The organism is Thermus sp. 2.9 (assembly GCF_000794385.1).
GTDB classification, from domain to species: Bacteria; Deinococcota; Deinococci; order Deinococcales; family Thermaceae; genus Thermus; species Thermus thalpophilus.
Map to the genome: position 1 here is coordinate 51,602 of NZ_JTJB01000030.1, position 54,546 is coordinate 106,147.

The 54,546-nt window shown below is 66.6% G+C and carries 44 protein-coding genes, 3 tRNA genes, 2 rRNA genes and 11 pseudogenes (2 of these 60 only partly in view); 19 read left to right on the forward strand and 41 right to left on the reverse strand.

Annotated elements, in window-relative coordinates; all coding sequences use genetic code 11:
* The 3 genes and pseudogenes from QT17_RS06900 to QT17_RS14030 all read right to left on the reverse strand — a co-directional run.
* A protein-coding gene (locus QT17_RS06900) for a diguanylate cyclase (RefSeq protein ID WP_039458232.1) crosses the window boundary here: on the reverse strand, positions 1-7 show its beginning. Its footprint begins 1,580 nt before the window's first position; the window shows 7 of its 1,587 coding nt (coding positions 1-7); its start codon is at positions 5-7; its stop codon lies beyond the left edge, outside the window.
* A gap of 63 nt (positions 8-70) precedes the next feature.
* A pseudogene (locus QT17_RS13880) lies at positions 71-394 on the reverse strand (hypothetical protein); the annotation flags it as partial.
* Positions 346-513: a hypothetical protein gene (locus QT17_RS14030; protein WP_153802421.1), complete on the reverse strand. Its 168-nt coding sequence runs from the start codon at positions 511-513 to the stop codon at positions 346-348. The gene QT17_RS14030 and the pseudogene QT17_RS13880, both read right to left, overlap by 49 nt.
* Before the next feature lie 101 nt (positions 514-614).
* On the opposite strand from QT17_RS14030, the pseudogene QT17_RS06910 reads away from it, so the two are divergent.
* Positions 615-944 (forward strand): annotated as a pseudogene (locus QT17_RS06910) (IS1634 family transposase); the annotation flags it as partial.
* A 104-nt stretch (positions 945-1,048) separates the two neighbouring features.
* Here the strand turns inward: QT17_RS06910 and QT17_RS06915 are convergent.
* The 5 genes and pseudogenes from QT17_RS06915 to lysJ form a co-directional block, all read right to left on the reverse strand.
* A tRNA-Val gene (locus tag QT17_RS06915) sits at positions 1,049-1,125 on the reverse strand.
* Between the two features lies 1 nt (position 1,126).
* A tRNA-Glu gene (locus tag QT17_RS06920) sits at positions 1,127-1,201 on the reverse strand.
* Between the two features lie 225 nt (positions 1,202-1,426).
* Positions 1,427-2,032, reverse strand: a pseudogene (locus tag QT17_RS06925) (transposase); the annotation flags it as partial.
* Between the two features lie 301 nt (positions 2,033-2,333).
* Positions 2,334-3,401: a [LysW]-lysine hydrolase gene (locus QT17_RS06930; RefSeq protein WP_039458240.1), complete on the reverse strand. Its 1,068-nt coding sequence runs from the start codon at positions 3,399-3,401 to the stop codon at positions 2,334-2,336.
* Positions 3,398-4,578 (reverse strand): annotated as a pseudogene (lysJ, locus tag QT17_RS06935) ([LysW]-aminoadipate semialdehyde transaminase LysJ). Before lysJ ends, QT17_RS06930 begins: the two are co-directional and overlap by 4 nt.
* Positions 4,579-4,719: 141 nt before the next feature.
* On the opposite strand from lysJ, the gene folK reads away from it, so the two are divergent.
* From folK to plsX, 4 genes are read left to right on the forward strand one after another with little or no spacing between them, the layout of a single operon-like run.
* Positions 4,720-5,199 carry a 2-amino-4-hydroxy-6-hydroxymethyldihydropteridine diphosphokinase gene (folK, locus tag QT17_RS06940; RefSeq protein ID WP_039458244.1) on the forward strand — a complete coding sequence of 160 codons (480 nt, stop codon included), beginning with the start codon at positions 4,720-4,722 and terminating at the stop codon, positions 5,197-5,199.
* 39 nt (positions 5,200-5,238) lie between these two features.
* Positions 5,239-5,616: a S1 RNA-binding domain-containing protein gene (locus QT17_RS06945; RefSeq protein WP_039458246.1), complete on the forward strand. Its 378-nt coding sequence runs from the start codon at positions 5,239-5,241 to the stop codon at positions 5,614-5,616.
* 60 nt (positions 5,617-5,676) lie between these two features.
* Positions 5,677-6,006 (forward strand): thioredoxin, encoded by a 330-nt coding sequence (gene trxA / locus QT17_RS06950; RefSeq protein WP_039458248.1) that lies wholly within the window; start codon positions 5,677-5,679, stop codon positions 6,004-6,006.
* The gene (plsX, locus tag QT17_RS06955; protein ID WP_039458250.1) at positions 6,003-6,983 is read left to right on the forward strand and encodes a phosphate acyltransferase PlsX; all 981 of its coding nucleotides are present in this window, start codon (positions 6,003-6,005) and stop codon (positions 6,981-6,983) included. Before trxA ends, plsX begins: the two co-directional genes overlap by 4 nt.
* Here plsX and QT17_RS06960 read toward each other — a convergent pair.
* The 3 genes and pseudogenes from QT17_RS06960 to glyA form a co-directional block, all read right to left on the reverse strand.
* Positions 6,972-7,391 carry an archease gene (locus tag QT17_RS06960; RefSeq protein ID WP_039458252.1) on the reverse strand — a complete coding sequence of 140 codons (420 nt, stop codon included), beginning with the start codon at positions 7,389-7,391 and terminating at the stop codon, positions 6,972-6,974. The two genes, plsX and QT17_RS06960, sit on opposite strands and share 12 nt — an antisense overlap.
* Positions 7,382-8,049 (reverse strand): annotated as a pseudogene (locus tag QT17_RS06965) (PIG-L deacetylase family protein). The gene QT17_RS06960 and the pseudogene QT17_RS06965 overlap by 10 nt, the downstream one beginning before the upstream one ends.
* A 2-nt stretch (positions 8,050-8,051) precedes the next feature.
* Positions 8,052-9,275: a serine hydroxymethyltransferase gene (gene glyA / locus QT17_RS06970; protein ID WP_039458255.1), complete on the reverse strand. Its 1,224-nt coding sequence runs from the start codon at positions 9,273-9,275 to the stop codon at positions 8,052-8,054.
* 40 nt (positions 9,276-9,315) lie between these two features.
* Here glyA and QT17_RS06975 point away from each other — a divergent pair, with 40 nt between their 5' ends.
* Entirely contained in the window at positions 9,316-9,576 is a 261-nt protein-coding gene (locus QT17_RS06975; protein ID WP_039458257.1) for a hypothetical protein, read from the forward strand.
* Here the strand turns inward: QT17_RS06975 and purF are convergent.
* The 8 genes and pseudogenes from purF to QT17_RS07020 form a co-directional block, all read right to left on the reverse strand.
* The gene (purF, locus tag QT17_RS06980) at positions 9,573-10,964 is read right to left on the reverse strand and encodes an amidophosphoribosyltransferase (protein WP_039458259.1); all 1,392 of its coding nucleotides are present in this window, start codon (positions 10,962-10,964) and stop codon (positions 9,573-9,575) included. The genes QT17_RS06975 and purF overlap by 4 nt on opposite strands.
* Positions 10,957-13,132, reverse strand: a pseudogene (purL, locus tag QT17_RS06985) (phosphoribosylformylglycinamidine synthase subunit PurL). Before purL ends, purF begins: the two are co-directional and overlap by 8 nt.
* Positions 13,132-13,845: an HAD family hydrolase gene (locus QT17_RS06990; protein ID WP_039458262.1), complete on the reverse strand. Its 714-nt coding sequence runs from the start codon at positions 13,843-13,845 to the stop codon at positions 13,132-13,134. The pseudogene purL and the gene QT17_RS06990 overlap by 1 nt, the downstream one beginning before the upstream one ends.
* Complete coding sequence (purQ, locus tag QT17_RS06995; RefSeq protein ID WP_039458265.1) at positions 13,842-14,534, reverse strand: phosphoribosylformylglycinamidine synthase subunit PurQ; 693 nt, start codon at positions 14,532-14,534, stop codon at positions 13,842-13,844. The genes QT17_RS06990 and purQ overlap by 4 nt, the downstream gene beginning before the upstream one ends.
* A complete protein-coding gene (gene purS, locus QT17_RS07000) occupies positions 14,531-14,782 on the reverse strand; it encodes a phosphoribosylformylglycinamidine synthase subunit PurS (protein ID WP_039458269.1) in 252 nt (83 codons plus the stop codon). The genes purQ and purS overlap by 4 nt, the downstream gene beginning before the upstream one ends.
* On the reverse strand, positions 14,783-15,478 hold the full coding sequence (gene purC, locus QT17_RS07005; RefSeq protein WP_039458272.1) for a phosphoribosylaminoimidazolesuccinocarboxamide synthase: 696 nt from the start codon (positions 15,476-15,478) through the stop codon (positions 14,783-14,785).
* A 36-nt stretch (positions 15,479-15,514) separates the two neighbouring features.
* Entirely contained in the window at positions 15,515-16,825 is a 1,311-nt protein-coding gene (purB, locus tag QT17_RS07010; protein WP_039458275.1) for an adenylosuccinate lyase, read from the reverse strand.
* Between the two features lie 73 nt (positions 16,826-16,898).
* A pseudogene (locus tag QT17_RS07020) lies at positions 16,899-17,920 on the reverse strand (IS4/IS5 family transposase).
* Positions 17,921-18,118: 198 nt separating this feature from the next.
* On the opposite strand from QT17_RS07020, the gene QT17_RS07025 reads away from it, so the two are divergent.
* From QT17_RS07025 to QT17_RS07035, 3 genes are all read left to right on the forward strand, one after another.
* A 23S ribosomal RNA gene (locus tag QT17_RS07025) occupies positions 18,119-21,017 on the forward strand.
* 85 nt (positions 21,018-21,102) lie between these two features.
* Positions 21,103-21,219, forward strand: a 5S ribosomal RNA gene (gene rrf, locus QT17_RS07030).
* A gap of 11 nt (positions 21,220-21,230) precedes the next feature.
* Positions 21,231-21,306: transfer RNA gene (locus QT17_RS07035), tRNA-Gly, on the forward strand.
* A gap of 29 nt (positions 21,307-21,335) precedes the next feature.
* Here QT17_RS07035 and QT17_RS13065 read toward each other — a convergent pair.
* From QT17_RS13065 to pgeF, 7 genes and pseudogenes are all read right to left on the reverse strand, one after another.
* Positions 21,336-21,964: pseudogene (locus tag QT17_RS13065) on the reverse strand (histidine phosphatase family protein).
* Complete coding sequence (gene purM, locus QT17_RS07045; RefSeq protein WP_039458285.1) at positions 21,961-22,962, reverse strand: phosphoribosylformylglycinamidine cyclo-ligase; 1,002 nt, start codon at positions 22,960-22,962, stop codon at positions 21,961-21,963. Before purM ends, QT17_RS13065 begins: the two are co-directional and overlap by 4 nt.
* A 5-nt stretch (positions 22,963-22,967) precedes the next feature.
* Positions 22,968-24,377: an Asp-tRNA(Asn)/Glu-tRNA(Gln) amidotransferase subunit GatB gene (gene gatB / locus QT17_RS07050; RefSeq protein WP_039458288.1), complete on the reverse strand. Its 1,410-nt coding sequence runs from the start codon at positions 24,375-24,377 to the stop codon at positions 22,968-22,970.
* Between the two features lie 17 nt (positions 24,378-24,394).
* A complete protein-coding gene (locus tag QT17_RS07055) occupies positions 24,395-25,480 on the reverse strand; it encodes a type IV pilus twitching motility protein PilT (RefSeq protein ID WP_039458290.1) in 1,086 nt (361 codons plus the stop codon).
* Between the two features lie 11 nt (positions 25,481-25,491).
* A complete protein-coding gene (gene pilB / locus QT17_RS07060; protein WP_039458292.1) occupies positions 25,492-28,161 on the reverse strand; it encodes a type IV pilus assembly ATPase PilB in 2,670 nt (889 codons plus the stop codon).
* Positions 28,158-28,640 carry a YqeG family HAD IIIA-type phosphatase gene (locus QT17_RS07065; protein ID WP_039458296.1) on the reverse strand — a complete coding sequence of 161 codons (483 nt, stop codon included), beginning with the start codon at positions 28,638-28,640 and terminating at the stop codon, positions 28,158-28,160. The genes pilB and QT17_RS07065 overlap by 4 nt, the downstream gene beginning before the upstream one ends.
* Positions 28,641-28,675: 35 nt before the next feature.
* Positions 28,676-29,402, reverse strand: a pseudogene (pgeF, locus tag QT17_RS07070) (peptidoglycan editing factor PgeF).
* A 71-nt stretch (positions 29,403-29,473) separates the two neighbouring features.
* On the opposite strand from pgeF, the gene QT17_RS07075 reads away from it, so the two are divergent.
* A complete protein-coding gene (locus QT17_RS07075; protein ID WP_039458299.1) occupies positions 29,474-29,878 on the forward strand; it encodes a DUF4395 domain-containing protein in 405 nt (134 codons plus the stop codon).
* Here the strand turns inward: QT17_RS07075 and ribH are convergent.
* Entirely contained in the window at positions 29,865-30,338 is a 474-nt protein-coding gene (ribH, locus tag QT17_RS07080) for a 6,7-dimethyl-8-ribityllumazine synthase (RefSeq protein ID WP_039458302.1), read from the reverse strand. The genes QT17_RS07075 and ribH overlap by 14 nt on opposite strands.
* A gap of 20 nt (positions 30,339-30,358) precedes the next feature.
* Here ribH and crcB point away from each other — a divergent pair, with 20 nt between their 5' ends.
* Complete coding sequence (gene crcB / locus QT17_RS07085; protein ID WP_039458304.1) at positions 30,359-30,730, forward strand: fluoride efflux transporter CrcB; 372 nt, start codon at positions 30,359-30,361, stop codon at positions 30,728-30,730.
* Here crcB and aroQ read toward each other — a convergent pair.
* Positions 30,727-31,164 (reverse strand): type II 3-dehydroquinate dehydratase, encoded by a 438-nt coding sequence (gene aroQ / locus QT17_RS07090; protein WP_039458308.1) that lies wholly within the window; start codon positions 31,162-31,164, stop codon positions 30,727-30,729. The two genes, crcB and aroQ, sit on opposite strands and share 4 nt — an antisense overlap.
* Positions 31,165-31,188: 24 nt before the next feature.
* On the opposite strand from aroQ, the gene QT17_RS07095 reads away from it, so the two are divergent.
* On the forward strand, positions 31,189-32,154 hold the full coding sequence (locus tag QT17_RS07095; protein ID WP_039458310.1) for a M23 family metallopeptidase: 966 nt from the start codon (positions 31,189-31,191) through the stop codon (positions 32,152-32,154).
* Here the strand turns inward: QT17_RS07095 and QT17_RS07100 are convergent.
* A complete protein-coding gene (locus QT17_RS07100) occupies positions 32,146-33,366 on the reverse strand; it encodes a class I SAM-dependent RNA methyltransferase (protein WP_039458312.1) in 1,221 nt (406 codons plus the stop codon). The genes QT17_RS07095 and QT17_RS07100 overlap by 9 nt on opposite strands.
* Before the next feature lie 43 nt (positions 33,367-33,409).
* Here QT17_RS07100 and QT17_RS07105 point away from each other — a divergent pair, with 43 nt between their 5' ends.
* The 6 genes from QT17_RS07105 to QT17_RS07130 are packed head-to-tail and all read left to right on the forward strand — an operon-like array spanning position 33,410 to position 40,631.
* Complete coding sequence (locus QT17_RS07105; protein ID WP_039458314.1) at positions 33,410-34,063, forward strand: response regulator transcription factor; 654 nt, start codon at positions 33,410-33,412, stop codon at positions 34,061-34,063.
* Positions 34,063-35,049 (forward strand): M20/M25/M40 family metallo-hydrolase, encoded by a 987-nt coding sequence (locus QT17_RS07110; RefSeq protein WP_039458316.1) that lies wholly within the window; start codon positions 34,063-34,065, stop codon positions 35,047-35,049. Before QT17_RS07105 ends, QT17_RS07110 begins: the two co-directional genes overlap by 1 nt.
* 5 nt (positions 35,050-35,054) lie before the next feature.
* Positions 35,055-35,885, forward strand: a complete 831-nt coding sequence (locus QT17_RS07115; RefSeq protein WP_039458319.1) for a hypothetical protein — start codon at positions 35,055-35,057, stop codon at positions 35,883-35,885.
* 50 nt (positions 35,886-35,935) lie between these two features.
* The gene (locus QT17_RS07120) at positions 35,936-37,678 is read left to right on the forward strand and encodes an ABC transporter ATP-binding protein (RefSeq protein WP_039458322.1); all 1,743 of its coding nucleotides are present in this window, start codon (positions 35,936-35,938) and stop codon (positions 37,676-37,678) included.
* Positions 37,675-39,480: an ABC transporter ATP-binding protein gene (locus QT17_RS07125; protein WP_039458325.1), complete on the forward strand. Its 1,806-nt coding sequence runs from the start codon at positions 37,675-37,677 to the stop codon at positions 39,478-39,480. The genes QT17_RS07120 and QT17_RS07125 overlap by 4 nt, the downstream gene beginning before the upstream one ends.
* The gene (locus QT17_RS07130) at positions 39,480-40,631 is read left to right on the forward strand and encodes a folylpolyglutamate synthase/dihydrofolate synthase family protein (RefSeq protein ID WP_039458327.1); all 1,152 of its coding nucleotides are present in this window, start codon (positions 39,480-39,482) and stop codon (positions 40,629-40,631) included. Before QT17_RS07125 ends, QT17_RS07130 begins: the two co-directional genes overlap by 1 nt.
* Here QT17_RS07130 and QT17_RS07135 read toward each other — a convergent pair.
* The 10 genes and pseudogenes from QT17_RS07135 to glnA all read right to left on the reverse strand — a co-directional run bounded on the left by QT17_RS07135 (position 40,621) and on the right by glnA (position 51,820).
* Positions 40,621-41,669: pseudogene (locus tag QT17_RS07135) on the reverse strand (protease complex subunit PrcB family protein). The gene QT17_RS07130 and the pseudogene QT17_RS07135 sit on opposite strands and share 11 nt — an antisense overlap.
* A gap of 47 nt (positions 41,670-41,716) precedes the next feature.
* Positions 41,717-42,564: pseudogene (locus QT17_RS07140) on the reverse strand (ABC transporter permease).
* 4 nt (positions 42,565-42,568) lie between these two features.
* Entirely contained in the window at positions 42,569-43,579 is a 1,011-nt protein-coding gene (locus QT17_RS07145) for an ABC transporter permease (protein ID WP_039458330.1), read from the reverse strand.
* A 53-nt stretch (positions 43,580-43,632) separates the two neighbouring features.
* Positions 43,633-45,216: an ABC transporter substrate-binding protein gene (locus QT17_RS07150; RefSeq protein ID WP_039458333.1), complete on the reverse strand. Its 1,584-nt coding sequence runs from the start codon at positions 45,214-45,216 to the stop codon at positions 43,633-43,635.
* An 88-nt stretch (positions 45,217-45,304) separates the two neighbouring features.
* Positions 45,305-46,018 (reverse strand): ABC transporter ATP-binding protein, encoded by a 714-nt coding sequence (locus QT17_RS07155; RefSeq protein ID WP_039458336.1) that lies wholly within the window; start codon positions 46,016-46,018, stop codon positions 45,305-45,307.
* A complete protein-coding gene (locus QT17_RS07160) occupies positions 46,015-46,794 on the reverse strand; it encodes an ABC transporter ATP-binding protein (protein WP_039458339.1) in 780 nt (259 codons plus the stop codon). Before QT17_RS07160 ends, QT17_RS07155 begins: the two co-directional genes overlap by 4 nt.
* A complete protein-coding gene (locus tag QT17_RS07165; RefSeq protein WP_039458342.1) occupies positions 46,791-48,119 on the reverse strand; it encodes a branched-chain amino acid ABC transporter permease in 1,329 nt (442 codons plus the stop codon). Before QT17_RS07165 ends, QT17_RS07160 begins: the two co-directional genes overlap by 4 nt.
* Positions 48,116-49,084, reverse strand: a complete 969-nt coding sequence (locus tag QT17_RS07170) for a branched-chain amino acid ABC transporter permease (RefSeq protein WP_039458343.1) — start codon at positions 49,082-49,084, stop codon at positions 48,116-48,118. The genes QT17_RS07165 and QT17_RS07170 overlap by 4 nt, the downstream gene beginning before the upstream one ends.
* A 66-nt stretch (positions 49,085-49,150) precedes the next feature.
* Positions 49,151-50,320: a branched-chain amino acid ABC transporter substrate-binding protein gene (locus QT17_RS07175; protein WP_039458345.1), complete on the reverse strand. Its 1,170-nt coding sequence runs from the start codon at positions 50,318-50,320 to the stop codon at positions 49,151-49,153.
* Between the two features lie 159 nt (positions 50,321-50,479).
* Positions 50,480-51,820: a type I glutamate--ammonia ligase gene (gene glnA, locus QT17_RS07180; protein ID WP_039458347.1), complete on the reverse strand. Its 1,341-nt coding sequence runs from the start codon at positions 51,818-51,820 to the stop codon at positions 50,480-50,482.
* A gap of 199 nt (positions 51,821-52,019) precedes the next feature.
* Between glnA and QT17_RS07185 the strand changes: the two genes are divergently transcribed.
* Positions 52,020-53,675, forward strand: a complete 1,656-nt coding sequence (locus QT17_RS07185; protein WP_039458350.1) for a bifunctional UDP-sugar hydrolase/5'-nucleotidase — start codon at positions 52,020-52,022, stop codon at positions 53,673-53,675.
* Between the two features lie 54 nt (positions 53,676-53,729).
* Here QT17_RS07185 and QT17_RS07190 read toward each other — a convergent pair whose 3' ends face one another.
* A complete protein-coding gene (locus QT17_RS07190) occupies positions 53,730-54,173 on the reverse strand; it encodes an MOSC domain-containing protein (protein WP_039458353.1) in 444 nt (147 codons plus the stop codon).
* On the reverse strand, positions 54,170-54,546 hold the 3' portion of the coding sequence (locus tag QT17_RS07195) for a hypothetical protein (RefSeq protein WP_039458355.1). 28 nt of this gene lie beyond the right edge of the window; only the last 377 of its 405 coding nucleotides appear in the window; its start codon lies off the right edge, out of view — the gene reads right to left on this strand; the stop codon is at positions 54,170-54,172. Before QT17_RS07195 ends, QT17_RS07190 begins: the two co-directional genes overlap by 4 nt.

The window sequence follows — 54,546 nt, forward strand, 5'->3', positions numbered from 1 at the left end:
GAACCACGAGCTCAGTTTAACCAAGCTTTTCCCTTAGGGACTTAGCACTGCTCCTCTGTCCTGGGCTTACCTAACAAATCGCCTTGTACCCCGGAGGAGGAGGGAGGGAAAAGAGCACCCTGAGGCCATAGGCCAAAAGCTCCAAGAACGCCCGCACCATCGCCGCCCTCGGCTTCCGCTCCCCACAGGGACCAAACCGCCCCAAGGCCCATGCTCCCAAAACCGTGTCGGAAGCGTACCCCGCCCCCACACTCCCCCCAAAGGGCCAAAGGAGTTTTCTTCCCCGCGCCCGCCGTACCTCCTCCCCCCCGCGTTACCGCAGTTCCTGATCCCCCCTCCGGTAGCTCAGGCCGGTGGTGTCCATGAGGTAAAGGGGGGGTCGGGGTCTTGGGGTGAGAGGTGGGCCTCCACCTCCTGGGCCAGGCGGTGGAGGAGGTCCTCCAGGAGGCTTGGGTCCAGGTGGTGGAGGGCGTAGCGGGCCAGGGACGGGTGGGAGGGGAAGGGGTCTTCCATCAGGTCTCGCAGGAGGGCCTCGGTTTGGCGGTGGGTGAGCTTGTGGAAGGCCCTTGAGGAGGTGAGCCTGGGGGTGCGGGAGGAGCGGAGGCGCGGTCAGGCAGCGGGGCTTTCGGTTTCTGAGGGACCCCTAGTTCTTCGCGGAGAGCGCCTTCTTGAAGCGGCTAGGGCGGGTGATGGCCTTGGGGATGGTGATGGCGGTGGACCTGGGGGAGTGGGTGTTGCGGCGGGGGCTTGGGGAGACGGGGGCGTGGGTGCCGGGCCAGGAGGGGAAACCCACGCGAAGGCCCACGTTGCGGTGGGTGTTCCAGTACTTCCCCTGGGTGCGCTTGGTCGTCCTTGGGGGAAAGCCCTTGGTGCTCAACCTTTCCCCACACCACGAAACGGTGGTCCGGCTCCTGGGGGTGGAGCGATATTATCTCCTCACATGAAGAAGGGTGCAGAATGTGGGCTCGAACCCCTTTTTGCCCTAAAAAGTCCCATAAAAGGGCCTCCCCGCCTCGCTATCAAGGCGGGGAGTTTTGCCTTTCCATCGTGGTGGGCGGCAGAGGATTTGAACCTCTGACCTCTCGCTTGTAAGGCGAGCGCTCTGACCAACTGAGCTAGCCGCCCATGGTGACCCCAGGGGGAATCGAACCCCCGTTTCGGCCTTGAGAGGGCCGCGTCCTGACCGCTAGACGATGGGGCCCCACACCAGACCCGGAAGCCCCTTCCAGGCCCATTCACCCAGTGTAGGGCCTCCCCATCCACCCTTCAAGCCCCCTCTATACTGACCTTTGTACTTTCCGCCTAGACCGCGAACGGCACCCCGAGAGGGAGTGCCATGGATTTGTCAAGACTTCCCCCCTTCAAGCGGGCTTTGGTGGAGAAGGCCCTGCGGCGCGGAGACACGGCGTGGGCGGAGCGGTTGCTGGCGATGTTCGCCGCGGATGCGCCGCCCCAGGAGCAAGAAGAGGTAAGCCCAAATTCCCCCAAGCCCCTTCCTCAGCACCTTCAGGGAAAACCCATCCAGGTACACGAAGGCCATCTCCTCCGGCAAGGGCCTCTTCCGGAAGGCCTCCGCCTTCTCCAGCACCTCGTCCGTGATGGCGCCCTTGGTCTCGTGGGTGTAGCGGTGGCCCAGGAGGAGGCTCATCACCTCCGCCGCCTTGCGCTGGGTGACCCCGGCGGCGTACAGGGCCACCGCCACCTCCCCCACGTCCACCTGGCGGCGGGCGTAGGGCTGGTTGACGGAGTCCCCGCGATAGCGGAGGAAGCTGGGGTAGTACCGCCCTTCCCGATCCCGGGGGATGGCCAGTTCCACCTGGCCGAAGGCGGTCTCCAACCTGCGGGGGTAGTGGCCGTTCTCGCGCCCGCCCTTTTGCCGGAGAAAGGCGTCCCGGTCCGCCTCCAGGAGAAGCTGGAGCACCTCGGTCACCGTTTCCTTCACCGCTTCCCGTAGCAGGGCTTGCAGGGTAGACGGGTCCATGGGGTACCTCCTGTCTGGCTCCTGTACCCCCCCTTTTTTACACAAACCCATATACATAATTCCTTACACGACCGCCCTTTTTGCACAAACTCATACACAGTATTCCTTACACGACCCCCTGGACCCCATGGACCCCATGGAAAAGGAGCTACGGGACTTTTTTCGGACCAGGAGGAAGTGCATAATCCCCTGGACGAGGCTACCCACCGCAGGCGCCGGGTAGGAAGACGCTTCCCAAGGGAAACCTTCCTGATGCTTAGGGAAAAGGAGAAGAGGCACTACGGGGAATACCGCACCCGAAAGCCTTGTCCTCGAGGCCTGGGAAAAACTGGGCTGAACCCAGAGGGGGTGCTTAGCCCTTTGAGGCTAGCGCCAGGTTTTCTAAGGCCTCCCGCAGGACCTCAATCCCTTTCAGGAACTCGGGGACCTCCACGTGCTCGTAAGGGGTGTGGTCCAAGGTGGAGTCCCCCGGGCCGTAGGCCACCATGGGCACCTTCCAGTGGGGGGCCAGGACGTTCATGTCGCTGGTGCCGGTCTTGAGCTTGAAGACGGGTCTACCCCCCGCCTTGCGGATGCCCTGGCGCAGGGCCCGGGTCAGGGGGGTGTCCTTGGGGCCCAGGTAGGGCACCTCCCGCCCGAAGAACTCCAGCTCCAGGGTAGGGGGGGCGTAGGCGCTCAGGTGGCGGATGGCCTCCTCCGGCGGGAGCCTGGGGGGCAGGCGCAAGTCAAAGTACATCTCCGCCACCTGCTTGAGCTCGGCGGGGTGGATCTTGAAGTCCCGCAGGGTGTACTGCACCTGGTCAAAGGGGCGCTGGCCCACGTTCATGGCCTCCGCCCAGGCCTTGATGGCCACGAAGTAGCTGATGAGCTCCTCGGCGGCGTTGGGCTCGTGGTGGGCGGAGTGGAAGTTGTCCTTTTCCCGCCGGGCCTTCACCAGAAGCCGGCCCTTGTAGCCCAGGGTGATCCCCTCCCACCCCGAGGGCTCCCCGATGATGGCGTAGTCCGGCTTTAAGCGGGGGGCCACGAAGCGGGCGCCCTTGGAGCTTGGGGCCTCCTCCTCCGTGGCCCCCACCAGGTGCACGGTGAGGCGCTTTCTGGCCTCCTCGGAAAGCCCCGCCGCGGCGAAGACCATGGCCACGAAGGGCCCCTTGGCGTCCACCGCCCCCCGGCCGAAGAGCTTATTCCCTTCCAGGCGCACGGGCACGAGGCCGGGCACGGTGTCAATGTGCCCCAGGAGGACCACCTGGAGGGGGCCTTCCCCCACCTGGCCCCGGGCGTTGTCCGCCTCGTCCACAAACCCCCTTAGCCCAAGCTTTTCCATCCCCTCCGCCAGGTACTCCGCCACCAAGCGCTCTTCGCCCGAAGGGGAGGGAATCTCCAGGGCCCCCTTGAGGAACTCCACCGGGTCTAAGCGCATCATGCCAAAAGCACTGCCCGAACCGCCTCCACCACCCTTTCCAGGTCCTCCTTCTCAATGACGAGGGGCGGCAGGAAGCGGATCACCGTGGGCCCCGCCTGCAGGGTGAGGATGCGGTGCTCCTTTTCCAGGCGCTCAATGTAGGGGGCCACCTTTTCCTTGAGCTCCAGGCCCACCATGAGGCCCATCCCCCGCACCTCCCGGATCTTGGGGGAGGGGATTTCCCTGAGCTGTTCCATAAACCAGGGCCCGAGCTCCGCCGCCCGCTCCCAAAGCCGCGTGCGCTCCAGGTAGCGGAGGGCGGCCACCCCGGCGGCCATGGCCAGGGGGTTGCCGCCGAAGGTGGTGCCGTGCCCGCCTTGGGCATGCTCTTCGCCACCTCCTCCCGCATCACCGCCACGCCCAAGGGCACCCCGCCCCCGATGGCCTTGGCCAGGGTGAGGATATCGGGCACCACGCCGTAGTGCTCAAAGGCGAAGCGCTTACCCGTGCGGCCCATGCCGGTTTGGATCTCGTCCAGGATGAGGAGGGCGCCCTTGTCCCGGGTGATTTCCCGCGCGGCTTGGAGGAACTCCGGCGTGGCCGGGCGCACCCCCCCTTCTCCCTGCACGGGCTCCAGGATCACCGCCGCCGTTTCCTCGTCCACCGCCTCCCTTAGAGCCTCCACGTCGTTGTAGGGGATGAAGGCCACAGGCTCCACCAAGGGCAGGAAGGGCTCCCGGTACTTGGGCTCCCAGGTGACGGAGAGGCTGCCCATGGTCCGGCCGGAAAACCCCCGCATGGCGGCCACGAACTTCTTCCGCCCGGTGTGGGCCCGGGCGAACTTGAGGGCCGCCTCGTTGGCCTCGGTGCCCGAGTTCACCGGGAACACCCGGTTGAGCTCGGGGGGCAGAAGGGAGACCAAGGTGCGGTAGAACTCCCCCCGCATGGGGGTGGGGAGGGTCTGGGGCATGCTCAAGAGGGTTTCCGCCTGCCGCTTCACCGCCTCCACCACCTCGGGGTTGCTGTGGCCGAGGTTGGCCACCCCGTAGCCCCCCACGCAGTCTATGTACTCGTTGCCCTCGGCGTCCCACACCCGGGCCCCTTGGCCGCGGACGAGGAGGAGGGCGTGCTTGGTGTAGACCCCGGTGTCCAGGGTGAGCTCCGCCTCCAGAAGCGCCTGCCAGTCCTCTTTCACCATACGCACCCCCGCAAAGAAAAACCCCCGGGACGGGCCCGGGAAGCCAGGCTTCCCAGGCCGGTTTAGGTTTTGCCCCGGACGGCCATCTCCCCTTCAGGGTAGGGGGCGGGCCCCCCGGTGTCAACGGGATAGACTGGGGGCGTGCTGGCCTACGTGGGCTTGGGCTCCAACCTGGGGGATCGGGCGGCCTATCTCTTGGCCGCCTCCTCCCTCCTTTCCCGCCTCCCCAAGACCCATCTCCGCCGCCTTTCCCCCGTATACGAAACCGCTCCCCTTGGCCCGCCCCAACCCCCTTACCTCAACCTGGTGGCGGAGGTGGAGACGGGCTTGGGCCCAAGGGAGCTCCTCGAGGCCCTCTTGGGGGTGGAGAGGGCCTTGGGCCGGGAGCGCAAGGAGCGCTGGGGCCCGAGGACCATTGACCTGGACCTCCTCCTCTACGGGGACCTGGTCCTGGAGGAGGAGGGGCTTCAGGTGCCCCACCCCAGGCTCCACGAGCGGGCCTTCGTGCTGGTGCCCCTTTTGGACCTCCTCCCCGAGGGGCGGCACCCCGCCTTGGGCCTCGGCTTCGCCGAGCTCTTGGCGGCCTTGGACGCCTCCGGGGTTTCGCCCCTTGTGCTATAGTGGGGGCATCGCGGGCAGGACCGCGCGAGGAGAAGGAAAGTGGAGATAGAAGCGGGAAGCATCGTGGAAGGCCGCGTGGTGCGGGTGACGGATTTCGGCGCCTTTGTGGAGCTTCCGGGCGGGGAGCAGGGCCTGGTGCACATCTCCCAGATCGCCCACGAGTTCGTGAAGAACGTCCGGGACTTCCTCAACGAGGGGGACATCGTCCAGGTGATGGTGAAGGGTCGGGACGCCAAGGGCCGGCTGGACCTTTCCATCAAGGACCTGACCCCGGCCCCCGAAGGGGCGCCCCCGCCCCGGCCCCGGCGGCTCCCCAAGCAGTCCCCGGAGTTTGAGAACAAGCTCAAGAGCTTCCTCCGGGGCACCGGGGGGTTTGGCGGTGGCAAGGGCAAGAAGGGCGGCCGCAGGAAGCGTTAGCGCCCAAAAGGGACCCCGGGGGGTTTATCCCTCCGGGGCTTTGCCGTAGAGTAGGGGGGTATGGCGAAGCCCCTGGAGGTTACCGACCAGAACTTTGATGAGCTCTTGGGCGGCCACCCCTTGGTCCTGGTGGATTTCTGGGCGGAGTGGTGCGCGCCTTGCCGCATGATCGCCCCCATCCTGGAGGAGTTGGCCCAGGAGTACGAGGGGAAGCTGGTGGTGGCCAAGCTGGACGTGGACGAAAACCCCAAAACCGCCATGCGCTTTCGCGTGATGAGCATCCCCACGGTGATCCTCTTCAAAAACGGCCAACCCGTGGAGGTCCTGGTGGGGGCGCAGCCCAAGCGCAACTTCCAGGCCAAGATTGAGAAGCACCTGCCCCAGGCATGAGAATCGCCCTGGACGCCATGGGGGGGGATCGGGCCCCGGAAGTAACGGTCCAGGGGGCCCTCTTGGCGGCCCGGGAGGGGGTGGAGGTCCTTTTGGTGGGGGAGGAAGAGCGGCTTAAGGCGACCTTGGCCCGTTTTGGGGGAAGGCTTCCCATCCACCACGCCCCCGACTGGATCCCTATGGAGGAGCACGCCACCGAGGTGCGCAAGCGCCGGGAAAGCTCCATCTGGGTGGCCATGGAGCTCCTCAAGCGGAAGGAGGTGGAGGCGGTGGTTTCCATGGGGCACACCGGGGCCACCATGGCCGCCGCCCTGTTCGTTTTGGGCCGGGTCCGGGGGGTGGAGCGGCCCGCCCTCCTCGTGGAGTTCCCGAGCCTAAAGGGGCGCACCTTCTTGCTGGACGGGGGGGCCAACGCCGACTGCCGCCCCCCCTTTTTGGTCCAGTTCGCCGCCATGGGCCTGGCCTACGCCGAGGCCAGCGGGGTGGCCCATCCCAAGGTGGGCCTCCTTTCCATCGGGGAGGAGGAGGGGAAGGGAAACGCCTTGGTCCTCGAGGCCTACCCCCTCCTGCGGGCGGCCTTGGGGGAGCGCTTTTTCGGCAACGTGGAGGGGCGGGACATCTTCCTCGGCACCGCGGAGGTGGTGGTCACGGACGGCTTCACCGGGAACGTGGCCCTGAAGCTGGCGGAGGGGGAGGCCAAGGCCCTTTTCACCTGGATCAAGGAGGCCTTCGCCTCTAGCCCCTGGGCCAGGCTGGGGGCCCTGTTGGCCCGGGGGGCCTTGCGCCGGGTGAAGGCCCGGGTGGACCCCTCCCAGTACGGGGCCATGCCCCTTTTGGGGGTGGAGGGGGCGGTCTTCGTCGGCCACGGCTCGGCGGATGCCTTGGCGGTGAAAAACGCCCTCCTCCGGGCCAAGGCCTTGGTGGAGGCGGGGCTTCTTGCGCGGGTGCGGGAGGCCCTGGCCGCCCTACACGTCTAGGATCACCCGGGCCCGCCACCTCCCCCCTTCCTGGCCCACGTACAGGCCGTGGAAGGTGGTGCTCTTCACCTCCCCCTGGAAGCCAAAGGCCTCCTGGAAGGGCTCGCCTCGGAGGTGGGCTTCCAGGCGGTAGCCCCCTTCCTCCTCCCGGATGCTCACCTTGGCCTTGCCCGGCACGAAGCCCTTGGTCTGGATCAGGTAGATGAGCTCGTTTAGGTAGCGCACCAAGAGGGTGTCCAGGTCCTCGGCCCACAGGGTGAGGCGCCGCCCTTTCTTTCCCCCTTCCGGGGGGTTTTGGAACATTACCGCCAAAAGCCCTTTTAGGGCGGCCTGGAAGAGGCCCTCGAGGCTTTCCGCCTCCACCTCAAAGCCGATGTCGGCGGTGTGGTCCAATAGCCTCACCACCATGGCCCCTCCACCAAGCCCTCCCTTCCCACCACGTGGAAGGTCTCGGTCCAAAGCCGCTCCGGGTGGCGCTCCAGGAAGGAGAGGACCGAGAGGGCCTGGGTCTTGTGCTGGGCGAGGGCCCTGAGCTTCTCCTTGAGGGCCCACTCGGGCAGGCGCAGGCGGTGGGTTACGGGGTAGGGGCCTTCCGGGCGCACCATGTAGACCACCTGGGCGAGGCCCGCCGCCGCCCCTTGGGCGTAGCGGCTTGTGGCCACGTGGTCGGGGTGGCCGTTCAGGCCGTCCGGGGGGAAGGTGATCACGGAGCGGGGCCTTAGGGCGAGGAGGCGCTTTCGGATGGCCTCTTCCGCCTCGGGGTGTTCCAGGAGGCCTTCCCCCGTGGCCTTGCCCCTTTCCCCCCTTCCGCTTCCCGGGGGAGGCCGTTAGGGAAGGAGAGGACCTCGAGGAAGTCCACCCGCAGGACCTCCGCCGCCCGCCGGAGTTCTTCCGATCGCACCCTCCCTAACTCCTCCGGGGGGCAAAGGCCCAGGGTCCTCCCCGCCTCCCCCCGGGTCAGGGTGAGGATGCCCGTCCTTAGGCCCGCGGCCTTGGCCAAAAGGAGCGCCCCCCCGGCTCCGAAGCCCTCGTCGTCGGGGTGGGGGACCACCACCAGGAGGTCCAGCATCAGGGCATGGGGTGGGCGAGGGCCAAAGCGCGCACCTCTTCCCTAAGGGCTTCCGAGGGGCCTTCCGTGAGGGCTCGGTCAATAAGGTCCGCCACCCGGGGCATCTCCTCGGGGGTGAAGCCCCGGGTGGTGATGGCGGGGGTGCCGATGCGGATGCCGGAGGTGACGCGGGGGGGCTTGGGGTCAAAGGGGATGGCGTTCTTGTTCACGGTGATGCCCACGGCGTCTAGGCGCTCCTCCGCCTCCTTGCCCGTGAGGCCCTTGGGGCGGAGGTCCACCAGGAGGAGGTGGTTGTCGGTGCCCCCGGTGACGATGCGGTAGCCCCGCTCGGCCAGTTCCTGGGCCAGGCGCTTGGCGTTTTCCACCACCAGGCGGCTGTACTCCCGGAAGTCGGGCTGCAGGGCCTCAAAGAAGGCCACGGCCTTCCCGGCGATCACGTGCTCCAGGGGACCCCCTTGGATGCCGGGGAAGATGAGCTTGTCAATCTTCTTGCCCAGTTCGGGGTCCTGGGAGAGGATGAGGCCGCCTCGAGGGCCCCTTAAGGTCTTGTGGGTGGTGCTGGTCACCACGTGGGCGTGGGGGAGGGGATTGGGGTGGAGCCCCGCCGCCACGAGCCCGGCGAAGTGGGCCATGTCCACCACCAAGTAGGCCCCCACCTCCTCGGCGATCTCCCGGAAGGCCTTAAAGTCCCAGAAGCGGGGGTAGGCGCTGGCCCCGGCCACGATCACCTTGGGCCGGTGCTCCCGGGCGATCCTCCGCACCTCCTCCAGGTCTATGAGCTCGGTGTCGGGCCGCACCCCGTAGGAGACCACCTTGTAAAGCTTCCCGGAGAAGTTGACCTTGGCCCCGTGGGTCAGGTGCCCCCCGGCGGCCAGGTCCATGCCCATGAGGGTGTCCCCAGGCTCCATGAGGGCCATGTAGACCGCCATGTTGGCCTGGGAGCCGGAGTGGGGCTGGACGTTGGCCCAGGCGGCCCCGAAGAGGGTCTTGGCCCGCTCTATGGCCAAGGACTCCACCTGGTCAATGACCTCGCACCCCCCGTAGTACCGGGCGTTTGGGTAGCCCTCGGCGTACTTGTTGGTGAGGACGCTTCCCACCGCCTCCCGCACCTGCTTGGAGACGAAGTTCTCGCTGGCGATGAGCTCTAGCCCTTCCCGCTGCCGCTTTTCCTCCAGGGCGATGAGCTGGAAGATGGCCTCGTCGCGGACGCTGGCGCTTACCATAGGGCGATTATAGGTCTTCGGGGGCTGCTAAGCTAAGGCCATGAAAGGGAACGCCTTCACCATTTTGAAGTGGGGAGCCCTGCTGGCCCTCGCCGTTTTGCTCCTCGCCACCCTCCTCATCAACTTCACCACGAGCCGCGACCTGCCCGAGCTGGTGCGGGTGCAGGTGGAGCGCTACGCCGTTTGTAGCTACTGGTTTTTCGGCTGGCACCTGGCCTCCACCGGGGCCTTCGCCTTCGCCTTCTTGGCCCTGGGCCTCGTCCTGGGGCTCGTCTTGGGGCTTTTCCTGGGGCGGCGCTAGAGGAGCTCCAGGGAGAGCTTTTCCCCCTCCTCGGGGACGCCCGCGGGGTAGCGGCCGTTGAAGCAGGCCAGGCACACGGGGCCCCCGATGGCCCGCCTGACCCCCTCCTCCGAGAGGAAGGCCAAGGAGTCGGCCCCGATATAGGCCCTGATCTCCTCCACGCTCTTCTGGGCGGCGATGAGCTCCTTGCGGGCGGCGGTGTCAATGCCGTAGTAGCAGGGGAAGCGGATGGGGGGGCTACTGACGCGGAAGTGGACCTCCTTGGCCCCCGCCTCCTTCAAAAGGGCCACGATGTGGCGGCTGGTGGTGCCCCGCACGATGGAGTCGTCAATGAGGACCACCCGCTTGCCCCTCACCGCCGAGGTGGGGGAGAGCTTGAGGCGGGTTTTCAGGTCGCGGAGCTCCTGGGTGGGCTGGATGAAGGTGCGGCCGGCGTACGGGTTCTTGTAGAGGCCGTACTCCAGGGGGAGGCCGCTGGCCCGGGCGTAGCCGATGGCGGCCCCCATGCCGGAGTCGGGCACGGGCACCACGAGGTCCGCCTCCGCCGGGGCTTCCCGGAAAAGCTCCTCCCCCATCCGCACCCGGGCGGCGTAGGCCTCGGTGCCGTCCAGGAAGCTGTCGGGCCGGGCGAAGTAGATCCACTCAAAGGCGCAAGGGGTGGGGTCGGGGGGGAGGGCTTGGAGGCTTTTGAGCTCCCCTTCTTCCACCCAAACCACCTCCCCAGGGCGCACGTCCCGCAGGTACCTCGCCCCTAAAAGCTCCAAGGCCGGGGGTTCGGAGGCGAAGGCGTAGCCCCAAGGGGCTAGGCCGATGGCGAGGGGCCGCACCCCGTGGGGGTCGCGGAGGGCGAGGAGGGTCTTGCGGTCCATGAGGAGGATGGAATACCCCCCCTCCAGGCGCCGCATGGCCTCGAGGGCGGCCTCGGGGAGGGAGAGGTGGGAAAGGCGGGCCAGGAGGAGGAGCATCACCTCGGTGTCCGTGGTGCTCTGGAAAGTGGCCCCTTCCTGGAGGAGGCGGTCGCGCAGGGGCTTGGCGTTGGTGAAGTTGCCGTTGTGGGCGATGGCCAGGACCCCGTGGGCGGTGCGGGCGGTGAGGGGCTGGGCGTTGAAGCGCAGGTTGGAGCCCGTGGTGGAGTAGCGGGTGTGGGCGAGGCCCAGGCGGGCCCCCGGGAGGCGGAGCTTGGCGAGGCGCTCCTCGGTGAAGACCTGGTTCACCAGGCCCAGGTCCTTTTCCACCAAGAACTCCTTGCCGTCCGTGACGGCGATGCCCGCGGCCTCCTGGCCCCGGTGCTGCAGGGCGAGAAGCCCGAGGTGGAGTAGCCCCGCCACCTCCAAGGGGCTTTCGCTCCAAAGGCCCAGGACGCCGCATTCCTCCCTTGGCTTATCCATCCAGGACCTCCCGCAAGGGGCGTTGCCAGATGGCCTTAAGCTCGGCCACCTCCCACTCTAGCACCCCCTTTGGGGTGAGGACCGTGAGGGTCTTCCCGCCCGTTTCCCCCAGGATGCGGTAGGGGAGGCCTTGGGCCTCGAGGCGGGCCGTGGCCTCCTTCAGGCGCTCCTTGGCCACGGTGAAGAGGATGCGGCTCGGCGCCTCCCCGAAGAGGGCCTCCAGGCCCTCCTCCCGCACCTCCACCGTGGCCCCGAGGCCGTGGGGGAAGGCCATCTCCGCCAACGCCACCAGAAGCCCCCCTTCCGCCAGGTCGTGGGCGGTCTGCACGAGACCCGAGGCGATCAGGTCGCGGATGGCTTCCTGCGCCGCCTTCTCCCGCTTTAGGTCCAAGGCGGGCGGGTGGCCGGCCTCGAGGCCGGTGAGGAGGTACAGGACCTCGCTTCCCCCAAGCTCCCCCCGCTCCTCCCCCAGGAGGACCACCACTTCCCCAGGCCGCTTAAAGCCCATCTCCGCCCGGCGCCGGATGTCCAAGACCCCCCACCACCCCCACCATGGCCGTGGGGGGGATGCGCCTTCCCCCCGCCTCGTTGTAGAGGGATACGTTGCCGCTCACCACGGGCACGCCCAAGGCGGCGCTGGCCTCCTTTAGGCCCTCTAGGGTTTCCTTGAGCTCGTAATAGCCCTCGGGGGTTTCCGGGCTTCCCAGGTTGAGGCCGTCGGTGTAGGCGAGGGGCCTCGCCCCCACCACGGAGACGTTGCGGCAGGCCTCCGCCAGGGCGTGCATGGCCCCCAGGCGGGGGTGGAGGCGGCTATAGCGGGGGTTTTGGTCCACCTTGGCGGCGATGCCGAGCTGGGTGCCCTTGACCCAGAGGATGGCGGCGTCCCCCTTCCCCGGCACCAAGGCGGTGCGGGTGCCCACCTGGTGGTCATAGCGCTCGTAGACCGCCTCCCGGCTCGCCAGGTTGGGGGAGGCGAGGAGCCTTTCCAGGACCTCCTTGGGGTCCGCCTTTAGGGGAGGAAGGGGGGTTTCCCGGAGGCGCTTCACCTCGGGGTCCTCCTGGGCCAGGCGCACGTAGGTGGGAGCCTCCGCCAGGGCCTCCGTGGGCACCTCCGCCACCACCTCTCCCCTAAAGAAGACCCTGAAGACCCGCTCTGGGATGGTGCGGGCCACGGCCACGCAGTCCAGGCCCCACCTGCGGAAGACCTCCTCTAGCGCCTTTTCCTTCCCTGGCCGGGGCACCAGGACCATGCGCTCTTGGCTTTCCGAGAGGAGGAGCTCCTCCGGGGCCATGCCCGCCTCCCGGGTGGGGACGAGGTCCAGGTGGAGCTCCACCCCGAGGCCGGACTTGTGGGCGAGCTCGGCGAGGCTGGAGGTGAGGCCCGCCGCCCCCATGTCCTGCACCCCTTCCACCAGGTCTTTTTCTATGGCCTCGAGGGTGGCCTCCATGAGGAGCTTCCCCAAAAAGGGGTCCCCCACCTGCACCGCCGGGCGGTCCTCTTCCTTCTCCTCCTTGAGCTCCCGGCTGGCGAAGGCCGCCCCCCCGATGCCGTCCCGCCCCGTCTTGGCCCCGGCGTAGTAGATGGGCCGGCCCAAGGAGGCGCGGCTTCGCCGCAGGTGCTCCTCCCGGAGGAGCCCCAGGCACATGGCGTTCACCAAGGGGTTTTCCCGGTAGCCCTCGTGGAAGTAGAGGTCCCCGCCCACGGTGGGCACGCCGATGGCGTTGCCGTAAAAGGCGATGCCGGAAACCACCCCCTTGAAGAGGTAGCGGCTACGGCCCTCGGGGGGGCCAAAGCGCAGGGAGTCCAGGAGGGCGATGGGGCGGGCCCCCATGCTCATGATGTCCCGGAGGATCCCCCCCACCCCCGTGGCCGCCCCTTGGAAGGGCTCCACGGCGGAGGGGTGGTTGTGGCTTTCTATCTTGAAGGCCACCGCCCACCCTTCCCCCAGGCGCACCACCCCGGCGTTTTCCCCCGGGCCCTGGAGCACCGCTTCCCCCTCCTTGGGGAGCTCCTTGAGGAGGGGGCGGGAGTTCTTGTAGGCGCAGTGCTCGCTCCACATCACCTTGAAGAGGAGGAGCTCCACCCGGTTGGGCTCCCGCCCAAGCCGCCTTTGGATCTCCCGGTACTCCCCTTCCGGGATGCCCAACTCCTTGGCCAGGGCTTCCATCACTCCAGGAGGGGGAGGAGCTCGCGGTGGTCCTTCACCTTGGCCGTGGGCTTCACCTCCCCGTTCACCTCCCTCAGGCCCACGTACTGCACCGCCCAGGGATAGCCGGCGCCGAAGGCTCCCTTGATGTCCGTGTGGGGCAGGTCCCCCACGTGGAGGGCCTCCTCGGGGGCCACCCCCAGGGCCTCGAGGGCCGCCAGGAAGGCCTCGGGCTTGGTCTTCACGAAGCCGGTCTCGTCGGAGAAGCTATAGGCCTGGAAGACGTCCAAGCCTTGCCTGCGCAGGTGCTCCCGGAGGAGGCGGCCCGGGGTCATGCCCGTGTCGGAAACGATGGCCAAGGGGTACTTCCCGGCCAGGGCCCTTAGCGCCTCCACCCCCGGCAGGGGCTTGAGGTCGGCGAGGAGGGAGGTCTCCTCCAGCCTCCTCGCGGTGAGGGCGATGAGCCCGGGGTCGTGGGGGGCGCCCAGGAGGGCGAAGATGCGGGCCACCCGGTCGTACACGGACAGGTGCTCCCCCGCCTTCCAGGCCTCCTCAAAGGCCAAGGCCGCCTGCCGGTAGGCCTCCCGCACCTCGCTTTCCTCCGCGGGGTGGCCCGCTTCGGAAAGGGCGTCCAGGAGGATCTCGTACCGGGCGGGCATGACCTTTTCCAAAAACGCCTCCCCCTCGGTGAAGAGGGTGCCCCAGAAGTCAAAGGTGATGGCCTTGGGTTTCATGGTCTAGCCTCCCGTTGAACCTGTAAAAGCCCCAGGAAGAGGGGAAGCCCATCCTCCCCTCCCAAAATGGGGTCCACGGCCCGCTCAGGGTGGGGCATCATGCCCAGGACGTTGCCCTTCTCGTTCACGATGCCGGCGATGTCGTTCAGGCTCCCGTTGGGGTTGAAGTCCTCTTCCCCCGCCAAGGGGGCGTAGCGGAAGACCACCTGCCCCTCTCCCTCTAGCCGCCCTAGGGTTTCGGGGTCGGCGTAGTAGCGCCCCTCGGCGTGGGCGATGGGCAGGCGGAGGACCTGGCCCCGTTGGTAAAGCCGGGTGAAGGGGAGGTCGGCCCTTTCCACCCGCACCCCCACCTCCTTGCAGGTGAAGTGGAGGTTGAGGTTGGCGAGGAGGGCCCCGGGGAGGATCCCCGCCTCCGTGAGGACCTGGAAGCCGTTGCAGACCCCGATGACGAAGCGCCCTTCCCGGGCGAAGCGGCGCACCGCTTCCATCACCGGGCTCTTGGCGGCGAGGGCCCCGGCCCTCAGGTAGTCCCCGTAGCTGAACCCCCCCGGGAGGAAGACCCCGTCAAAGCCCTTTAGGTCCCGCTCCGTGTGCCAGACGAACTCCGCCCGTATGCCCGCCTTGGCGAAGGCGAAGCGGGCGTCTTCGTCGCAGTTGGAGCCGGGGAAGCGGACGATGGCCCACCTCATAGTTCCTTGAGGGCCTCCAGGGTGTAGACCTCCATCACCGGGTTGGCGAGGAGGCTTCCTAGGGCCTTGGCCTTTTCCTCGGCCTGGAGCAAGTTTTCCGCCGAGAAGACGATTTCCAAAACCTTTCCCACCCGCACGGACTCCACCGGGTGGCCGAGGTCCCTCAAGACCCCCTCCACCGCCCGGCCCTGGGGGTCCAGGATGCCGTCTTTGAGCTCAATGAGGAGCGTGGCCTGGTACCTGGGCATCTAGCCTCCCAAAACCCGCCTTAGGACCTCCTGGTAGGCCTCCTCCACGCCCCCCAGGTCCTTGCGGAAGCGGTCCTTGTCCATGGGTTCGCCCGTGGCCATGTCCCAAAGGCGCATGGTGTCGGGGCTGATCTCGTCGGCGAGGAGGATTTCCCCGTCTTTCTCCCCGAACTCCAGCTTGAAGTCCACCAGTTCCAAGCCCCTTTGCGCGAAGAAGTCCTTCAGGATCTCCCCCACCCGCAAGGTGGTGGCCTTGACCTCCCTTAGCGCCTCCGGCGTGGCCAGGCCGAGGGCCATGATGGCTTCCTCGCAGATGAGGGGGTCCCCCAAGGCATCGCTCTTCAGGGAAAACTCCAACAAGGGTGCCTTGAGGGGTGTCCCTTCCTTAAGCCCATAGCGCTTGGCAAAGCTCCCCGCCGCCCTATAGCGGAGGATCACCTCCAGGGGGAGGATCCTCACCCGCTTCACCCGCATCTCCCGTTCGGAGACCTCCTCCAAGAAGTGGGTCTTGATGCCCTTCGCCTCCAGGAGGCGGAAAAGGGCGGCGGAGACCTTGTTGTTCACCACCCCCTTGCTGGGGATAACCCCCCGCTTTTGCGCATTAAAGGCGGTGGCCTCGTCCTTGAAGTAGACCCTTAGGGTGTCCTCCCCTTCCGGGTAGAGGATCTTGGCCTTGCCCTCGTAAAGCTTCTCCATGCCCCTCCTTGTGGCCAAGCGGCCCTTTCCCTCATTCTAAAGGCCAAAGCGGGCGTAGATGGCGTCCACGTGGCGGAGGAAGGCCTGGGGGTCAAAGAGGGCCCTTAGCCTTTCCCCCTTGATGGGGTTTTCCGGTTCGGCTTCCAGAAGCTCCAGGAAGCTTCGCCCCTCCTCCCAACTCTTGAGGGCGTTCCGCTGCACCAGGGCGTAGGCCTTTTCCCGGGGGAGGCCCTCGGCGATGAGGGCGTTTAGGACCTGCTGGGAGTAGACGAGGCCCCGGGTGAGGTCCAGGTTGCGCTTTAGGTTTTCCTCAAAGACCTTAAGCCCTTCCAAAATCCCCTTAAGGCGCCTTAGGGCGTAGTGGAGGGCGGTGGTGGCGTCGGGGAGGATGACGCGCTCCACCGAGGAGTGGGAGATGTCCCGCTCGTGCCAGAGGGCGATGTTTTCAAGGGCGGGTCCGAGGTAGCCCCTTAGGAGCCGGGCCATCCCCGTGAGGTTTTCCAGGCCCACGGGGTTTTTCTTGTGGGGCATGGAGGAGCTTCCCGTCTGGCCCTCGCGGAAGGGCTCTTGCGCCTCCAGGACCTCCGTGCGCTGGAGGTGCCTGAGCTCCACCGCCACCCGCTCCACGTTTCCCCCCAGGATGGCCAAGGCCGCCAGGACCTCCGCGTGCCGGTCCCGGGGGACCACCTGGGTGGAGATGGGCTCCACCTCGAGGCCAAGCCGACGCGCCACGTGGGCCTCCACCTCGGGGGGGACGTGGGCGTAGTTGCCCACGGAGCCCGAGAGCATGGCCACGCCGATGGTCTTCTTGGCCCTTAGAAGCCTCTCCTCGTCCCTCAGGAAGGCGGCGTAGAAGGAGAGGAAGCGCAGGCCGAAGCTGTTGGGCTCGGCGTGGACCCCGTGGGTGCGGGCGATGGCGGGGGTGTGCTTGTGGCGGAGGGCGAGGGCCTTGAGGGCCTCCTGCACCCCCTTAAGCTCCTCCTGGATGAGGTCCAAGGCCCGCACCAAAAGAGCGTTTTGCGCCGTGTCCACGATGTCCGAGCTGGTGAGGCCCAGGTGGAGGTAGCGCCCCACCTCCTCGTCCCCGGTCCACTCGGCGAGGGCCCGGGTGAAGGCCACCAGGTCGTGGCGGGTGGTTTCCTCTATCTCCGCCACCCGCCGGGCGAAGGCCTCGGTGAGGGGTTTTTCCTCCAGGGTTCGGAGGAGCCTGGCGGCGAGGCCCCTCGGCACCTGGCCCAGGGCCTCCCAAGCATCGAGGGCGTAGGCCTCCACCAAGGCCCACATGCGGTAGCGGTTTTCCTCGGACCAAAGGACCGCCATCTCCGGGGTCTGGTAGCGGGGGACCATGGCTAAAGGCTACCCGCTGGCCCTCGTCTCCCGCTACCCCTGGCCGAGGAGGGCTGACCTCTCATCCCTTTTCCTACCCCTGTACCAGTTGCTGAAGAAGACCTGTGAGCGTCCTCACCGCCACACCCCGCAGGGAGGGGGGCCCCTGGGCCAGAAGGAGGCGGGCTAGTCGGAAAAGGCTCTGCCGCTCCGGATGCGCCACCACCTTCGGCCACCACTCCCTGCCCCGCAAGGCGGCCCCCAACAGAACCAAGAGCACCATCCCTAGGAACAAAAGCCAAAGCCATCCCCTAAGGCTTCCCTCCGTCCTGAGCCCGTGCCGGTCCAGCCCAAACCTCCGCCCCTCAGGTCCCGGAAGGCCAGATACCAGGGCTCCCGCTTCCCCTGGACCAGGAGGAGCTCCACCTCCACCTTCCTCCCGCCGTGCCCAAAGAGACGGACCCGCTTGCGCTCGGGCCTGGGCACCTCCGGGTAGCGCTCCCCCAGGAGGAAGCGCTCCCCCGTTTCCATTTCCACCTCCCGGTTGCGCCGCAACCGGATGAGGAAACCCATGCCCCCTTCCTGGAGCCGCCGCATGAGGGAGAGCCGGTCAAAGCCCCGGTCCAGGAGGAAGAGGGGGACATAGCCCAGGGCCTGGATCTCGCGGCCCAGGCGGTGGAGGAAGGCTTCCTCCACCCGGTTCTGGCTGGGGAAGGGGGAGAGGGAGTGGAGGGCGAAGGCGAACCCCAGGGCTCTCCCCCCCTTGGGGAGGGCGGCCACCAGGACCTGGTGCTTGCCATCCTCCCCTGGGGTCCAGTCCACGAGGAGGGGGAGCAGGTTTCCTTGGGCGAGGCGGGGTGCCGGGAGGGGGAGGAGGTGGGCCGTGAGGGTCCAGGGGTTTTGCAGGGTGGGGTGGTGGAGGAAGCGCCAGAGGCGGTTGAGACGGCTTTGGGCCAGGGTGGGGAGGGGGGTTCTGCGGGCGAGGTCGGAGAGGGTGGGGTCTAGGGGGCCGGAGAGGAAGAGGGCCAGGTTGGTGCGCGCGGGTTTCCTGAGGGACCGGAAGACCGTGTGGACCCAGGTTGTGGTAGCCTGCAGGAGGGGGGTTTTGGTTGGCATACCTTACCAACCCCCCTCTTTATTTCCTCCTGTCAAGTCCCTACGGACAAGTGATGAGAGGTCAGGGTCCGGGGTACTTGACACGCTCTTAGGGGCCTGGTACTCTTTTCTTTGCGCTGCCTGGTAGGCGGCGGGGGATCTTGAAAGCTGGGGTGGATGGGATAGAGGATAAGGGCCATGCGGTAGTGTGGCCTTGAGGGTCAAGATGCTAAGGGCCCACGGTGGATGCCTTGGCACCCGAGCCGATGAAGGACGCGGCTACCTGCGATAAGCCAGGGGGAGCCGGTAGCGGGCGTGGATCCCTGGATGTCCGAATGGGGGAACCCGGCCCGTGGGAACACGGGTCACCGCGCGGGAGCGCGGGGGGAACCTGGGGAACTGAAACATCTCAGTACCCAGAGGAGAGGAAAGCGAAAGCGACTCCCTGAGTAGCGGCGAGCGAAAGGGGAAGAGCCTAAACCGTCCGGCTTGTCCGGGCGGGGTTGTGGGGCCCTCGGATACCGAATCCCCAGCCTAGCCGAAGCTGTTGGGAAGCAGCGCCGGAGAAGGTGAAAGCCCTGTAGGCGAAAGGTGGGGGGATAGGTGAGGGTACCCGAGTACCCTGTGGTTCGTGGAGCCATGGGGGAATCTGGGCGGACCACCGCCTAAGGCTAAGTACTCCGGGTGACCGATAGTGGACCAGTACCGTGAGGGAAAGGTGAAAAGAACCCCGGGAGGGGAGTGAAATAGAGCCTGAAACCGTGGGCTTACAAGCAGTCGCGGCCCCTTTAGGGGTTGCGGCGTGCCTATTGAAGCATGAGCCGGCGACTCACGGTCGTGGGCGAGCTTAAGCCGATGAGGCGGAGGCGTAGGGAAACCGAGTCCGAAGAGGGCGTTGAGTCCGCGGCCGTGGACCCGAAACCGGGTGAGCTAGCCCTGGCCAGGGTGAAGCTGGGGTGAAACCCAGTGGAGGCCCGAACCGGTGGGGGATGCAAACCCCTCGGATGAGCTGGGGTTAGGAGTGAAAAGCTAACCGAACCCGGAGATAGCTGGTTCTCCCCGAAATGACTTTAGGGTCAGCCTCAGGTGCTGACTGGGGCCTGTAGAGCACTGATAGGGCTAGGGGGCCCACCAGCCTACCAAACCCTGTCAAACTCCGAAGGGTCCCAGGTGGAGCCTGGGAGTGAGGGCGCGAGCGATAACGTCCGCGTCCAAGCGCGGGAACAACCGAGACCGCCAGCTAAGGTCCCGAAGTCTGGGCTAAGTGGGAAAGGATGTGGCGTCGCGGAGACAGCCAGGAGGTTGGCTTAGAAGCAGCCATCCTTTAAAGAGTGCGTAATAGCTCACTGGTCGAGTGACGCTGCGCCGAAAATGATCGGGGCTTAAGCCCAGCGCCGAAGCTGCGGGTCTAGGGCGGATGTCCTAGGCGGTAGGGGAGCGTTCCCGATGCCGATGAAGGCCGACCCGCGAGGGCGGCTGGAGGTAAGGGAAGTGCGAATGCCGGCATGAGTAACGATAAACAGGGTGAGAATCCCTGTCGCCGTAAGCCCAAGGGTTCCTACGCAATGGTCGTCAGTGTAGGGTTAGGCGGGGCCTAAGGTGAGGCCGAGAGGCGTAGCCGAAGGGCAGCCGGTTAATATTCCGGCCCTTCCCGTGGGTGCGATGGGGGGACGCTCTAGGCTAGGGGGACCGGAGCCATGGACGAGCCCGGCCAGAAGCGCAGGGTGGGGGGTAGGCAAACCCGCCTCCCATGAGCTCTGCGTGGTGGGGAAGCCCGTGAGGGTGACAACCCTCCGAAGCCAGGGAGCCGAGAAAAGCCTCTAAGCACAACCCACGGGAACCCGTACCGCAAACCGACACAGGTGGGCGGGTGCGAGAGCACTAAGGCGCGCGGGATAACCCTCGCCAAGGAACTCTGCAAGTTAGCCCCGTAACTTCGGGAGAAGGGGTGCTCCTCGGGGTGCCGCGTGCGGTGCCTTTGGGGAGCCGCAGTGAATAGGCTCTGGCGACTGTTTACCAAAAACACAGCTCTCTGCGAACTCGTAAGAGGAGGTATAGGGAGCGACGCTTGCCCGGTGCCGGAAGGTCAAGGGGAGGGGTGCAAGCCCTGAACCGAAGCCCCGGTGAACGGCGGCCGTAACTATAACGGTCCTAAGGTAGCGAAATTCCTTGTCGGGTAAGTTCCGACCTGCACGAAAAGCGTAACGACCGGAGCGCTGTCTCGGCGAGGGACCCGGTGAAATTGAACTGGCCGTGAAGATGCGGCCTACCCGTGGCAGGACGAAAAGACCCCGTGGAGCTTTACTGCAGCCTGGTGTTGGCTCTTGGTCGCGCCTGCGTAGGATAGGTGGGAGCCTGTGAAGCCGCCCTTTCGGGGGCGGTGGAGGCGCCGGTGAAATACCACCCTGGTGCGGCTGGGGGCCTAACCCACGGAGGTGGGGACAGCGCTTGGCGGGCAGTTTGACTGGGGCGGTCGCCTCCTAAAGGGTAACGGAGGCGCCCAAAGGTTCCCTCAGGCGGGACGGAAATCCGCCGGAGAGCGCAAGGGTAGAAGGGAGCCTGACTGTGAGGCCTGCAAGCCGAGCAGGGGCGAAAGCCGGGCCTAGTGAACCGGTGGTCCCGTGTGGAAGGGCCATCGATCAACGGATAAAAGTTACCCCGGGGATAACAGGCTGATCTCCCCCGAGCGTCCACAGCGGCGGGGAGGTTTGGCACCTCGATGTCGGCTCGTCGCATCCTGGGGCTGAAGAAGGTCCCAAGGGTTGGGCTGTTCGCCCATTAAAGCGGCACGCGAGCTGGGTTCAGAACGTCGTGAGACAGTTCGGTCTCTATCCGCCACGGGCGCAGGAGGCTTGAGGGGGGCTCTTCCTAGTACGAGAGGACCGGAAGGGACGCACCTCTGGTTTCCCAGCTGTCCCTCCAGGGGCATAAGCTGGGTAGCCATGTGCGGGAGGGATAACCGCTGAAAGCATCTAAGCGGGAAACCCGCCCCAAGATGAGGCCTCCCACGGTGTGAAGCCGGTAAGGACCCGGGAAGACTACCCGGTGGATGGGCCGGAGGTGTAAGCGCCGCGAGGCGTTGAGCTGACCGGTCCCAATCGTCCGAGGTCTTGACCCTCCTTTGCTCTGATGCGTCCACCCCAGCCTTTTTCCCCCGCCGCCTGGGCGAGCGCAGGGATTTTGAAAAGCAAAACACGAGAATCCCCCGTGCCCATAGCGGCGTGGAACCACCCGTTCCCATTCCGAACACGGAAGTGAAACGCGCCAGCGCCGATGGTACTGGGACCGCAGGGTCCTGGGAGAGTAGGTCGGTGCGGGGGATTTTTCCCATGCGGGAGTAGCTCAGTCGGTAGAGCACGACCTTGCCAAGGTCGGGGTCGCGGGTTCAAGTCCCGTCTCCCGCTCCAAACGCCCCGGGCCATGGTCCCGGGGTTTTTTATTGCACGCTCTCGTCGGAGAGCCAGTCGGCCCAGGTTCCAGGTGGGCCACGTCGGAGACGCTGAGCACCTCCCGGTTGGGTAGCTGGATGCGGGTGATGGAGGTGTTGGGGATGTGCACCCGGCGCCAGGCGTGGCCTTCCAGGTCCAAGGTGAGCTTGAGCGCTGCCCGGATCACGCCCCCGTGGGTCACCAGGAGGTGGCGGCCGGGGGGGAGGGTTTCCAAAAAGACTAAGAGGCGCTGGGCGAGGTCCGCCATGCTTTCCCCCCCGGGGCGGGGGGTGTGCCAGGGGTCCTCCTGGGCCCTTTGCATGAAATCGGGGAAGCGGGCCTCCGCCTCGTCCCGAGCCAGACCCGCCAGCTCGCCCACGTCAATCTCCCGCAGGAGGGGGGTGGTTTGGAGGGGAAGACCCAGGACCGCGGCCAAGGGCTCGGCGGTTTCCCTGGCCCGGCGCAGATCGGAGGAGAAGAGGCCGTCAAAGGGAAGGCGGCTTCGGGCCAGGCGCTGGGCCAGGCGGAAGGCCTGGCCGATCCCCACGGGGGAGAGGGGGACGTCCAGGTGGCCTTGGAACCGCTTCTTGACGTTCCACTCCGTTTCGCCGTGGCGGATGAGCCAAAGTTCCTTCATAAGAGGTGCACTCCGCTCCCAGGAACCACCCGGCCCACCCGGTAGCCCTCCACCAAGGCCAAGGCCTTTTCCGCCTCGGCTTCGGGAAGAATGAGGATAAGCCCGAGGCCCATGTTGAAGACCCGGTACATCTCCTCCTCGGGGATATTCCCTAAACGTTGCAGGTAAGGGAAGATGGGGGGGATGGGCCAACTGCCCTTGTGGATTTCCGCGCCCAGGCCTTCGGGGAGGGCGCGGGGGAGGTTTTCCGCAATCCCACCGCCCGTGATGTGGGCGATGGCGTGGGCTTTGACCCCCGCTTCCTTCAGGCGCAAGAACTCCTTCAGGTAGGCCCGGTGGGGACGGAGTAGGGCCTCTTTGAGGCTTTCCCCCAGTTCCGGCACCGGGGCGAAGAGGTCCTGTCCGGCCACCGCTTTACGGATGAGGGAGTAGCCGTTGGTGTGGGGGCCGGAGGAGGGGAGGGCGAGGAGGACGTCCCCTTCCCGCACCCGCTCCGGGCCTAGGATCTCCGAGCGTTCCACCACCCCCACCAAGGTGCCGGCCACGTCCCAGGCCCCTTCCCGGTAGACCCCGGGCATCTCCGCCGTTTCCCCGCCAAGAAGGGGGATGGAAAGGGCGCGGCAGGCCTCGGCCAAGGAGGTGAGGAGGGGGGCGAGGACGGACTCGTCCAGGCGGCTTGCCGCCAGGTAGTCCAGGAAGAAGAGGGGCGTGGCCCCTTGGCAGAGGAGATCGTTCACCGAGTGGTTCACCAGGTCAAAGCCGAGGCCGGAAACGTCGCCGGCCTCGAGGGCAAGCAGGGTTTTGGTCCCGACCCCGTCCGTGGTGGCAACTAGAACCGGGTGCTCCATCCCCTTCAGGGCCCGGGCGTCAAAGAGCCCCCCAAAGGCCCCAAGCCCTCTGAGGACCGCTTCCGTGTAGGTGGCGGCGATGGCGGCTTTGGCCCCCTTGAGGGCCTCGGCCTTGGCCTCTATGTGGACCCCGGCCTCCTCGTAGCGCATCGGCCCTATCCTACCCCAAGGGCCTCCTGGAGGAGGCGGCGCACCAGGTCGGGCCGGGCCTGGCCTTTGGTCCTTTTCATCACCTGGCCCACCAGGGCGTCCAGGGCCTTGAGCTTACCCTGGCGGACGCTTTCCACCGCCTCGGGCATGGCGGCGATCACCTCCGCCACTACCCCCTTTAGGGCGCCCTCGTCCGCCACCACCCCTAGCCCCCGCTCCCGCACCAAGGCCTCGGGGTCTTGGCCCTCCAGGACCTCGGGGAGGAGGGCCTTGGCCACCCGGCTTGTCACCTCTCCCCGTTCAAAGAGGGCCACCAGGCGGGAAAGGGCCTCGGGGGTGAGGCGGGTTTCCTCCAAGGTAAGGCCCCGCTCGTTTAAAAGCCCCGCCACGTCGGCCAAAAGCCAGTTGGCCAGGGCCTGGGGGGAGGCTTCCCCAAGCGCCAGGGCCCGGTCCAGAAAGCGGGCTAGGGCGGGGCTATAGGCCAGGACCTCCGCGTCCTTCTCCTTGATGCCCAGGGCGCGGTAGCGGCCCTCCTTTTGCCAGGGAAGCTCGGGCATGTTGGCTTGGACTTCCTCCAGCCAGTAGCGGGGGATGGGGATGGGGGGGATATCGGGCTCGGGGAAGTAGCGGTAGTCCGCCTCCTCCTCCTTGGTGCGCATGGGGTAAGTTTTGCCGCTTCCCTCCTCAAAGCCCATGGTGGCCTGCTTCACCCGCTCCCCCCGCCTGAGGATCTCGGTTTGGCGGCGGATTTCGTATTCCAGGGCCCGCTGCACGCTTTTGAAGGAGTTGAGGTTTTTGATCTCCACCTTGGTGCCCAAGGGTTCCCCCGCCCGGCGCACGGAAACGTTTACGTCGGCCCGGAGCTTGCCCTCCTCGGGGCTCGCCTCGGAGATGCCCAGGGTCTGCACCATGGCCTGGATGCGTTGCAGGAAGAGCCGGGCCTCCTCGGGGGAGTGGAGGTCGGGCTCGGTCACGAGTTCAATGAGGGGGCTTCCCGCCCGGTTCAGGTCCAAAAGGGTGCGGCCTTCCAGGTGGAGGCTTTTCCCGGCGTCCTCCTCCAGGTGGAGGCGCTTGATGCGCACCCTTTTATCCCCCAAGGGCAGGAAGCCCCCTTGGCCCAGGGGGAGGTCGTACTGGCTGATCTGGTAGTTCTTGGGCAGGTCGGGGTAGAAGTAGTTCTTGCGGTGGAAGACCAGTTTCTCCGGTACCCGGCTTCCCAGGGCCAGGGCCAGGCGCAGGCCGAACTCCACCGCCTTCCGGTTGGGCACGGGTAGGGTGCCGGGCAGGCCCAGGCAGATGGGGCAGACGTGGGTGTTGGGCTCGGCCCCGAAGTAGTCGGCTTGGCAGCCGCAAAAGGCCTTGGTCCTGGTTTTTAGGTGAAGGTGGACCTCGAGGCCGATGACGGCTTCGTACATGCCCTAAAGTTTACCCGTTAGCGCTTGGCCCCTTCCTGCACTCCAGCGAGGCGCATGAACTCCTTGGGGTCCACGGCCCTGGCGAGGCCCATCTCGTAGGTGATGAGCTTGCGCTTGTAGAGGTCGGCCAGGCAGGCGTCCATGGTGATCATGCCGTACTGGCCCCCGGTTTGGATCACGCTCCGAAGTTGGTGGCTCTTGCCCTCGCGGATGAGGGCCCGCACCGCCGGGGTGGCGATCATGAGCTCGTAGGCCAGGACCCGCCCCCCGCCGAAGGCCTTGGGGAGGAGTTGCTGGGTTAAAACGGCCACCAGGTTGTTGGAAAGCTGCACCCGCACCTGTTCCTGCTGGTTCTCGGGGAAGACGTCAATGATGCGGTCAATGGTTTCCGGGGCGGAGTTGGTGTGCAGGGTGCCCATGACCAGGTGGCCGGTTTCGGCGGCGGTGATGGCGGCGGCGATGGTTTCGTAGTCCCGCATCTCTCCCACCAGGATCACGTCCGGGGCCTGGCGCAACACGCTCCTTAGCGCCTTGTGGAAGCCGTGGGTGTCGGCGCCGATCTCCCGCTGGTTGATGATGGCCTTCTTGTGGCGGTGGAAGAACTCTATGGGGTCCTCAATGGTCACGATGTGCACGGGCTTGCGTTCGTTGATGTAGTCAATCATGGAGGCCAAGGTGGTGCTCTTGCCGCTTCCCGTGGGCCCCGTGACCAGGACCAGGCCCCTTGGGCTCAAGGCGATCTCGGCGATGTTTTTGGGCAGGCCCAGCTCCTCAAAGCTCTTGATGACGGCGGGCACCACCCGGAGGACCCCGCCCACGCTTCCCCGCTGCAGGAAGACGTTTACCCGGTAGCGCCCCTTGCCCGGGAGGCTGAAGGAGAAGTCCAGCTCCTTTTCCTCCTCAAAGACGCGCTGTTGCTTCTCGTCCATGAGGGCGTACATGAGGCGCCGGGTGTCCTGGGGGGTGAGGGGCTCGTACTCCGTGGGGTGGAACTCCCCGTCCACCTTGATCATGGGCGGGAGGCCCACGGTGATCACCAAATCGCTCGCCCCCCGTTCCACGGCCAGGGTCAGCAGGTCCACGATGTCTGGGATCTTGGGCATGACTGCCTCCTTCACTCAATGGTACGCGCCAGGACCTCCTCGAGGGTGGTAATCCCTTGGAGGGCCTTGTAGACGCCGTCTTCCCGCAAGGTCTTCATGCCCTTTTTGCGGGCGATCTCCTTGATCTCCGTGGCCGACTTGCCCGCCACGATGGCGTGGCGGATCTCGTCGTCCACCACCAGAAGCTCGTGGATGGCGTGGCGGCCCTTGTACCCCGTGCCCCCGCACCGCTCGCACCCGGTGCCCTTAAAGAGCTTTGCCCCTTGGATTTCCTCTTCCGGGATGCCCAGCCGGCGGAGCACCTCGGGGTCGGGCTTCACCTCCACCTTGCAGTGGTCGCAGATCCGGCGCACCAAGCGCTGGGAAAGGACGCCGATCAAGGCGGCGGAGATGTTGAAGAGCTCCACCCCCATCTCGTCCAGCCGAGTGATGGCCTGGGCGGCGTCGTTGGTGTGGAGGGTGGCGATGACCAGGTGGCCGGTGAGGGCCGCCTCCGTGGCGATCTTGGCGGTTTCCGAGTCGCGGATCTCCCCCACCATGATGATGTCCGGGTCCTGGCGCAGGAAGGCGCGCAGGGCCCGGGCGAAGGTGAGCCCGGCCTGGGGGTTCACCTGGGTCTGGTTGATGCCCGGGATCTCGTACTCCACGGGGTCTTCAATGGTCTGCGTGTTCTTGTCGGGGGTGGCGATGCGCTTCAGGATGGAAAAGGTGGTGAAGCTCTTGCCGCTTCCCGTGGGGCCGGTGATGAGGAAAATGCCGTAGGGCTTGGAGATCACCTCCTGGAAGCGCTCAAAAACCCCGGGGGCGAAGCCCAGCTGCTCTATCTCGGGGATATCCGCCGCCTTTTTCAAAAGGCGCATCACCGCCTTTTCCCCGTAGACCGTGGGCAGGGTGGAAAGCCGCAGGTCCACGTCAATGGCCCCTTCCCGGTAGCGCACCCGGCCGTCTTGGGGGAGGCGCTTTTCCGCGATGTTGAGCCCGCCCATGATCTTGATGACGCTGATCACCGGGCCCAAAGCCCCCTTGGGCAAGGTGGTGTACTGGCGCAGGGTGCCGTCAATCCTAAGGCGCACCAGCACGTCGGACTGGCGGGGCTCCACGTGGATGTCGGAGGCGTCTTGGAGGTAGGCTTCCCGGATCACCTGCTTGACGAAGCGCTGGGCGGCGCTTTCGTCCAGCTCGGCGGTGAGGGTTTCCTCCTCGGCCTGGTACCCCTTGGAAAGCTCCTTGGCCAGCTCCCCCAGCTCCTCCTTGCCGTAAAAGCGCTCAATGAGCTTGACGATGGCCGCCTCGGTGGCCACCGCCGGGACCACCTCGTAGCCCAGGCCCTTGCGCTTTAGGGCCAGGCGCACGTCGTCCAGGGCCAGGATGTTGCGGGGGTCTTTCATGAGGAGGACCAGGGTCTTGCCCTCCAGGTGGTGGGGGAAGACGCCGTAGCGCCGGGCCAGGTCTTCGGGGATGAGGAGGGCGGCCCCGGGGTCGGGGGGGTTTTCCTGGGGGTCAATGTAGGCGTAACCCAGCTGGGTGGCCACCGCCTGGGCCAAGGCCTCGGGCTTGAGCTTGCCCGACTGGACCAGGGTGTCCTCGAGGCGGCCTCCCCCTTGGCGTTGCTTCTTCAGGGCCTCCTCCACGTCCTCGGGGCGGACGAGGCCCAGCTCCACCAGGATCTCCCCTAAAGGCTTGGCCTTGGGGAGGCGCTTTTGCACCTCCAGGGCCTCCCGCAGGTGCTCCCGGCTCAGGCGGCCTTCCTGCACCAAGACCTCTCCCAGGCGCCCCTTTTCCGGGTAGGCCCGGTGGAAAAGGGCCTCCCAGGCCCTGGGCAGGGTGAGGTAAAAGCGGGCGGGGCGGCCCAAAAGCTCCTCCACCGCTTCCTTGTGCCGGGGGTCGGCCAGGACCACCTCCACCTTGCCCTCACGGATGCTCACGGGGACGGCGCTAAAGCGCAGGGCGTCGGAGCGAAGGAGAAGGGCGGTGGCGGCGGGGTCGGGGATTAGCTCCTCGGTGGAGGGTAAGAACTCCAGACCCTTTTGCTCGGCGAGCGCCCGGTAGAGGTCTTCCTCGGGCAGGCCCTTTTGCACCAGGATCCGGCCCAGGAGGTCCCCGGTCCTTTCCTGCTCCACCAGGGCCTCCTCCAGGGTTTCCCGGTCAATAAGGCCCTTCCCTAGCAGAAGTTCGCCCAGGCGCAGCTCCCCTTGGCTTGGGCCTGCGGGTGGGGGCGGGAGGGGCAGGCCCAGTTCGGGATAGTTCTTGGCTAGGGCGTACTGGAAGGCGCTCTTGGTGGTTTGATAAGGCTCCACCACCAGGCCGGTGAGGTCTTCCACCTCCTCGAGGGCCAAGGTGTCCAGGGGGTTCACGAAGGCCACCCGCACCACCCCCGCCTCCTCGTCCAGGGCGAAGGGGATGGCCCCGAGCTCCTTGGCCTTTTCCGCCGGCAGGAGGGCCTTCACCTTGGGGGGGATTTCCAGCTCGTGGAGCTCCACCAAGGGGATGCCGAAGTGGTCCTCAATGGCCTGGGCGATGCGCCTTTCCGAAAGGAGGCCCGACTCCACGATGACCTCCGCCAGGCTTCCCCCCACCTCCCGGTGCTTCTCTAGGGCGAGCTGCAGCTCCTCGTCCGTGAGGAGCCCCGCATCCAAAAGGATGGCCCCAAGCCGCTTGTCGCCGATGGTCAGCACGCTCATGAGGTTCCTCCCCAGGGTTTCCTAAACGGAGTTTCCAGCATCCGTATGAAACGCGTGTAAAAGAACTCCTTTTCCCGCAAGGGGGGCACCAGCACGGTGTAGGCCCCCACCAGGTTCCCCCCCAGCACGTCGGTGAAGACCTGATCCCCCACCACCGCCACCTCCCGGGCGGGAAGGCCCAGGGCCCCTAGGGCCTTGCGGAAGCCGAGCCAGGGCTTCAGGGCGGGGGCGTGGCCGGGAAGGCCAAGCCGGCGTTGGATGCGGGCGAAGCGCTCGGGTAGGGCGTTGGAGAGGAGGTAGATGGGCACCTCCGCCCTCAAGGCGGCAAGCCACCTTCCGAGTTCCGGGGGAAGCTCCTCCTCCCCGTGGGGCAAGAGGGTGTTGTCCAGGTCCAGGATCACCCCCTTAAGCCCCCGCTCCTTTAGCCAAGCGGGGGTGAGGTGGAGGAGGGAAGGGAGAACCTCCCGGGGGAAAAGCATGGTTTCATTGTGCCACGCCCCGGGTGAACGCCGCCTTAACGGGAAAGCATCACCAGGCCCCACATCCTTCCCGTCTTCCCCCGGTCGCGCCGGTGGGAAAAGAGGGCCGGGGAGCAGGCGGTGCAAAGCCCCACGCGGTAGATGCGCCTCTCGGAAATCCCGCCCCTTTCCGCTTGGAGGAGGATGGCCTTTTCCAAGTCCAGGAGATACTTGCCCGGAGCGCCTTCGTCCTTGCGGAAGGTGGGAAGCCCCGCCCTTAGGAAGGCCTCCACCACCTCCTCCCCCACCTGGTAGCAGCACCCCCCGATGCCGGGGCCCAGGGCCAGGTGGGCTTCCCTTGGGTCTAGCCCGAGGTCGGCCAGGAGGGCGAGGGCTTTGGGCAAAATCCCCCCCCACCACGCCCCGCCAGCCGGCGTGCAGGGCCGCCACTGCCCCTTGGGGGTGGTAGAGGAGGAGGGGGTAGCAGTCCGCCACCCCCACCCGGAGGAGGAGGCCTTTGGTGGTGGTGAGGAGGCCATCCCCTTCCCAGACCCCCGGGCCCTCCACCAGGTGGACCGCCGTGCCGTGCACCTGCTTGAGGGCGGCCACGGGCGGGTGGCCGAAGGCGGCGAGCACGCGGCGTTGGTTCTCCGCCACCCTTTGGGGGTCGTCCCCGGTGGCGGGGGAGAGGTTGAGGCGGGCGAAGGGGCCTTCGGAGACCCCGCCGAGCCGGGTGGTGAAGCCGTGGGGGGTGGGAAGGGGAGTGGTGAGAAGGGGCACCACGGGACCATTCTGCCACGGGAAGTGTGCCTTTTACCCCTAAGCTTCAAGGGCTCAGGTGTATATTGGGACCCATGAAGACGGACCGGAACCAGCTCCGCTTCAACCAGGCCCTCTTGGTCCTCCTGCTGCCCCTGGCGGCCCTTGTGGACCTCCCCTGGCTGGTGTACGCCCTTTTCCTCCTCATGGCGAGCCAGCACACCCCCTACGACCTGATGGTGGCCCTAAAGCGGCTTCTTAGGGTGCCGGCCCATCCCGTGGAGGAGGACCCTAGGCCCCACCGCTTCGCCCGCACCCTGGGGGCGGTCTTCTTGGGCCTGGCCTCCCTCTTCCTCCTTCTGGGCCTGAAGGGGGTGGGCTACGCCTTGGCCCTGGTGGTGGCCCTTTTGGCCTTTGTCAACCTGGCCTTCGGCTTTTGCCTGGGCTGCTTCCTCTACCTTCACCTCCGCTACGCCCGGGCCCTTTTCACCGGGAAATAGCCTCCAAAAGGCGCGCCATCTCAATGGCGGTGAAGACCGCCTCGGCGCCCTTGTTCCCCGCCTTACCCCCGGCCCGCTCCTGGGCCTCCTCGGGGGTGTTGGTGGTGAGGACGCCGAAGACGATGGGCTTTTCCGTCTGGAGCATGGCCTGCATGAGGCCGCTTGCCGCCTGGGCGGCCACGTACTCAAAGTGGGGGGTTTCCCCGCGGATCACCGCCCCTAGGGCCACCACGGCGTCCACGTCGGGACGTTGGGCCAGGCGCTTGGCCACCAGGGGGAGTTCAAAGGAACCGGGCACCCAGGCCACCAGGACCTCCGCCGGGTCGCCCCCGAGCCGGGCGTAGGCCTCGAGGGCCCCCTCCAATAGGAGCTTGGTCACCCGCTCGTTGAAGCGGCCCACGGCGATGGCGAGCCGCACCCCTTGGGCGGTGAGGATGGGGGAAAAGGTCTTGGCCTGCATGGCCCCAATATACTTTTTGCGTGGAGCGCTACCTTCTGGTGGCCCTGGGCGGGGCCTTGGGTTCGGCCTTGCGCTACGGCCTGGGGGCCTACGTCCAGGGGCTTTTGGGCCCGGGCTTCCCCTATAGCACCCTCTTCGTGAACGCCCTGGGGAGCTTCCTCATTGGGGCGGTGATCCGGCTTTCCTTGGAAGGGGCCCTTTCCCCCGAGGCCCGGCTTTTCCTGGCGGTGGGCGTTTTGGGGGGGTTCACCACCTTCTCCACCTTTAGCTACGAGACCCTGGCCCTCCTGCAGGAGGGCGAGGTGGGGCGGGCTTTGGCTTACGCCGGCTTGAGCCTTTTCCTGGGGCTTAGCTTGGTGTACGGGGGCTACCGCCTGGCCGGGCTCCTCTAGCCCACCTCTAAGACCTCGGCCAAATAGGTGAGGGCGAGCTTGTAGGAAAGGGGGCCGAAGCCGGAGATGATCCCCCGGCAGGCCCCGGCGGTCACGGAGTGTTGCCGGAAAGGCTCCCGGGCGTGGAGGTTGGTGAGGTGCACCTCCACCACGGGGAGGGGTTGGGCGCGAAGGGCGTCCAGGAGGGCGTAGGAGTAGTGGGTGAGGGCCCCGGGGTTTAGGACGATGGCCAAAAATCCTTCCCGGTGGGCCTGCTGCACCCATTCAATGAGCTGGCCTTCGTAGTTGCTCTGGCGGAAGGCCACCCCGAGGCCCACTTCCGCCCCCCATGCCTCGCAGAGCGCCTCCAGCTCTTCCAACGTGGTGCGGCCGTACACCTCGGGCTCCCGCGTTCCCAAAAGGTTCAGGTTGGGGCCGTTCAGGATCAGGACCATAGGGCTCCCCATTAGCATAAGGCCATGCCCCGCTTCCTCCTCTTGGCCTTCCTTTTTCTTTGCGCCTGGGCCCAGACCCACACCGTGGCCCCGGGGGAAACCCTTTACGGGATCGCCAGGCGCTATGGCACCACGGTGGAAGCCCTGGCCCGCCTCAACGGGCTAAGGGACCCCCACCGCATCCGGGTGGGCCAGGTCCTCTGGGTGGGGGGGCAGGAGGCCCCCCTTCCCCGGGGCAGGGCCGTGTTCTGGCCGCCGGTGCAGGGGCGGGCCTTCGGCCTTCGGGTGGAGGGCTACACCTCGGGCCAGGCGGAGTTCCTCGGGGCACGCTATCCCTTGGTGCCCGGCTCCCGGGGGCTTTGGGGGCTCCTGGCGGTGGGGGCTTTGGTGACCCCAGGGGAGTACCCGCTACGCCTCCTCCTGGAGGGGGAAGCGGTTTCCCTAACCCTGCTGGTCGCCCCGGGGCAGTATGGCCAGGAGGCCCTGGCCTTGAGCCCAAGCCTCGAGGCCCTCCTCCAGGACCCGGAGGCGAAGGCGGAGCGAAAGCGGGTGGTGGCCGCCTGCCCCAAGGAAGGGCCCCTTCTTGCCAAGGCGTTTCTTGCCCCCGTGGAAGGGGCCAGGGTCACGAGCCCCTTCGGCACCCGGCGGCGTTACGGGAACCGCTTCGCTTCCTACCACGAGGGCCTGGACCTCGCCGCTCCTTTGGGCACCCCGGTGCGGGCGGTGGCGGAGGGGGTGGTGGTGCTCTCCCAGAGGCTTCGGGTGCGGGGCGAGGCCGTGGTCCTGGCCCACGGGATGGGGCTTTGCACCGGGTATTGGCACTTGTCGGAACGAAGGGTGCGGGAAGGGGAAAGGGTGCGGGCGGGCGAGGTGTTGGGGCTTTTGGGGAGCACGGGGCTTTCCACCGGGCCCCACCTGCACCTGGAGGTGCGCCTAAAGGGGGTGCCCGTGGACCCCGCCCCCTTTTTCCAGGGGCTTCCCCTACCCTAGCCTTAGGAGGGAGAGGACCTCCACGTGGTGGGTGAAGGGGAAGAAGTCGTAGGGCCGCACGAAGGCCAGGCGGTACCCCCCCTCTGCCAAGACCCCCACGTCCCGGGCCCAGGTGGCGGGGTCGCAGGCGATGTAGAGGATCTCCGCGGGCCGGCTTTCCAGAAGGTAGGCCCGCACCTCCGGGGTGAGCCCGGCGCGGGGTGGGTCCACCACCACCAGGTCAAAGCGGCCGAACCGGGCCGCCTCCCGCACGTCCCCCCGGTGGAAGCGGAGGTTTTCCACCCCAAGCCGCCTCCGGTCCGCCTCGCCCCGCCGCACCGCCTCCTTGCTCACCTCCACCGCCACCACCTCGCCGTAGCGGGGGGCGAGGAGGAGGGAGAGGAGGCCGCTTCCGGCGTAGAGCTCCAGGGCCCGCTTTCCCCCCTGCACGAGCCCTTCCGCCTCGGCCAAGAGGTCCCCCGCCACCAAGGGGTTCACCTGGCTGAAGCTCTCCACGCTCACGGTGGCGGTGAGGGGGCCAAAGCGCTCTAGAAGCGTCCTTTCCCCGTGGAGGGGCGTGACCCGGCCGCGGAAACGCCCCTTGGGGGAAGGCTCCGCCCAGACCACCCCGGCGAAGCCCTCCTTCACCAGGGCCTTGGCGGGGCGCTTTAAGGCCTCGAGGCTTCCCCCGACGAGGCCGAGGAGCACCTTCCCTTCCAAAAGGCTTCCCCGGAGGACCACCTCCTCCACGGGCAGGGGCCAGGTGCGGAGGAGCCGGAAGGCCCAGGCCAGGGGCTCGGCCACCAGGGGGTCTTCCTCCAGGGGGTAAAGGGTGTGGCTTTCCGGAAGGCGGTAGGCCAGGCCCCCCAGGGGATAGCGGGCGTACTGGGCGGAGGTGCGGTAGCCCAAGGGCCTTGGGGAGGGGTGGATGGGAAGGAGGGGGGCTTGGAGCTTGGCGATGCGCTCCAGGGCGTCTTGCACCAAGGCTTCCTTGAGGGGGAGCTGGGCTTCATAGGCCAAGGGCAGGTCGGCGGAGGGGGGGAGGGGGTGGGGGTGGCGCTTTGGGTGGGGCTCTAAGATTTCCACGTCCTCCAGAAAAAGGGCCCCCTTGCGCCGCACCGGCCTTCCCCGCACCACCTCCCCCGGCAGGGCCCCCTTGACCAGGATGGCCCCCTCCTCCGTGCGGGCGAGGCCAAAGCCCCCCGGGACGAGCTTTTCCACGCGGAGCCGCATCCCCTTACCATACCAGAAGGCCAGGGAGCGCTAAGATGAAGGGGTGATCCGGGTGCTTTTGGCAGACGACCATGCCCTTTTCCGCCAAGGGCTAAAGAGCCTTTTGGAGGCGGAGGGGGATTTCCGGGTGGTGGGGGAGGCCAAGGACGGCTGGGAGGCCCTGCGGCACGCCCTCGAGGCCAAGCCGGACGTGATCCTCATGGACATCCAGATGCCGGGGTTGGACGGGGTGCAGGCCACCCAGGCCATCCTCAAGGAGTGGCCCGAGGCCAAGGTCATCATGCTCACCATGTACCGCCAGGACGCTTACGTCTTTGAGGCGGTGAAGGCGGGGGCCCGGGGGTACCTCCTGAAGGACACGGACGCGCAGGAGCTCATCGGGGCCATCCGCCGGGTGCACGCCGGGGAGGTGCTCTTGGACGCCGAGCTGGCGGGGCGCATCATCCAGGATTTCCGGGCCAAGAAGGAGGCGCAGGCTCCCTTGCACGCCGAGCTTTCCGAGCGGGAGGTGCAGATCCTCAAGCTGGTGGCCCAGGGGTACACCAACCTGGAGATCGCCGCCGAGCTGGGCCTTTCCGAGAAGACGGTGCGCAACCGCCTTTCCGAGATCTTCCAGAAGCTCCACCTCAATAACCGCACCCAGGCGGCCCTCTACGCCATCCGCGAGGGGCTGGCCCAACCCGAGCCGGAAGAGTAGTGGACCCGGTGCGCCACCTCCTGGAGCTCGCCCCCTTGGCGGGGGAGGCGGAGCGGGGGGGCTATGTGGTCCGTCATCTTCCCGGGGCCCGGCGGGACGGCCTGGGGAACGTGTGGGAGGGGGAGGGGGGGATCCTGCTCCTCGCCCACCTGGACACCGTCTTGCCCCCCGCTTCGCCCAGGTGGGTGGGGGAGCGGCTCTATGGGCCCGGGGTGGGGGACAACTCCGCGGGGGTGGCGGTCCTCCTTTCCCTTCCCTCCCTCCCCGGGGTGGTGCGGGGCTTCACCGTGGGGGAGGAGGGCCTGGGGAACCTCAAGGGGGCCCGGGCCCTGGTGGCGGCCTTGCGGCCCGAGGTGGTGGTGGCGGTGGACGGCTACCTGCCCGGGGTGGTGGACCGGGCCTTGGGCTCGGTGCGCCTTAGGGTTCGGTTCTTTGGCCCCGGGGGGCACGCCTGGGGGGACCGGGGGAGCCCAAACCCGGTCTTCGCCCTGGCGGAGGCCTTGGCGGGGCTTCCCCCCTTGGTGGCGGGCCTCGAGGCCAGCCTGAACGCCAGCGGCCTCAAGGGGGGCGAGGCGGTGAACGCCATCCCCGAGGAGGCGGAGGCCCTTTTAGAGGTGCGCTCCCCCGATCCCCTGCTGTTGCAAAGCGTGGCGCAGAAGGTCCAGGCCCTGATGGCGGAGGCGGCCCGGCGCCACCGGGTGGAGCTTTCCTGGGAGGAGCTCGGCCAAAGGCCCGCGGGCGCCACCGCCACCTCGGGGCTGTTGCGGGCGGCGGAGGAGGCCTTGGCCGCCATCGGGGAAAGGCCCCTCTTCCAGCCCGGCTCCACCGACGCCAGCGCCGCCATTGAACAGGGCATCCCCGCCTTGGCCCTTGGCGTGTACCGGGGGGGCGGGGCCCACACCCGGGAGGAGTGGGTCCTGCCCCAGAGCCTCTGGGAGGGGCGTACCGCTCTCCTCGCCTTTCTCAAGGCCCTTGGCGTAGGATAGGGCGTATGCGCGTGGGCGTCCTGTCAGGCTTCCTCTCCCGGCGGTACCTGGGATTCTGGGAGGCGTACTTGGAGGCGCTGGGGGTGGAGGTGGTGCGAGCGGGGGCGGCCCCCAACCTGCGCCAGCCCTACTGCCTTCCCGTCCAGGGGCTTCTGGCCCAGGTGGAGGCCTTGAAGGCCCAGGGCGTGGACTACCTCCTCCTCCCCGACCTCCAGGGCGGGGTGGAGTCGGAAAAGGGCGGGGGGCAGTGCCCGTGGCTTTTGGACCTGGAGGCCACCCTCCTCCGCTACTTCCCCGGGCTTCCCCCCGTGCTCAAGGTGCCGGCGGAGCTTTCGCCCAAGGTCTTGGGCCGCGCCGGGGAGGTGGGCCAGATCCTCACGCAAAACCCCATGCTGGTGGGCCGGGCCTTGGACCGGGCCAAAAGCCTCCTCAAGCCCCCCCCTCCCCTCAAGTCCCCCCCGGGGAGCGTGGGGGTGGTGGCCCAGCCCTACCTCCTGGAGGACGAGGGCTTCCGGGAAGCGGTGCGGAACGCCTTGGTGGCGGTGGACCTCCTGCCCTTCTTCCCTGACCTGCCCCCGGAAAAACTCCGGGAGGAGGGGGATAAGCTCCTTCCCATGGACCTCCCCACGGACAAGGAGCTTGTGGGCATGGTCCACTACCTCCACCGCCTGGGCCGGGTGAAGGGCCTTCTTCTGGTGGTTTCCTACGCCTGCCCGCCCATTCCGGGCCTCCTAAGGCGGGCGGCCCGCAGGCTGGCCAAGCCCCACCGCCTCGTCACCCTGGGGGAGGACTGGACGGAAAGCTTAAGCGCCCTCAAGGCGGAGATGGGGGCTTAGGTGTTCCCCGCCCTAAAAAGGGGTGGGGCTTTTGCGGTAGACTCAAGGGCATGACCGGTCGGTCAGCCCCCTCCTTACGCCGCCTTTTTCCCTACCTGTACCCCTACCGCTTCCGGTACGCCCTGGGTGTTCTCTTGGGGCTTCTTTCCATCTTTTTCTCCGTCCTGGGGCCCTATTTTTTGCGCCTGGCCGTGGATGCCTTGGGGCACGGCGGCCCCTATGGGCGCTACGCCCTCCTGCTTTTTGCCTCGGCGGGGCTTACCGCCCTGCTTTCCTACTTCATGCGCCGATTGGCGGTGGTGGCGAGCCGCCGGGTGGAGTACGACCTGCGGAAAGATCTCTTCCACCACCTCCTCCGCCTGGACCGCTCCTTCTACCAGAAGACCCGGGTGGGGGACCTCATGAACCGCTTGAACACCGATCTCTCCGCGGTGCGGGAGATGGTGGGGCCCGGCATCATGATGGGAAGCCGGCTTTCCTTTTTGGTCCTCCTGGCCTTCGTCTCCATGTACACCGTGGACCTTCGCCTCGCCTTTTACCTCACCCTGATCCTGCCCGCCATTGCCCTTTTCATGTACCACCTGCTCCGCCTGGTGGACCGCCGCTACCGCGAGGCCCAGGAAACGTTTGATGCCATCAGCACCTTAAGCCAGGAGGCCTTTAGCGGCATCCGGGTGGTGAAGGGCTACGCCCTGGAAAGCCGGATGCTGGCCCGTTTCCAGGACCTGAACCGGATTTACATGCAAAAGAGCCTGGCCCTGGCCCGGGTGGAAGGCCCCATGCAGGCCCTCTTGGGGTTTCTTATGGGCTTCGCCTTCCTCACGGTGCTCTGGGTGGGGGGCAGGATGGTGGTGCGAGGAGAGCTTTCCGTGGGGGAGTTGGTGCAGTTCAACGCCTATCTGGCCCAGCTCACCTGGCCCATCCTGGGGCTTGGCTGGGTTCTGGCCATGTACCAACGGGGCTTCACCAGCCTAAAAAGGCTTTTGGAGCTTCTGGACCAGGAGCCCGCCATCCAGGACCAGGACCCCTTGCCCCTCAAGGTGGAGGACCTCACGGGGGAGGTGCGCTTTGAGGGGGTGGGGCTTCGGCTCGGGGGGCGCTGGCTCCTCAAGGACCTCACCCTCACGGTACCCGAGGGCATGACCCTGGGCATCACCGGCCGCACCGGGGCGGGGAAGAGCCTCATGGCGGCCTTGGTGCCCAGGCTTTTAGACCCCACGGAGGGAAGGGTGTACGTGGGGGGGTACGAGGTGCGGCGGATCCCCTTGGCCACCCTCAGGAAGGCGGTGGGGGTGGCGCCCCAGGAGCCCTTCCTCTTCAGCGAAACCCTCCTGGAGAACATCGCCTTTGGCCTGGAAAAGCCGGACCGGGAGCGGGTGGAGTGGGCGGCGAAGCTTGCGGGGATCCACGAGGAGATCCTCGCCTTCCCCAAGGGCTATGAAACGGTCCTGGGGGAGCGGGGGGTGACCCTTTCTGGGGGGCAAAGGCAGCGGGTGGCCCTGGCCCGGGCCTTGGCCAAGCTTCCCAAAATCCTCATCCTGGACGACGCCTTGAGCGCCGTGGACACGGAGACGGAGGCCAGAATCCTGGAGGGCCTAAAGGGGGTTTTGGGCAGGCAGACCACCTTCCTCATCTCCCACCGCACCGCCACCTTGCGCCATGCGGACTGGATCGTGGTCCTGGAGGAGGGGAGGATCGTGGAGGAGGGCACCCACGAAAGCCTCCTCGAGGCCGGGGGGATTTACGCGGAGCTGGACCGCATCCAGCGCATGGAAAAGGAGGTGGAGGAATGACCCAGGAAGACGCCTACACCAAGGCCTTTGACCGGGTACTCTTCGCCCGCATCCTGGCCTACGTCCGCCCCTACCGCCTTCAGGTAGCCTTGGCCCTCCTTTGCCTCCTCCTCACCACCCTCACCGCCGCCCTCACCCCCCTCTTCTTCAAGTGGGCCATTGACGGGGCCCTGGTGCCCCAAGAGGCCAAGCCCCTTTCCGAGCGCTTCGCCCTCCTCCTTTGGGTGAGCCTGGGCTTTTTGCTGGTGCGGGGGGTGAACTTCGCCGCCACCTACGGGCAGACCTACCTCATCCAATGGGTGGGGCAGCGGGTTCTCTTTGACCTCAGGAGCGCCCTTTTCGCCAAGCTCATGCGCCTCCACCCGGGCTTTTACGACCGAAACCCCGTGGGCCGGCTCATGACCCGCATCACCTCGGACGTGGACGCCATCAACCAGTTCATCACCGGGGGGCTGGTGGGGGTGATTGCCGACTTCTTCACCCTCTTGGGGCTCCTCGGCTTCATGCTCTTCCTGAGCCCCAAGCTCACCCTGGTGGTCCTCCTGGTGGTGCCCATCCTCCTCGGGGTCACGGTCTGGGTCCGGAACGGCATGCGCTTCGCCTACCGGGAGATGCGCCTGCGCCTGGCCCGGGTGAACGCCGCTCTACAGGAAAACCTCTCCGGGGTGGAGACCATTCAGCTCTTCGTGAAGGAGAAGGAGCGGGAGGAGAAGTTTGACCGCTTAAGCCGCGACCTCCTCCAGGCCTGGGTGGAGATCGTGCGCTGGTTCGCCCTCTTCTTCCCCGTGGTGGGCTTCCTGGGGGATCTGGCGGTGGCGGGCCTCCTCTACGTGGGCGGGGGGGAGGTGGCGCGGGGGGTGGCCTCCTTGGGCCTCCTGGTGGCCTTCGTGGACTACACAAGGCAGCTTTTCCAGCCCCTGCAGGACCTTTCCGACAAGTTCAACCTCTTTCAGGGGGCCATGGCCAGCGCCGAGCGCATCTTCGGGGTCTTGGACACGGAGGAAGAGCTTAAGGACCCGGAAAACCCCAAGCCCATCCACCGCTTCCGGGGCGAGGTGGTCTTCCGGGACGTCTGGCTCGCCTACACCCCCAAGGGGGTGGAGCCTAGGGAGGAAGACTGGGTCTTAAAGGGGGTTTCCTTCCACATCCGCCCGGGGGAGAAGGTGGCCTTGGTGGGGGCCACGGGGGCGGGGAAGACCAGCGTGGTGAGCCTCATCGCCCGCTTCTACGACCCGCAAAGGGGGCAGGTCCTCCTGGACGGGGAGGACGTGCGCCGCTACCGCCAGGAGGAACTCAGGCGGCACATCGGCATCGTCCTCCAGGACCCCTTCCTCTTCTCCGGCACCCTTTTGGACAACCTCCGGCTCTTTCAGGAGGAGATCCCGGAGGAAAAGGTGGTGGAGGTGACCAAGTTCTTGGGGGTGCACGAGGCCATCCTGCGCCTGCCCCAGGGTTACCACACCCAGGTGGGGGAAAGGGGGGCGGGGCTTTCCACGGGGGAGAAGCAGCTTCTGGCCTTGGTGCGGGCCCTCCTCGCCAGCCCCGACATCCTCCTCATCCTGGACGAGGCCACGGCCAACGTGGACTCGGAAACGGAAAAGCGCTTGCAGGAGGCCCTCTACAAGGCCATGGAGGGGAGGACCTCCATCATCATCGCCCACCGCCTTTCCACCATCCGCAGGGTGGACCGCATCCTGGTCTTCCGCAAGGGGCGGCTGGTGGAGGAGGGGACCCACGAGGCCCTCCTCGCCCGGGGCGGCTACTACGCCACGCTTTACCGCCTCCAGTACGCTCAAGGGTGATGGACTACCGGGAAGCGTTGGACTGGCTTTACGCGAGGAGGCGCCAAGGGGAGCGGGGCGTGGGGCGGGTTTTGGCCCTCCTGGAGCGCCTAGGCCACCCGGAAAGGGCCTTCCAGGCGGTGCACGTCCTCGGCACCAACGGCAAGGGGAGCGTGGTGGCCTACCTCGAGGCCGCTTTCCGGGCCCGGGGCTTGGCCCACGGCGCCTACACCAGCCCCCACCTTTTGGACTTCCGGGAGAGGATCCGCACCCACTTGGGCCTCATCCCCGAGGAGGAGGTGGTGAGCTTCGTGGCCTGGGCCAGGGGGGAGGCTTGGCCCGAACCCCCGGGGTTTTTTGACCTGGCCACCGCCTTGGCCTTCCACCACTTCCGGGAAAAGGGGGTGGCCCTGGCGGCGGTGGAGGCGGGGGTAGGGGGGGAGAAGGACGCCACCAACGCCCTGGCCAGGGTGGCCCTCACCGTGCTCACCAACGTGGGGGAGGACCACCTGGAGGCCCTGGGGGGAAGCCTGGAGGCGGTGGCCCGGGACAAGGCGGGGGCCTTCCGGGAGGGGGTGCCCGTGGTCACGGGGGCCAGGGGGGTGGGCCTGGAGGTGGCCCGGGCGGTGGCGCGGGCCAAGGGAGCGCCCCTTTACGTCCTGGACCCCCTGGACCCCCTCTTCGCCCTCCCCGCTTCCCCGGGGCTCAAGGGTGCCTTCCAGGAGGAAAACGCCCGGCTTGCCGCCGCCGCCTTGAGGCTCCTGGGCTTCCCCGAGGCGGCCATTGCCCAGGGGCTTCGGGAGGCCCGGAACCCAGGGCGGCTGGAGCGCTTTCTCCTGGAAGGGGTGGAGGTCTACCTGGACGGGGCCCACAACCCCCCGGCGGCGGAGGCTTTAGCCCGGGAGTTTTCCGCCTACCACCTTCTTTTCGGGGCCTTTCCCCGCAAGGACGTGAAGGGGATCCTGGCACGCCTCCTCCCCAAGGCGCGCACCGTGCGCTACGCCCGTGCGGGGGAAGGGGCCTTGGGGCCGGAGTTGGGGGCCCCCTTCTTTGAAGACCCTTGGGAGGCGCTTTGGCACGGGGTGGAGGCGGCCAAGGAGGACGGCCTCCCCCTCCTCTGCACGGGGTCGCTCTACCTGGTGGGGGCTTTGAGGGGGCGGCTCACTCCCTAGCCTCCGCCAAGACCCGCCCCGAGGGGTCGGCGAAGACCACGCGGCGCACCCGCTGGAGTTCCAGGAGAACGTAGGGACTGGTGAGGGCCTGGGTGACGATGGCCCCGGGCCTGGGGGAGGTGGGGTTCAGGACCACCCGGGCCGCCTCGCCGGCGTAGGTGACCCCGGCCACCTCGAGGCCGTACCCCCCGGTGGGCTTCAGGCCCCAGAAGAAGGCGGCCACGCTCCGCGTGCGGAAGTCCACGCTGGGGGCGGGGGGCGGGGTAGGCGGTTGGCCACGATGAGGTTCCAGACCTCGGCGAAGCGGGCGGGGTCGTTGGCCAGGAAGGCCTTGGCCTCCGTGTCCTGGTAGGCGGCCTGGGTGCCCCGGTCCAGGATGCGGTAAAGGGGGGCGGGGGGGCTCACCACCTCCAGCCTAAGCCCGTACTGGACCAAAAGCGCCCCCACCCGGTAGCCATCGGGGGCCGGGTCCAGGCCGAGGGGCTTGAGGACGGGCTCGGCAAGCTCAAAGAGCACCACCTGCCGGTCTCCCCTCCGGGCCAAGGCCTCCCGCAGGAGGACCTGGGTTTCCGCCCCGGTGAAGGCGTAAAGGTCGGGGGTGAGGTAGGTGCTGGGCTGGACCAGGCTCCTCCTTTCCCCTTCCTTTAGGCTTCCCGTGAGGCGCACCCAGCCCACCCCATCGTAAAGCCAGGTGGCCCGCAAGGCGGTTTGGGTCCGCACCTCCACCAGGCTCCCCCCTACGCCCCGCACCGCCTCGGCCACGGGCCTCAAGGCCGGGCCCACCTCCCGCAGGAGGGGGTTCCCGTCCACCCAAAGCGCCCCTGGCACCGCCCAGAGGCTTTCCCGGGTGGTCTTTTCCAGGCGGAGGACCTTTTCCCCCAGGCGCACCTCCCGGGGCTCCCCGTAAAAGTAGGTCCAGCGCTCTGTGGCCTCGGGGAAGAGGAGCTGGGCCTCGGCCACCCGGTAGCCCGAGCCCTGGAGCACCTCGCAGGCCCCGAGGAGAGGCAGGACAAGAAGGAGCAAAAGGCTTTTCCTCATGCCTCCATGATACCCGGGGGGAAAGCCCCGAACTTTTAAGCCTTCCTTTAGCGGCTCCGGGGGTCTAAGGCGTCCCTGAGGCCGTCGCCCAGGAGGTTAAAGGCCAGCACGGTGAGCATGATGAAAAGGCCGGGGAAGAGCATGGTCCAGGGGGCGTTCATGGCGTAGCCCCCCTTGAAGCTGTCGGCGATCATGGCGCCCCACTCCGGGGCCGGGGGCTGGGCCCCGAGGCCCAAGAAACCCAAGGCGGCGGCCTCGAGGGTGGCGGTGCCGATGGAAAGCGTGGCCTGGACCACTAAAGGCGGCAGGCTCCCGGGGAGGATGTGGCGGAAGAGGATCCGCGCGTTTCCCGCTCCCAAGGCGAAGGCGGCTTGCACGAAGTCCTGTTCCCTTAGGGAGAGGACCATGGAGCGGGCCAGGCGGATGTAGATGGGCACCTGGACGATGCCGATGGCCAACATGGCGTTTTGCAGGCTGGGCCCCGAAACCGCCACGATGGCAATGGCCAAAAGGGTTCCGGGGAAGGCCAGGAGTAGGTCGGCGAGCCAGCCGATGAAAAGCTCGGTGCGGCCCCGGTAAAACCCGGCGAGAAGCCCCAAGAGGGTTCCCAAAACCAGGCCGATGCTCACCGAGACGAGCCCCACCTGTAAGGAGATGCGGCTTCCGTGGAGCACCCGGGTGAAGACGTCCCGACCCAGGTGGTCGGTGCCGAAGGGGTGCTCGAGGCTTGGCGGTTTCAGCCGATTCAGTAGTCCCGGTCGGTGCTGGGGTCGTAGGGGAGGAGGAGGGGAACGAAAAGCGCCAAAAGGACCAAGGCCAGGGTGAGCCCGAGGCCCACCTTGCCGGAAGGGGACTTCAGAAAGCGGCGAAAGGCTTGACGGGTTGGGGTTTCCATGGCTTCACCGGTACTGGATGCGAGGGTCCAAAAGGGCGTAGGAGAGGTCCACCAGGAGGTTGACGAGGACAAAGGCCGTGGCGACCACGAGGACCCCGGCTTGCACCACGGGGTAGTCGCGGTTGAGGATGCCCTCATAGATATACGAGCCGATGCCGGGCCAAGAGAAGATGGTTTCCGTGAGGATGGCCCCGCCCAAAAGGGTGCCGAACTGCAGACCGATGATGGTCACCACCGGGAGGAAGGCGTTTTTGAGGGCGTGCTTGAGGATCACCTGCCGCTCGGCTAGCCCCTTGGCCCGAGCCGTGCGCACGTAGTCCTGGGAGAGCACCTCCAGCATGGCGCTTCGGGTGATGCGGGTGAGAATGGCCAAGGGGATGGTGCCTAGGGTCAGGGCGGGGAGGACGAGGTGCCTTAAAGCGTCCAGGAAGACGCCGGGCTTTAGGGCAAGGAGACCATCCAGGAGAAGAAAACCCGTGATGGGGCGGAAGTCAACGGCCAAGTCGGTGGAAAGCCTTCCCCCCGTGGGCAACCAGTGCAGGTTCACGGCGAAGAGGTAGACCAGCAAGAGTCCGAGCCAGAAGACGGGCATGGACACCCCCACCAGGGAAAGGCTCATGGAAAGGGTATCCAGAAGGCTATTCTTCCGCACCGCCGCCAGGATGCCCACGGGAATGCCGAGGACCACCGCCACCAAGGTGGCGGCCAAGGCCAGCTCAAAGGTGGCGGGCCACCGGCGCTTCAGCTCCTCGGCCACGGGGATGGTGGACACGGCGCTGGTGCCCAGGTCCCCGGTGAGGACGTTGCGCACGAAGGTGAGGTACTGGACGTAGAGGGGCCGGTTAAGCCCGAGTTTTTCCCGCAGGGCGGCGAGCTGCTCCGGGGTCCCCCGCTCCCCCAAGATGGCCTGGGCGGGGTCCCCGGGGATGAGCTGGAGGAAGAGGAAGACCAAAAGGGTGATGCCAAAGAGAACCGGTACAAGGCCCAGAAGGCGTCGGACAATGTAGCTCCACATTTTTCCGCCTCAAAAAGCCCGGACCCCCCGAAGGGGGCCCGGGAGCGAAGCGCTTAGCGCTTCTCTATGCTTTCAAAGGACTCGGAGCCCAAGGGGCTCGGCACCCAGCCCACGATGTTCTTCCGCTTGGCGAGGAGGGGTTGGGAGTGGACGATGGGGATGCGCAGGGCCAGGTTGAAGGTGAGTTCGTCCGCTTGCTGGTAAAGCCGCTTGCGCTCCTCCAGGTTGGGCGTGGTGGCCGCCTTGGTGAGGAGGTCGCCCAGCTCCTTCACGCAAAGGGGCTTGCCGGTACTGTCAAACAGGTCGGCGATGGGGCAGGCGAAGTGGGGGTCGTAGAAGTTTTGCGGGTCGCCGTAGTCCCCCGTCCAACCCAGCATGTACGCCTGGAAGCCCGGGGCCTGCTTGCGGTCGGCCAGGTAGCTGGCCCAGTCCTTGGTCTGGAGCTTCACCCGGATCCCGATGGCGGAAAGGTCGGCGGCCATGGCCTCGGCGATCTCCTTGGGCGTGGGGAAGTAGGGACGGGAGACGGGCATGTACCAAAGTTCTAGGTCAAACCCGTTGGGGTAACCGGCCTCTGCCAAGAGGGCCTTGGCCCTTTGGGGGTTGAACTCGTAGTCCTTTACCTTGGCGGACTGGAAAGCCTTCATGGAAGGCGGGGTGAAGTGACCGTCCGTGAGGCCCAGCTTGCCCCAGAAAGCCTGGACGATGGCCTTTTTGTTGATGGCCATGGCGATGGCCTGCCGTACCCGGGCATCGGAGAGGGGTTTGTGGGCCGGGTTCAGCGCCAGGTAGCCCACGTTGAAGGAGGGGCGGAAGACCGCATCCAGGTTCTTGTCCCCCTCCACGTCCTTGAGGTTGGCGGGGGGGATATCCGTGGTGAAATCAATGGTTCCCGCCTTCAGGGCCGCCAGACGGGCGGCGGGGTCCTTGATCACGCGGAAGACCACGCGGTCCACCTTGGGGAAGCCCTTCTTCCAGTAGTTGGGGTTCTTCTCCAGGACGATCTGCTCCCCGGGCCGCCACTCCACCAGCCGGAAAGGCCCGGTACCCACGGCGCTCCCCGTGGGGGAGCCGTACTTGGCCCCGTCCTTCTGGATGGCGGCGGGGCTGGCGATGCCGAAGTACCCCGAGCCGATGGCGGCGGGGAAGGCGGGGAAGGGTTGGGTGAGGACGAAGCGCACGGTGTACTTGTCCACCACCTGGACTTCCTTCAGCAAGGAGCCGGGGTCGCCCTTGAAGCCGCCAAAGAGCTCGGGCCAGATCTCGTAACGGGCGGCGGCGTCAATGCGGGTGGGGTTCTTGGGATCCCACCAGCGCTCCACGTTGAACTTCACCGCCTCGGCGGTGAGCTCGGTGCCGTCTTGGAAGCGCACCCCTTGCCGCAGGCGGAAGGTCCAGACCTTGCCGTCCTGGGAGCTGAACCAGCTGGTGGCCAGACCGGCGGTGACCTCGGTGGAGCCCGGCTTGAAGTCCACCAAGGTGTCGTAGATCTGCCGCTGGACGTAGATGGAGATCCCGTCGGTGATGTTGCCGGGCTCGAGGCTCACCGGCTCCCCGTTAGCCCCGAAGACCAGGGTCTTTTGGGCGAGCCCAAGCCCAAGGGCTACCAACAGGCCGAGTAGAAGTTTTCCCTTCATAGTTCTCCTTTCCGGGGTTCCTCCCCTGGGTGTGCCGGACCAAGTATAAAGCGCCCCCCTTGGGGGGCGCAAGCCTGGTGTGCCGGCCTTAGCCTTCCCCCAGGTAGGCCTTTTGCACCTCGGGGTTTTCCGCAAGCGCCTTGGCCGGTCCCGAGAGGGTGATCTCCCCCGTGGCCAGCACGTAGCCCCGATGGGCGATCTGCAGGGCGAGCCTGGCGTTTTGCTCCACCAGGAGAATGGTCTTGCCCTCTCGGTTGAGCTTCTGAATGGTCTCAAAGATGAAGTCCACCAGCACCGGGGCCAGGCCCATGGAGGGCTCGTCCATGAGGAGGATCCTGGGGTTTTGCATCAAGGCCCGGCCGATGGCCAGCATCTGCTGCTCCCCCCCGGAGAGCGTCCCCCCCTTCTGGCCCCGGCGCTCGTAGAGGCGGGGGAAGAGGGCGAAGACCTGCTCCTTGCGTTCCTGGACCACCTTGCGGTCCTTCTCCAGGTACGCCCCAATTTCCAGGTTCTCCTCCACCGTGAGCCTGGGGAAGATCTTCCGCCCCTCGGGCACATGCCCCACCCCCAGGGCCACGATCTGGTGTGGGGGGAGGCGGTGGATGGCCTTCCCTTGGAAGAGGACCTCCCCCTGCCTCGGCTTCACCAGGCCGCTGATGGTCCTTAAGGTGGTGCTCTTGCCCGCCCCGTTGGAGCCGATCAGGGTCACGATCTCCCCTTCCTCCACGTGGAGGGAAATGCCCTTTAGGGCGTGGATGTGGCCATAGTAGGTGTGCACCCCCTTGAGCTCCAGAAGGCTCATGCCGCACCTCCCGCCGCCCCCTTGCCCAGGTAGGCCTCAATGACCCGGGGGTTTTGCCGCACCTCCTCCGGGGTGCCCTCGGCGATTTTGGAGCCGTATTCCAAGACGGCGATGCGGTCGGAGATGCGCATCACAAGGCGCATGTCGTGCTCGATGAGGACGATGGTGATGCCGAGCTCCTCCCTTAGCTTCTGGATAAACGCCTGGAGCTCCTCGGTTTCCTTGGGGTTCATGCCGGCGGCGGGCTCGTCCAGGAGAAGAAGCCTGGGCTTCAGGGCCAACGCCCGGGCGATCTCCAGCTTCCTCTGCTCCCCGTAGGGGAGGTTCTTGGCCAGCTCATCCTTGCGGTGGAGGAGGCCCACGTACTGGAGAAGCCTTTTGGCCTCCTCTTCCGCCCGCCTTTCCTCCCTCCGGGCCAGAGGGGTGCGGAAGACGGCGTGGAAGTAGGGGACGTGGATGTGCACGTGCATGCCCACCAGGATGTTCTCCAGCACGGTCATGGCCCCGAAGAGGCGGATGTTCTGAAAGGTGCGCCCGACGCCTTCCTTGGCGATGCGGTCTGGGGAGAGCCCGGTCACGTCCTTGCCGAAGAGGAGGATCTTTCCCTCGTCGGGAGCGTAGATGCCCGTGAGGAGGTTGAAGAAGGTGGTCTTGCCCGCCCCGTTGGGGCCGATCACGGAAAAGATCTCCCCCTGGTTCACGGTGAGGCTCACGTCGTTCACCGCCACTAGGCCGCCAAAGCGCTTGGTGGCGTGGTGTACCTCCAGGGCCTTCATGCCTCCTCCATCTCCGCCTTGTGGCGCTTTTCCGGGATCAGGCCTTCCGGGCGGAAGATCATCATCAAGACCAGGATAAGGCCGAAGACCAGCCTTTCGTACTTGGCGGGGTCCACCTGGCTTGGGATTTGGGGCAGGCTGGTGCGCACGAACTCGCTGAAGGTCTTGAGGATGTCCAGGTTGAGGATGGTGAGGGCCGCCGCCCCCAGGATGGCCCCGGGGATGGAGCCCATGCCGCCCAGGATCACCATGCCCAGGATGGTGATGGAGGCGAGGAGGGTGAAGGACTCGGGGGAAACGAAGGTGCGCTGGGCGGCGAAGATGACCCCCATGACCCCGGAGAAGGCGGCCCCGGTCATGAAGGCCAGGAGCTTGGTGGGCAGAAGAGGAATCCCCATAGAGCGGGCGGCAATCTCGTCCTCGCGGATGGCCACCCAGGCCCGGCCGAAGCGGGAGTTGGCCAGGTTGAGGTTGACCAGGACCACGAGCCCGATCATGAGGAGGACCAAAAGGTAGAAGAACAGCTGGTAGTCCGTGGTCTGGTCCAGCCGCACCCCCAGGGCTCCCATGAGCTCGCGGAACCAGTCAATGGGGGGGCGCTGGATGGGAGTGATGCCCTGGGGACCGTTGGTGAAGTTGATGGGGTGGTCCAGGTTGTTGGCCAGGATGCGCACCACCTCCCCCAGGCCCAGGGTGACGATGGCCAGGTAGTCCCCCCGGAGCCTTAGGGCGGGCAGGCCGATGAGGAGGCCGGTGAGGGCGGTGGTGACGATGGCGATGAGCATGAAGAGGTACATGTACTCCCCGGGCAAAGGGAAGTTCCCCGCCAGGAAGTTTCTTGCCTGCTCGGAGCCGAAGATGGCCCAGGTGTAGGCCCCCACGGCGAAGAAGGCGGCGTAGCCCAGGTCCAAAAGCCCCGCCATGCCCACCACCACGTTGAGCCCCAGGGCCATGGCGGCGTAGATGCCAATCTGAATGCCTAGCTCAAAGATAAAGGTATTGGCGAAGCCCGCCATGGGCACGGAAAGGAGGAGGATGGCGAGGCCCAAAAGCCCCCGAATCCAGGTGGGGATACGGGGCAAGGTGGTGAGGGCCACCAGGATGCCCACAAGGCCGATGAGGCCCAAGGTGTTCCCGGAGCGCACGAGCCCCAGGGTGAAGGCCAGGGTGAGGAGGGCCAGGTTCAGGGTGCGCGCCTCGGGAGAAAGCCTTAGGAAAGCGGTGGTTCCCAGGGCCACCAGGCCAACGAGGTTGGCGAGGGGTCCAGGGGCGAGGTAGGCGAGGCCTAGGAAGGCCAGGCTGAGAAGCGTGGCGAGGGCGCTCATACCTTCTCCTTGACCACCTGCCCCAAAAGCCCTTGGGGCCTAAGGAGCAGGATGAGGATGAGGATGAGGAAGGCCACCACGTCCTTGTACTCGGTGCCGAAGTTGCCGTTGGTCAGGATGGGCAGGTAGGTGCCGAAGAAGTTTTCCAGCTGCCCCAAGACCAGGCCCCCCAGCATGGCCCCGGGGATGTTGCCGATGCCCCCCAAGACGGCGGCGGTGAAGGCTTTAAGGCCGGGCAAAAAGCCCACGTAAGGGGTGATGGTGGTGTACTGGAGGGCGAAAAGCACCCCCGCCACCCCGCCCAGGGAGCCGCCGATCAGGAAGGTGCGGGAGATGATGCGGTCGGGGTCAATGCCCATGAGGCTCGCCGTGGAGAGGTCCTGGGCCACGGCGCGGATGGCCACCCCCAGCTTGGTGCGGTTCACCAGGTAGGTGAGCCCGAGGAGCATGAGGATGGAAACCCCCATGAGGATGAAGGACTTGGTCTGGGCGAAGATGGCCCCGCCGAAGAGCTCCACGCTGCCCTCGAGGTCCTGCACGGTGCGCATCCTGAGGAAGAACTCGTTGTGCCAAAGCCCCTCAACGAGGCGCACCAGGTCCTGGAGGATAAAGGAAACCCCGATGGCGGTGATGAGGGGGACCAGGCGGTTGGTGGTGCCCCGTTTGCGCAAGGGACGGTAGGCGAAGCGCTCCACCAAAATGGCGGTGATCCCCGCCACCACCCCGCCCAGCACCAGGGCGAGGAAGAGGAGGACAAAACCGTTTCCCACCTGGGGGGCCAGGTAGCGGAAGACCTCCACCCCCACCACCGCCCCGATCATGAAGATTTCCGAGTGGGCGAAGTTGATGAGCTCCAAGACGCCGTACACCATGGTGTAGCCCAGGGCCACCATGGCGTAGACAAAGCCCAGGATGAAGCCATCAAAGACCACCTGGGGTAGTAGGGCCAGGATTTGTTCTAGCAAGACGCCTCCTTTCTCCGGGCCAAGGGGGTGGCCAGCTGGCCACCCCCTTTAGGATGTTGCCTCAGTTTACCTGGAGCCCGGGGCCGCCATCTCAATGACGCGGATCAGCTTGTGTCGGCCACTTGCCGCTGGAGGCCACTGCATCACGAAGTACTTGGCTTTCTTGTTGTCGCCCTTGTCGTCAAACTCAATGGTGCCGGTGAGGCCTTCCAGCTTGACCTTGCGCACTTCCTGGCTCACCTGCTCCCGGGTGGGCTTCTTGCCCCCGTTCGCCTTGATGGCGTTCTCCAAGGCGGTGAGGATCACCTGGGCAGAGTCGTAGGCGTAGATGCCGAAGCCCTCCATGTCCTTGCCGTACTTCTGTTTGAAGCGCTGGGCCACAGCCCTGGCCTTGGGGAAGGCGGACACGGGGCCCGCCACGGTGGTGTAGAAGGTGCCGGCGGCGTTCTGGGCCCCCGCCAGGCGCACGAACTCGCTGGAATCCAAGCCGTCGCCGCCCATGAGCCGGGTGCGGAGCCCACGCTCCCGGAGCTGCTTCACAAAAGGACCGATTTGGCTGTAGATGCCTCCGAAGTAAATTAGCTCAGGCACGGGACGGGCACCCCGGATCTGGTTGATGATGGGCACGAAGTTGGAGGTTTCCTCGGTGCCCACAAAGGCCACCGCTTTCCCGCCCAGGGCCTCAAACCGCTTCTTGAACTCCTCCGCCAAGCCCTGGCCGTAGGCGGTCTTGTCGTGGATGATGAAGACGTTCTTCACCTTCAGGTTGTTGAAGGCGTACTCCGCCCCCACTGGACCTTGCACGTCGTCGCGGCCGCAGATGCGGTTCACGTTGGGCAGGCGGCGGTCCGTGACCCGGGGGTTGGTGTTGGCGGGGGAGACCATGACCAGGTTCACCCGGGCGTAGACCTCGCTGGAGGGAATGGCCACGCCGGAGTTCAAGTGGCCCACCACGCCCAGGATGTCGGGGTCGTTGATGATGCGGTTGGCGTTGGCCACGCCCACATCGGGGTTGGCCTGGTCGTCGTAAGGCACCAGGACCAGGTCAAAGCCCAGGGCCTTGAACTTGGCCTTGGCCTCCTCCACCGCCAGCTCCGCTCCCAGCTTGATCTGTTCCCCCAAGGCGGCTTGGGGGCCAGAAAGGGGGGACTGGGTGGCGATCTTGATGACGTTGGCCTGGCCCAGGGCCATGCCCAAGGCGGCTACACCTGCTACCAGAAGCCCGATTTTCCTCATAGGCACCTCCTTGAAAGGCACGCGTTCGCGTTGCGGCCCTATTCTACGGGGGGGGTAGCGGGCTTTGTCAATGCCCCCACGGAAAGTTTATGCCTGACCCACGGGTCAGGCATGCAGAAACCCCCACCCGGTACGGGGGCCGGGTGGGGGGCAAGGGGTCTAGTACGTGGCCAGGTACTGGTCCAGCTCCCACTGGTGGACGGTGACCCGGTAGTCGTCCCACTCCATCTGCTTGGCCTGGAGGAAGTGGGTGTAGACGTGTTCCCCCAGGGCTTCGCGGATCACAGGGTCCTTCTTAAGCGCCTCTAGGGCCTCCCGCAAGGTGCCGGGGAGCTCGCGGATCTTGTGCTTCCTTCGCTCCCGCACGCTCATCTGGTAGATGTTGCGCTGGATGGGCGGGGGAGGCAGGAGCTTGCGCTCAATCCCGTCCATGGCGGCGGCGGCCATGACCGCCAGGGCCAGGTAGGGGTTGGCGGAGGGGTCGGGCATCCTAAGCTCCGCCCGGGTGCCCACGCCCCGGCGGGCGGGAATGCGGATCATGGCGGAGCGGTTGGAGGCGGACCAGGCGATGTTGGTGGGGGCCTCGTACCCGGGGGTGAGACGCTTGTAGGAGTTCACCAGGGGGTTGGTGATGGCCACCATGCCCTCGGCGTGCTCCAGAAGTCCGGCGATGAAGTGGAGGGCGGTCTTGGAAAGCTGGTACTCCGCCTTGGGGTCGTAGAAGGCGTTCTCCCCGTTTTTGAAGAGGGAGAGGTGGGTGTGCATGCCGCTGCCGTTGATGCCCCGTATGGGCTTGGGCAAGAAGGTGGCGTGGAGGCCGTGGTTCAAGGCCACCCGCTTCACCACCCACTTGAAGGTGGCGATGTTGTCGGCGGTGGTGAGGGCCTCGGCGTACTTGAAGTCAATCTCGTGCTGCCCCGGGGCCACCTCGTGGTGGGAGGCCTCAATCTCAAAGCCCATGGCCACCAAGGCGTTGACCATGTCGCGCCGGGCCTCCTCCCCCTTGTCAATGGGGGCCAGGTCAAAGTAGCCCGCCTTGTCGTGGGTTTCCGTGGTGGGCAGGCCCTCGGGGGTCCTTAGGAAGAGGAAGAACTCGGGCTCTGGGCCGGCGTACATGTTGTCAAAGCCGAGCTTCTTCAGCCGCTCAATCTGCCGCTTGAGGACGTACCGGGGGTCCCCCTCAAAGGGGCGGCCGTCGGGGTAGTGGACGTCGCAGATGAGCCGGGCCACCTTGCCCCGCTTGGGGTCCTCCACCAGGTCGGGCAGGATAACGAAGGTGTCGTAGTCGGGCCGGAGGAGCATGTCCGACTCCTCAATGCGGGTGAAGCCCTCAATGGAGGAGCCGTCAAACATGATTTCCCCGTCTAGGGCCTTCTCAAACTGGGACTCCGGCACCTCCACGTTTTTCACCACGCCCAGGATGTCGGTGATCTGCAGGCGCAGGAACTTCACGCCCTCGGACTTGAGCGCCTTGAGGATCTCCGCCTTGGTGTACGCCATTTTCCTCCTCCTTGATCCGCCGTGGCCCCTTTTGCGCGGTAAACCCCGGGCGGATTGTGCAAAGTGTACGGCATAAATGTGCAGAATGTCAACCCATGTCGTGTCATATGCGCTCTGAAATGGCACCGGAATGGCCCCTTGACCTTTCCCTGAAGGAACCTCGGCTAGACTTAAAGCGGAGGTACCTATGGCGCATGGGATGAAGCGGCGGGATCTATTGCGGGCGGGTGCGGTCTTGGGGCTTGCGGGGCTTGGCCTGGGGCGAGCCCAAGGGGCCTTTACCCTGACCCTGGTGCACACCAACGACACCCATGCCCACCTGGAGCCCATGGAGCTCACCCTTTCCGGGCAGAAAGTGCGGGTGGGCGGGGTGGCGCAGCGGGTGGCCTTCTTTGACCGGTTGCGGGCAAGCCGCAAGAACCTCCTCTTTTTGGACGCCGGGGATGTCTTCCAGGGCACCCTTTACTTCAACCAGTACCGGGGCTTGGCGGACCGCTACTTCATGCACCGGATGCTCTACCGGGTCATGGCCCTGGGGAACCACGAGTTTGACCTGGGGCCGGGGCCCTTGGCGGAGTTCCTAAAGGGGGCCCGGTTTAAGGTGGTTTCCGCCAACGTGGACGCGAGCCGGGAGCCCAGGCTCAAGGGGCTTTTTGCCCCCTATGCCATCGTGAGCGTGGGTAGGGAGCGGGTGGGGGTGATCGGCCTCACCACCCCCGACACCAAGGAGATCGCCAACCCCGGCCCCACCGTGGACTTCCTGGACCCCTACGAGAGCGCCCAAAAGGCGGTGTACGAGCTTTTGCGCCGGGGGGTGAACAAGATCCTCCTCCTCTCCCACCTGGGCTACGGCGAGGACCTGAAGCTCGCCCGCAGGCTTGTGGGGGTGCAGGTGATCGTGGGCGGCCACTCCCACACCCTTTTGGGGAGCTTCCCCCACAAGGAGCTGGCCCCGGCCGGGCCCTACCCCACGGTGGTCAAGAACCCCGAGGGGAAGGACGTCCTGGTGGTGCAGGCCTGGGAGTGGGGCAAGGTGGTGGGGGTGTTGGAGGTTGCCTTTGACGAGAAGGGGGAGCTTGTCGCCTACAAGGGCGAGCCTTTCCTCATGACCCCGGAGGTGTCCCCCGAGGACTTCTTCGCCAAGGAGGCCCTTTTGGCCTACGCCCAGCCCGTGCTGGCCCTGATGCAACAGGTGATCGCCGAGGCCAAGGTGGACCTGGTGGGGGAAAGGGCCATCGTGCGCCGGCGGGAGAGCAACCTGGGGAACCTGATCGCCGACGGCATGGTCTGGAAGACCAAAAACGCCGGGGTGCAGATCGCTTTGCAAAATGGGGGCGGCATCCGCGCCTCCATCCCCAAGGGCCCCATCACCGTGGGCAAGGTCTACGAGGTGCTCCCCTTTGGCAACACCTTGGTGGTGATGGACCTGAAGGGCAAGGAGATCAAGGCGGCCTTGGAAAACGGGGTTTCCCAGTGGGAGCAGACGGCGGGGCGCTTCCTGCAGGTCTCCGGCCTCCGCTACGCCTTTGACCTCTCCCGTCCGGTGGGGGACCGGGTGGTACGGGTGGAGGTGAAGGCGGAAAAGGGGTACGTGCCCTTGGACCTCGAGGCCACCTACCGGGTGGTGGTCAACAACTTCATCGCCGCCGGCGGGGACGGCTTCACCGTCCTCAAGGAGGCCCAGGGCTACCGGGTGGACACCGGCTTCAGCGACGCCGAGAGCTTTATGGACTACCTCAAGGAGCTCAAGGTGGTGGAGGCGGGCCTCGAGGGGCGGATTGAGGTCCTGAACGAGCCCAAGGGGGAGCGCCCCGCCTACTGGGCCTACCGGGTGCCGGGTCGGGTGGGAGTGTAGGGGTGGAAAAGCCCCGGGAGGGGATAGGCCCCCTTCCCGGGGTTTTCCACAGCCCTAGCCTTTGGTGGGGATTAGGACCAGGACGGGATCCCCCACCCGCACCACCCCGCCCTCCAGGACCCGGGCGTAAAGCCCTCGGCCCCCATAGAGGAGCTTGGGCAGGCGCAGGTCAAACTGGGAGAGGCTCTTGCACACGGTGCAGACCTGGGAAAGCTCCAAAAGCGCCTCCCCCACCCGGAGCTTTGCCCCCAAAGGAAGCGTATGGGGGTCCAGGTCCAAAAGGAGGTTTTCGCCCAAGGCGCCGTAGGGGAGGTCTATCCCCGCCTTGTAGGCCTTTTCGTAGGCGGCGAGCCCCGCCACCAGAACTGCTCGGTTGGGGTCCAGGCCGGCGTGGCGGTCCCCCTTGGCGCCCACGCCCGCCACGAGTTCCAAAACCTCCACCTGGGGCTTGGGGAGGCCTTTCCCCAGGCCCAGGTGGAGGGAGAGGATGCGGTTCATTCCTTGCGCGTTTCCGGGGTGTAGTGGGCCTGCAGATAAGCCAGGATCTTCTCCGCCACGTCGGCGGGTATCCACTTCTCAGCCCCGTAGGTTTTCAGCATCTTGTCCATGGTGGGCTTCCAGTTGGCAAGAGGGGGTTGCATGGTGATGTAAGTGACGCTGTGACAAATAGAGCAGTAGCTCATGACAAGTTCTTTGCCCTCCCCTTCCGCCAGCTCTGCCGTGTAGGTGGGCAAAGGGCCAATGTTGATGGTGGAACCTCCTCCAGGGGCCGCTGGGGCGGGTTGCAGGATCAGGCCGAGGGTGCCTCCTGTCCACTGCCCTGCCACTGTGCCAGGGACCTCTGCCGCCACCAGCCCCAGTCCCAGCAAAA

What these genes read in the sequence shown, in the direction of transcription:
- QT17_RS14030 (WP_153802421.1), bottom strand. Translation starts at nt 513, where the DNA reads ATGGAAGACCCCTTCCCCTCCCACCCGTCCCTGGCCCGCTACGCCCTC.
- QT17_RS06930 (WP_039458240.1), bottom strand. Translation starts at nt 3,401, where the DNA reads ATGATGCGCTTAGACCCGGTGGAGTTCCTCAAGGGGGCCCTGGAGATT.
- trxA (WP_039458248.1), top strand. Translation starts at nt 5,677, where the DNA reads ATGGCGAAGCCCCTGGAGGTTACCGACCAGAACTTTGATGAGCTCTTG.
- plsX (WP_039458250.1), top strand. Translation starts at nt 6,003, where the DNA reads ATGAGAATCGCCCTGGACGCCATGGGGGGGGATCGGGCCCCGGAAGTA.
- QT17_RS06960 (WP_039458252.1), bottom strand. Translation starts at nt 7,391, where the DNA reads ATGGTGGTGAGGCTATTGGACCACACCGCCGACATCGGCTTTGAGGTG.
- glyA (WP_039458255.1), bottom strand. Translation starts at nt 9,275, where the DNA reads ATGGTAAGCGCCAGCGTCCGCGACGAGGCCATCTTCCAGCTCATCGCC.
- QT17_RS06975 (WP_039458257.1), top strand. Translation starts at nt 9,316, where the DNA reads ATGAAAGGGAACGCCTTCACCATTTTGAAGTGGGGAGCCCTGCTGGCC.
- purF (WP_039458259.1), bottom strand. Translation starts at nt 10,964, where the DNA reads ATGGATAAGCCAAGGGAGGAATGCGGCGTCCTGGGCCTTTGGAGCGAA.
- QT17_RS06990 (WP_039458262.1), bottom strand. Translation starts at nt 13,845, where the DNA reads ATGAAACCCAAGGCCATCACCTTTGACTTCTGGGGCACCCTCTTCACC.
- purQ (WP_039458265.1), bottom strand. Translation starts at nt 14,534, where the DNA reads ATGAGGTGGGCCATCGTCCGCTTCCCCGGCTCCAACTGCGACGAAGAC.
- purS (WP_039458269.1), bottom strand. Translation starts at nt 14,782, where the DNA reads ATGCCCAGGTACCAGGCCACGCTCCTCATTGAGCTCAAAGACGGCATC.
- purC (WP_039458272.1), bottom strand. Translation starts at nt 15,478, where the DNA reads ATGGAGAAGCTTTACGAGGGCAAGGCCAAGATCCTCTACCCGGAAGGG.
- purB (WP_039458275.1), bottom strand. Translation starts at nt 16,825, where the DNA reads ATGGTCCCCCGCTACCAGACCCCGGAGATGGCGGTCCTTTGGTCCGAG.
- purM (WP_039458285.1), bottom strand. Translation starts at nt 22,962, where the DNA reads ATGCGCTACGAGGAGGCCGGGGTCCACATAGAGGCCAAGGCCGAGGCC.
- gatB (WP_039458288.1), bottom strand. Translation starts at nt 24,377, where the DNA reads ATGTACGAAGCCGTCATCGGCCTCGAGGTCCACCTTCACCTAAAAACC.
- QT17_RS07055 (WP_039458290.1), bottom strand. Translation starts at nt 25,480, where the DNA reads ATGCCCAAGATCCCAGACATCGTGGACCTGCTGACCCTGGCCGTGGAA.
- pilB (WP_039458292.1), bottom strand. Translation starts at nt 28,161, where the DNA reads ATGAGCGTGCTGACCATCGGCGACAAGCGGCTTGGGGCCATCCTTTTG.
- QT17_RS07065 (WP_039458296.1), bottom strand. Translation starts at nt 28,640, where the DNA reads ATGCTTTTCCCCCGGGAGGTTCTCCCTTCCCTCCTCCACCTCACCCCC.
- QT17_RS07075 (WP_039458299.1), top strand. Translation starts at nt 29,474, where the DNA reads ATGAAGACGGACCGGAACCAGCTCCGCTTCAACCAGGCCCTCTTGGTC.
- ribH (WP_039458302.1), bottom strand. Translation starts at nt 30,338, where the DNA reads ATGCAGGCCAAGACCTTTTCCCCCATCCTCACCGCCCAAGGGGTGCGG.
- aroQ (WP_039458308.1), bottom strand. Translation starts at nt 31,164, where the DNA reads ATGGTCCTGATCCTGAACGGCCCCAACCTGAACCTTTTGGGAACGCGG.
- QT17_RS07095 (WP_039458310.1), top strand. Translation starts at nt 31,189, where the DNA reads ATGCCCCGCTTCCTCCTCTTGGCCTTCCTTTTTCTTTGCGCCTGGGCC.
- QT17_RS07100 (WP_039458312.1), bottom strand. Translation starts at nt 33,366, where the DNA reads ATGCGGCTCCGCGTGGAAAAGCTCGTCCCGGGGGGCTTTGGCCTCGCC.
- QT17_RS07115 (WP_039458319.1), top strand. Translation starts at nt 35,055, where the DNA reads ATGCGCGTGGGCGTCCTGTCAGGCTTCCTCTCCCGGCGGTACCTGGGA.
- QT17_RS07120 (WP_039458322.1), top strand. Translation starts at nt 35,936, where the DNA reads ATGACCGGTCGGTCAGCCCCCTCCTTACGCCGCCTTTTTCCCTACCTG.
- QT17_RS07125 (WP_039458325.1), top strand. Translation starts at nt 37,675, where the DNA reads ATGACCCAGGAAGACGCCTACACCAAGGCCTTTGACCGGGTACTCTTC.
- QT17_RS07130 (WP_039458327.1), top strand. Translation starts at nt 39,480, where the DNA reads ATGGACTACCGGGAAGCGTTGGACTGGCTTTACGCGAGGAGGCGCCAA.
- QT17_RS07145 (WP_039458330.1), bottom strand. Translation starts at nt 43,579, where the DNA reads ATGTGGAGCTACATTGTCCGACGCCTTCTGGGCCTTGTACCGGTTCTC.
- QT17_RS07150 (WP_039458333.1), bottom strand. Translation starts at nt 45,216, where the DNA reads ATGAAGGGAAAACTTCTACTCGGCCTGTTGGTAGCCCTTGGGCTTGGG.
- QT17_RS07155 (WP_039458336.1), bottom strand. Translation starts at nt 46,018, where the DNA reads ATGAGCCTTCTGGAGCTCAAGGGGGTGCACACCTACTATGGCCACATC.
- QT17_RS07160 (WP_039458339.1), bottom strand. Translation starts at nt 46,794, where the DNA reads ATGAAGGCCCTGGAGGTACACCACGCCACCAAGCGCTTTGGCGGCCTA.
- QT17_RS07165 (WP_039458342.1), bottom strand. Translation starts at nt 48,119, where the DNA reads ATGAGCGCCCTCGCCACGCTTCTCAGCCTGGCCTTCCTAGGCCTCGCC.
- QT17_RS07175 (WP_039458345.1), bottom strand. Translation starts at nt 50,320, where the DNA reads ATGAGGAAAATCGGGCTTCTGGTAGCAGGTGTAGCCGCCTTGGGCATG.
- glnA (WP_039458347.1), bottom strand. Translation starts at nt 51,820, where the DNA reads ATGGCGTACACCAAGGCGGAGATCCTCAAGGCGCTCAAGTCCGAGGGC.
- QT17_RS07185 (WP_039458350.1), top strand. Translation starts at nt 52,020, where the DNA reads ATGAAGCGGCGGGATCTATTGCGGGCGGGTGCGGTCTTGGGGCTTGCG.
- QT17_RS07190 (WP_039458353.1), bottom strand. Translation starts at nt 54,173, where the DNA reads ATGAACCGCATCCTCTCCCTCCACCTGGGCCTGGGGAAAGGCCTCCCC.